Below are 55,828 nucleotides of genomic sequence, written 5' to 3' on the forward strand. Positions count from 1 at the left end.
TGGATCTACTTCGATTTGTTCTGGATCTACTTTTGTTGTATCACCAATCATTCCAATAACAGTTTGACCAGTTCCGTTTACAACGCTAACTCTTAATCCTTTGTCTTCTACCATTTTTGATACTTTTTTAACATCTTCAGCTTTTGCTGTTGTTTTCATTACAATAATCATTTTTATTTCCCCCTTATTTTCTATTTGATATAAATAAAAAACTCTCATCCATAAAGGACGAGAGCATTGCTTCGTGATACCACCTTAGTTTACTTATATATTACTATATAAGCCTCATCAAGTACTAACATACTTTTATCATATAACGGTGATTACCGGAGATGCCTACTATCAGTTCAACACTCTACTCCAAGACGAATTCAACAATCACTTTCATTTTCTTTTTCACCAACCAAGAAATCTCTACATTTCAAATGAATGTTTACTAGTTCTTTTCACAGTATTTATATCAAATGTTGATGTTATTTTATCTATAATTGTCTTCTATGTCAATGATTTTATCTCAATTTTATAAATTTTTATTGTCATTACGATGTATTTCATGTCGTTACATTTGATTTATAGGTAATAATTATTGAATGTTATTCCTATCAATGTTAGTTTGATTTTGCTTTCATCTTAGTCGTTTTAGGAGAAATTTATGAAAATTGCATTATTTGATCAAAATGATCATGATTTAAATCATTTATCAACCTTAATTTTGAAAAACTCAGAATTATCTAGAGAATTATTTATCTTTAAATTTAATAATGAAGATGAATTTATTCAGTTCTTATTTAAAAATATATCTTATTCCTATTTCTTTATTAATAGTGAAAGTTGTCAGTCAACAACGCTCCTTATTATTAAAGAACTCTATCCTGATATTCCTATTATTCTTACCACAAGAAATCAGACATTACGTCATCTCAATGATGTTAAATTGTTATTTAAACCCTATCAGTTAGAAGATATCAATCGTTGTATTGATTATTGGCTAACATATCATAATCATAGTCGTTTTATTAAAGTCTATGACCAAGATCATTATCTTCATATTCCTGTTCAAGATATTTATTATTTAGAATCATATTATGGTCAAGTTCATGTTCATCTAAAAGATCAAGAATATATTGCCTGTCAAAAAGAACTTTATAAATATGAAAATAAACTTGAACATCTTGATTTTCTTTCAATCCACAAAAGTATTCTTATTAATTATCACAAAATAAAAAAAGCATCTTTATTTCAATATCATCTTTTAAATGATGTTATCCTTATCCCAAGCAGTCGTAAAAAAAGTAGTGCTTTTAAAAAATATCTTGATTTATTGGATACTAAAGCATATTAAAAACTCTCCTAAAGGAGAGTTATTTTTCTATGGTACCGCTGGCCGGACTTGAACCGGCACGGATTACTCCGCTTGATTTTGAGTCAAGTGCGTCTGCCAATTTCGCCACAGCGGCATATAATTTGTGTCCGATAGTTATTATAACAAGGATTATTATTCTTGACAAGGGGATAAAATATTTACTTTATATTCATTAGTTTATATAATAAATATAACTTAATGAATGAGGTAAAAAAATGAATCAATTATTTTTAGATAGAATGAAAGAATTATTAAATGACGAATATGATGATTTTATTGCATCATTAAATCAACCACCCGTTAAAGGATTTTATCTTAATCCTTTAAAAAAAGATGTACTGAATCATTTGAATCAAGAACATATTACACCACATCCTTACATACCTCGTGGCTATTATTTTGATTATGAAAAAGAGCCACTAGGAAAAAGTCCTTATTTTATGTGTGGCTTATATTATATTCAAGAACCTAGTGCCATGGCTGTCGCAAACACAATTCAAGTAAACAAAGATGACTACATTTTAGATATGTGTGGTGCTCCTGGAGGAAAAACTTGTTATCTTGCTAGTCAATTAAATCAAGATGGCTTAATGATTGCTAATGACATTAATAAATTGAGGGCACATATTCTAGCAAGTAATATTGAACGCTTTGGCTTAAAAAATACAATTGTTACAAATGTTGATCCATTACGTTTTTCATTACCTGGTTTCTTTGATAAAGTCATCCTAGATGCTCCCTGTTCAGGAGAAGGCATGTTTAGAAAAGATGATGAAGCAATTGAAACATGGTCATTACAAAAAGTACAGGAGTGTGCTTATATTCAAAGAAACTTAATTGATCAAGCTTATAAATTATTAAAAAAAGATGGTGTTTTAGTCTATTCTACATGTACATATTCTGTAGAAGAAAACGAAGCACAAGTCAATTACATGGTCAACAAATTAAACATGGAAGTGATTCCTATCCATCAAGAACCAGGTATGACAGAAAGCACACTTTGTCCGGGAACTGTCCGTATGTATCCTCATCATAATCGTGGTGAAGGGCAATTCATTGCTGTTGTTAAAAAAACAACAGATACACTGGTTGAAAAACCTAAGATTTTAAAACCCAATATTACAAGAGAACAATTAAAACTTGTTGAAACATTTTATCATGATCATCTTAATATTGATGTGCCGCCATATTTATTTCAATCTCAGCAACATATTTATGCAATTAGACCTCAATTTCCAGATTTGAATAAAATTAAAGTCATCAAAAATGGACTTTACTTAGGAGAATGTAAAAAAGGAAGATTTGAACCAAGTTTATCTCTTGCTTTAACATTAGAAAAAAAAGATGTAAAAAGATATTATGATTTTTCAAAAGATAGTCAGGAAGTTCAAGATTATATTAAAGGATTAACTTTAAAAGGTCATGGTGATAAGGGATATGGTGTTATTTTTGTTGATGGTTATCCCCTTTCTTTCTATAAAGAAAGTAATCAGCAAGTAAAAAACTTATTTCCTAAAGGACTAAGACGATGAACCGATATGATATAATAGAAGACTATGTTTACCAACTACTAGAAAAAGAATGTTTTGGCAACAAGAAAAAACAAGCTTATCGCCATCTTCTAGGTGTCAGTGAACTTTGTATCATTTTAGCAAGAAAAGAAAAGCTAGATAATGAATTAGCGGGTATCATGGGATTATTACATGATTTAACTATATACAAAGATCATAGTCATTTTGATCATGCTTCTCGTAGTGCTATTTTAGCTAAAAATATTTTAGAAGCCACTCAATTATTTAACGAAAAAGAAATCAGCATAGTTGAAAAGGCTATTAAGAATCATTCAAATAAAAAACAACATCATGATGATTATAGTGAACTTCTCAAATTATGTGATGTGATTAATTCTTATTTATATGAACCCAATTGTATTTTAAATCCTGATCAAAACAAATATCTTCAACTTGCAAAAGAAAAAGACTATATTTAAAAAGATGATGTTGTCATCGTTTCAACGATGGCAACAATCATCTTTTTTTATAAAATCAATAATATAGTGAGCAATTTTTCGACTATCTACAATATAACTACCATGATCTTCTCCCGGTATGATTTCTAATTGACTACGAGGAATATGTCTTGCAATCTTTCTTGTATGTTCCTCTAAAATCAAATCATGCTCTCCTGCTAAAATAAGCGTAGATGCCTGAATTTGTTTTAAATCACGACTATCAATATGAGGCTCCTCTAACATCATTTTAATAAGTGGACTTTTGGTTTTTTTGTATTCTGTTTTCATTTCTTGATAACATTCTTGAGCCACACCCCGAGGATGAAGATTAGCACCCGAAACAATGAGTTTGCTTATTAACTGAGGATATTGACTAGCAAGTAATAATCCTACAACACCACCATCACTATATCCATAATAAATGACATCTTTTAAATCTAATTGAATAATCATTTCTCTAATATCCAAAGCCATATCTTGATAATGATATGAATTGATTTTACTACTTGATCCATGTCCTCGACTATCTACTAAATAAACTTGGAAATACTTCTTTAACTCCTGGTTAGCTATATCAAAAATATGATGGTCTTCTCCATTACCATGAATCATAATCAGTGGTCTACCCTGACCAGTTACCTCATAATATAATTCAACATCATTGACTCTAATTTTCATGTTTATTTCCTTTTTTATATAACAAATATGAATAAACTGTTGGTACTATAATCAAAATCACAACAACACCGATAAAAACTTCAAAAATCTTATTAATCGTAAAAGAAGCAATAATAGTAAATCCACCGATAACCATAATATAGCCTGTCAAACGATTTGTTTTTAACCAATTCGTTTTATCATTTAAAGTCCATGGTAAACGTATACCCAAAGTATAATTTTGTTTGACTTTAGGTAAATAATTTCCAATTAAAATAAAAATGATTCCTACTAATACTGGTACAATCGTTTCTATAGCAATATCGTAACCAAAACAAACTAAATAAGTCATAATTTGCAAAATACATGCAATACTAGGGATAATCCATAAAAGTAATTGTTTCATCTTTTCTGGATAGTTTGGTTTTTTAGGATCATGACAAGCAAAGAACAAACAGATCCATTGTAATAAAACCATTAATAATGGTAATCCAAAAACAACAAACATCTTACTAGCGTAACCATCAATTTTTCCTGATAAATTCCAATGAATAGGCATATGAGCTGGTAAAGATTCATAGACAAAGGCTCCAAAAATCATAGGTAAAATACAAACCAAAGTTGTCATAAATAAATCTTTTTTATTAATTTTCATTTTCTTTTCCTCCAAATTGGCTAAACCATAACATCACTTCTTCAAATACTGATGTATTAATTTCATAATAAATATAATTTTTATACTTTGTTTCATAAATCAAATCAGCTTGTTTAAGTTTTGATAAATGATAAGAAATTGTAGCTTGAGTCATATCAAAATGTCCTGCAATTTCCCCTGCCGAGAGTTGTCCATCTTTTAGTAATATTAAAATATCTCGTCGTACAGGATCAGACAAAGCTTTAAATGTTTTCACAAATTCCATTTAATCACCTTTATATTTAGATAAATTTCTAAATAGATTATAACATAAAAAAAGGATATGTCTATCCTTTTTGGTTTTCACGTATACATTCTTGAATTCGATCATGGACACATTGAGCAATCTCATTTGTTTTCATATCTTTATATTCATCATAATAAAGTGGTTTAAGATAATGAATTTGAGCCGTTGTTTTCTTTATTGTATTATTATCAAATACTTTATAACAATCTATCATAGCTACAGGAACAATTGGTGCTTTTGACTTTGTTGCAATTTTAAAAGTACCACCTTTAAAATCTAAAATCTCATTTTGTTTTTTTGATCTTGTTCCTTCTGGGAAAACAAAGAAATTTTGTCCTCTTGATATTTCATCAGCTACATATTTAATCACTTTAGCTGATTCTCTAATATTACTTCTATCCATAGGAACATATTGTAGCATATTGATTACATCTTTAACTAAAATTGTAGATGCTAATTCTTTTTTTACAATAGCTCGAATAGGTTTTTCATGAGTTTGAAAAATAGCTAAGGGATCAAATAAACCTTGATGGTTAGGCGTTAACAAATAACCATCTTCTTTAGGCAAGTTTTCTAAGCCATAACATTCTAGTGTCACACGGCATCTTCTGGTAATTGTAAAAACAATTTTATGAATAAAAGCATAAGCATCGCTTAACGAATATTTATCATGATTGGATAGTTTTTTAACTTTAACAAACCACCAATAAGGAAGTTGAAATAGACTTCTGATTACAGCTAAAGCAATTCTTTTCATTATTGATTCTCCTTATTATATATTTGTAAAACAAATGTTTCCATTTGTTTTTCTTCTACTAATTTAAATTCATGGTCTTCAAAAGATGGAAAATAAGTTTCTCCTTCATGAACACCTGGAATACGTGAAATGATGAGTTGATCACAATAAGGTAAAGCTTGTTTATAAATACTTGCACCCCCACAAATATATAAGTCCTCATTATTTTCTTGATATTCCTTAATCAAGGAAATCAAATCATTTCTTACTTCCACACGATTATCATCTAATCCTTTTCGTGTGACAACGATTGTTTTTCGATTTGGCAAAGGTCTACCTATTGCTTTATAAGTAGAAGCACCCATTACAATTGTTTGCTCAGTAGTAACTGCTTTAAAATGTTTTAAATCTTCTGAATTATGCCATGGCATTCCATTTTTAGAATCCTTTTTCCCAATTAATAAATTTTGATCCGTCGCTACAATAATACTAATCATTAGACACTTACCTTCCCTACTAATTTCCCATAAGATTGATAGTTTTCTATCTTAATATCATCAATCGTAAAATCAAAGATTGATTTTACTTCTGAATTTAATATTAATTGACATTTTGGTAAAGGTTCTCTTGATAGTTGTTCTTTTACAACATCAAAATGATTTTTATAAATATGAGCATCACCAATAGTATGTACAAATTCTTTAGCTTGATAACCGCATACTTGAGCTAACATAGCAGTAAATAAAGCATATGATGCAATATTAAAAGGAACACCTAAAAAAGTATCTGCGCTTCTTTGATAAAGTTGACAAGATAGATATTTTTTATCATTAGAAACATAGAATTGTAAAAAAGCATGACATGGTGGTAAAGCCATCTCATCGACTTCTGCGGGATTCCATGCACAAATAATATGTCTTCTAGAAAATGGATTATTTTTTAAAGAATCCACAAGTTTAGCAACTTGATCTACACCTTCGTTATTAAAATTACGCCATTGTCTACCATAAACAGGACCTAATTCGCCATATTTTACAACAAAAGGATCATCCTCTGGTAATTCTTTAATTTTAGTTACAAATTGTTCTAAAGTTTCCCCATGAAAATCATCAGATTTTTTAAAAGCTTCATAAGGCCATTCATTCCAAATTTTTACATTACGATCAACTAAATATTTTATATTTGTATCTCCTTTAATGAACCAAAGCAACTCTTCAGCAATCGGTCTTAAAAACATTTTTTTAGTTGTCATTAATGGAAAACCATCTAATAAATTATATCGCGTTTGGTATCCAAAAACACTACGTGTTCCAGTACCTGTACGATCATCACGATCTTGACCATGATCAAGAATATATTGACACATATCTAAATATTGTTTCATTCATTTCACCTCTTGTTCCATTATATAGAAAAACCATCTTATTGTCATCAAAATAAAAAATGACCTTAGTCATTTTTTACCATATTAGTCATAACGATGACGATATTCTTCCATCATTCCTTTAAATATTTCTCCATTAGTAGGAGGTGTAAAGGTCACTGCATTAGCACCTGCCTCAATAACTTCTCTTACAGTTTCCTCACTAGGTCCACCTGTCGCAATAATTGGAAAATCAGGATCTATCTCTCTTAATTTTTTAACAATTTTAACTGTTTCTTTTCCCCCAGAAACATTAATAATATTAGCATTTGTATGCAACATTCTTTCTTCCAAATCTTCATTTAAAGAAACAATTGTTAAAACAACAGGAATATCAATATCTTGAGCTAAATTTTGTACAAACTCTGTAGCAGTAGGCGCATTTAAAACGACGGCTGTCGCTCCATGTAATTCTGCATCTAAAGCAATAGATTCCACTCTTTTACCGGCTGTTGTTCCACCGCCAACACCAACAAAGACTGGTCTTTGAGCCACTGATATAATAGCTTGGGTAATTTGAATCGTTGGTGTAAAAGGATAGACTGCAATGACAGCATCAGCATTACAATTAGCAATAACAGCTACATCAGTTGAAAAAACCAATGATTTAATTCTTTTTCCATTAATTAACACGCCCGTTGCTTCGCGATATATTTCTGGCACTAATATTGTATGACTTCTCAGTTGTGTATTAATTCTAGGTATCGATTTATTCATTTTGATCCCCCTCATGAACTTGTTTATAATGATATGTTGCACCAATTAAATTAGCATCATTGCCAAACTTACATACTTTAATATTCGGTCTTACATGAGCATGTGTTAACTGTGAAAAAATAATGTCTAATTGTTCATTTACACAATCTAATAAATCTGCTCTTGTAGAGATAGCACCACCAATAATAATCATACTTGGATCATAAGCATATTGTAAATTATAAATTCCCATAGCAAGCGTACGATAAAATTCATCTACATATTTTTTATATACTTCATTTTCACTAGCGTGATCAAAAATTTCTTTTCCATCCAATTCATGATAATCAATTCCTAATTCCTTAGCAATTCTTTTGGTTACAGCAACCGTAGAGCCATCATCTGACCATGTATAGTATTTCTTTTCATCTTGATCATATCTTGTAATCATATAACCAAATTCCCCACCATGTAATGCATGACCATGATGAACATGTCGATCTTTTATAACAGAACCCCCAATTCCTGTCCCACTAACAATAAAACAGCAGTCATTTTCATCACGGGCAACACCTTGCCAAACTTCTGCCAAGGCTGCACAATTAGCATCATTTTCTAATTCTACAGCTTTATTTAATCGTTTTTGCAAATCTTCTTTAATATTAGGACCATGAATATAATCTATAGCACTAGAACCATAAATAACTCCTTCATCACTTGCTACCGCACCTGGCATTGATAAAGCAATCCCCTCAACATTTTCATTCTCTTTTGCTACTTTTTCAATTTCTTGATACATTTTTTCTAAAGTATCAGGTGTTTTAAATTTACTCGCTAAGCGAACTTGTCCATCTTGATTGACTAAAGCATATTTTACAGATGTTCCACCTACATCAAAGGCTAAATATTCTTTCATATCTTGTCCTCCCATTTCTTTTATTATAGTATAAATATTTGAACAAATCATTAACAAAATAAAGACCTCTATCAAGAGGTCTTTGTCATTATCTTTTATCTTTAATTTGTTGTTTTAACATATCAATGAATTCATCTACAGGAACTGTTGTTGCCTTTTGTTCCCCGTGTTTACGATATGTTACAGTTTTTTCATCACGTTCATTATTACCTAAAACCAAGATATAGTTTGCTTTTTGCATTTGTGCTTCACGAATACGATATCCTAGTTTTTCATCACGTTGATCAATTTCAACTTCAAATCCTTCATCTAAAAGTCTTTCATAAATTTCATTAGCGTAATCTAAATGATATTCATTTTTAACTGGTAATACTTTGACTTGTACAGGAGCTAACCATAAAGGTAAATTTCCCTTTGTTTCTTCAAGAATATAAGCCATAAAACGGTCTAATGAACCTAAAATAGCACGGTGTAATACAACAGGTGTTTTTTTAGAACCATCTGCATCAACATAAGTTAAATCAAATTTAGCTGGTAAACAGAAATCTAATTGACATGTAGATAGTGTAATTTCATTACCAATTGCTGGTTTAACATTAACATCTAATTTAGGACCATAGAAAGCAGCTTCACCAATTTCTTCAGTATATTCAATACCTAATTCATTCATAACTTCACGTAATTCATTTTCAGCCTTATTCCACATTTCATCATCATCATGATATTTCTTTTTATCATTTGGGTCTCTAAGTGATAATACACAGCGATAATCAGTAATATTAAAATCTTTATAAACATCTAAAATTAAATCAATAACACCCTTAAATTCAGACTTAATTTGGTCTGGAGTCACAAAGATATGAGCATCATTTTGACAGAAATGTCTTCCTCTTTCAATCCCTTTAACAGCTCCACTTGCTTCATATCTAAAATCATGAGCTATTTCACCAATACGAATTGGTAAATTTTTATATGAATGTAATTTGTTAGCATAAATCATCATATGATGTGGACAGTTCATAGGTCTTAAAACAAATGATTCTCCATCCATTTCCATTTGAGGAAACATATTTTCTTTATAATGATCCCAATGTCCTGAAGTTTTATATAAATTAACTGTTCCTACTGCAGGAGTTAAAACATGTAAATAGCCAAGTTTCTTTTCTTTACGTTTAATATAGCTTTCTAATTTTTGCCAGATAGCATATCCTTTTGGTAAGTACATTGGTAAACCTCTACCAATTAAATCATCGACCATGAATAATTCCATGTCTTTACCAATTTTACGATGATCTCTTTCTTTGGCTTCTTCTAATAATTTTAAATGTTCTTCTAACTGTTCTGCTGTTGGAAAACATACACCATAAATACGTTGTAGTACTTTGTTATCTTTATCACCTTTCCAATAAGCACCAGAATGTTTTATTAATTTAAAATTCTTACACATTTTTACTGTTTCTACGTGTGGTCCACGGCATAAATCTGTAAAATCTCCTTGACTATAACATGTAATATTGCCATCTTCTAAATGAGAAATTAAATCTAATTTATACTCATCATCTTTAAACATTTCTAAAGCTTCTGCTTTAGAAATTTCACGTCTTACAATTCTTTTTCCATCTTTGCAGATTTTTTTCATTTCTTTTTCAATTTTAGCAATATCTTCATCACTTACAACTTGATCACCTAAATCTACATCATAGTAGAATCCTTCAGAAACAACAGGTCCTACCCAAAACTTAGCTTGAGGATATAAGTGTTTAATAGCTTGTGCCATCACATGAGCACATGAGTGATTTAATGTACTTAATTGTTCATTTTCTTTAAAATCGATCATTTTTATTCCTCCATCTTATACAATGATTAAAAAAACTCTCATCCAAAGGACGAGAGTTTCGTGGTACCACCTTAATTTGCTTAAAAAGCCTCAAAACTTTAACGCAGTTAACGACATCTTTTTCAAGTGCAGCCTATTAGGGAGTACTTTATAATTTTCTCTAAGGTTTTCACCAGCCACCTTTTCTCTAAATCAAAATATTATAAAACATATCCTAAATCATTGCTTTTTTAATTTACATCATTATTTTAAATGATTATTTTTTATTGTCAACAGTATCTTGAAATTGTTGAAATAAATTTTTTTGTTTTAAACACTCTTTTTTAAATGCATTATAAACATACTTCGTTTTTATTGGTTCATATACCGTTAAAGTATCACACTTTAAACAATATAATCCATAAATTCCACCTACATCTAATTTTTTTACCCAATCACCCTGGGCATGACATATTCCACATTGAATTGTATTTTGTGGATCAATAACTTGTACTCTCACTTTCATCACCTTTAACTACTATATACCACCGGTGATAAAAATAATGTCAAAATAACACTATCATTTTATTTATTGACAAGTGCTTTTAAGTCTTTTACTTCTTGAGGTTTTAAACGTCGATATTGTCCAGGCTTTAATCCTTTTAAATTAACACATCCAACAGATACACGATGTAATCTTTTAACTGGATGTCCTACACTTTCAAACATTTTTTTAACTTGTCTGTTTTTTCCTTCATATAATTTAATTAATAGAACTGTTGATTTATGTTCCATATCTTTAAAAGTAACTTTAATTTTACAAGGAATTGTTTTAGCTCCGTCAATATAAATTCCTTTTTCTAATCGATGTAAATCTTCACCTTTAATTAATCCTTTAATTGTCACTTCATAAATCTTTTCTAAATGTGATCGAGGATGCATAATCATATTAGCAAATTCACCATCATTAGACATAATTAATGCTCCTGTTGTATCAAAATCCAAACGTCCTACAGGATAAATTCTTTCTTCAACGTCTTCAAAAAAGTCTACAACCTTTTTACGATCAAATTCATCATCTAAAGTACAAACACATCCTTTAGGTTTATAAAATAAATAATATACTTTATTTTCACCAACAATCATTTCACCATCAACAGTCACAATATCACCTTGTTTTACTTTTGTTCCCATTTCTTGTACAACTTGACCATTGACACAAACACGTCCCTGTCTGATTAATTCTTCTGCTTTTCTTCTAGAGGTATATCCACTAGCAGCAATATATTTTTGTAATCTTTCCATATATTCTCCTATATCTATATTCAATCATTTTATTATTTTCTTTATCATATCATTTATAATATAAATAAAGATAAAAAACAACTCATTACGCAAAGTTTTTCATTTACTTTTACTATTTTATCTCTTTTATAAACAAAAAAATATTGGTATACTTTTATTCTGAGGTGATAATATGAACGAACATGAATTATTTAAATGTATTGGTGAAATTGGCAGATTATTACTTAGACATAGCGCTGAAATATATCGTGTAGAAGAAAGTCTTAAAAGAATGTGCAAAAGCTATGGCTTTAAGGATATTGGGGTTTTTGCATTACCTTCTTATTTTACTTTAGGCGCTACTCTTCATGATGGTTCTTCACCATCTATTATTATAAGAACCATTCAAAACAGGACCAATCTAGATTGTGTTTACGAATTAAATAATCTCGTTCGCTATATATGTCAATATCAACCTGATGAAAATTATATAAAAAAAGAAATAGAGCGTATTAAAAATTTACCTGAAAAAATGAAGCTTGTTTTTTTAGGATATGGTATTGGAGCAGGTTTTTTTGCTGTATTCTTTGGTGGGGGCTTGTCAGAGTTTGTAGCTGCAACAATTATTGGTTTTATTACCTATTTTGTAGTTTGGCTCCATGAAATTCTAGAAATCAATGCTCTTGTTAGAACCATGGTAACAAGTATGATTTTATCCGCCTGTGCTATCATAAGCTATCATTTTCATCTTATTCATTTATTACAATCTACAATTATTGGCTGTTTAATGGTTTTAGTTCCCGGAATGGCTATTACTAATAGTTTAAGGGACATTATGTCTGGAGATTATATTTCTGGTCAAGCGAGAATGTTAGAAGCTTTTTTAACAGCTACTGCTATTGCATTAGGTGTAGGGAGTATGCTTGTCTTATTGAAAGGATTAATATAATGGAACAAATTATTCAATGTCTCAGTGCTTTTTTTGCATGTATTGGTTTTGCCTTTGTCTTTCGTATCCATCATCATCCTCGTTTTGCTATTATTGGTTCTTTAGGAGGAAGTCTGGGATGGATTATCTATCTACTTACAATTCAATCATATGGAGATGTATTGGCTAATTTAATTGCAATGAGTTGTGTTGCTTTATATAGTGAAATCATGGCGCGTTTACTTAAAGCTCCAGCAACGATTTTTATTATTATTGGTTGTTTCCCTCTCGTTCCTGGAAAGGGAATCTATCAAACCATGCTTTATCTTATTCAAGGTAATAATGACTTATTTGTAAGTAGTTTACTCAATACAATTGCGATTGCATTTGCTTTAGCTTTAGCTATTTTACTGGTTTCTACGTTATTTAAAGTCATTAAAGTCATTAAAACATCTGCAAAGAAGGTATCATCATGAAAGTATTAGGTTTAATTGTAGAATACAATCCTTTTCATACCGGTCATCTTTATCATATTCAAAAGGCAAAAGAATTAATCCAACCTGATTATACAATTGCGATTATGTCTGGTCATTTTGTTCAACGTGGAGAAGTAGCCATTGTTGATAAATTTAAAAGAAGTGAGATTGCTATTAAATATGGTATTGATTTAGTTGTTGAATTACCATTTTATTATGTCAATCAAAGTGCTGATTATTTTTGCAAAGGTGCAATTGATCTACTTTATCATTTAGGATGTACAGATTTAGTATTTGGCAGTGAATCAGGAAATACTGATGAATTCAAAGAAATTGCCTATGCTATTGATCATCATCAAGAACAATATGATAACAGTGTTAAACAATATATGAAACAAGGTTTCCGTTACCCTGATGCTTGTAATCAAGCCCTATCAAAATTATTAAATAAAACAGTCACTACCCCTAATGATTTATTAGGACTAGGATATGTAAAAGAAGTAATCTTTAATCATTATCCTATTCACTTGCATTGTTTAAAAAGAACAAATGATTATCATGACCAAACCATCAAACAAATCAGTAGTGCGACAGCATTACGTTTAGCACTTAAACAAAATAAAGATGTAAAACATTTTCTACTTAATGAACATTATTCATCTTTCTACTTTCAAGAACAATTCTTTCCTTTATTAAAATATAAAATCATGATTTCTTCACTACAAGAACTAAAAAACATTCATTTAGTAGATGAAGGTATTGAATATTTATTAAAGAAAGTCATTGTTAAAGTGAATCATTATGATGAACTTGTTTTTAGTTTAACAAGTAAACGCTATACATCTTTAAGAATTCAAAGAATGTTGCTGCATATTTTAATGAATAATACAAAAACAGAAATGAATAATATACCACCTATTGATTATTTACATATTTTAAAAATGAATCAAAAAGGACAACATTATTTAAATCAAATAAAAAAGACCTGTACTTATCAAATTGTAACTAATGCATCTAAACTTGATCATCCAGCTTTTGATTTAGAACTTAAAACTGCTTCATTACTTACTTGTATCTATCATGAAAACAAAATAAAACAGGAATATCGAAATATTCCTGTTTACCAAGATGACATTTAGTCATCTTTTTTTATCCTCTTAAATGAGCATCAAATTCTTTTTCTACAGCAGCTAAAATTCTTTCCATTGCTTCATTAACTGTTTTTTCATCAAGTGTCTTCTTTGGATCTTGGAAAACTAAATTAATTGCAACAGATTTTTTACCTTTAGCAATATGTTCACCTTCATAAATATCAAAGATTTTTGTTTCTTTGACTAATTGTTTACTAGCTTGAACAATTTTACGACAAACATCTTGAGCAGGTACGTCTTTAGCCATAACTAACGCAATATCTCTTGATACTGAAGGATATTGTGGAATAGCAGTAAATTTAACTTTACCTGTTTTTAATCCTAAAATCGCTGATAAATTTAATTCAGCAACATAGACATTTTTCACTCCATATTTCTTTTCCATTAATGGATGAATATTACCAATAATACCGACAATTTCTTTATTAATAACAATATAAGCACTACGTCCAGGATGGTAACATGGATGATCACTTTCTACTCTTTCTAAACGATATCTTGATTCTTCGATACCAATATTTTTAAAGATTGTTTCTACAAATCCTTTTAATAAATAATAATCTGCTTGATATGAAATTTGACGATAAGCCAAGCCTTGATATTCACCAGTACATGCAATAGCAAGATTTTGTAATTCACAATCTTTTGAGTAAGTTGTAGATAATTCAAAAATATTAACATCTTTAATATTTCTTGATTGATTATAATTAATAACTTGTAATAATGAACCAATAATTGATTTTCTTGTTACACTTCTTTCTTCACCTAGAGGCATGGCTAATTTTACTGTTTCTCCTGTATGGAATAAATTAAAATCATCAACCATTGATGGTGAAGTTAAAGAGTAAGTTAATGTTTCATGTAAACCTAAATCTTTAAGTACATTCTTTATTGTATGTTTCTTTGCTTGAGTATCTGTTCTTTTACCAGTTGTCATCGACATCTCTGGAAGAGATGATGGAATGTTGTCATATCCATAAATACGTGCCACTTCTTCAATTAAATCTGCAGCCATTGTTATATCATTACGATATGTAGGAACTTTTACAGTAAATGTATCATCATTAAATTCATATGAGAATTTTAATGCATCAAAGATTTCTTTAATTTGTTCACTTTGTATATTTGTCCCTAATAAATGATTAACTTGATATGTTGAAACTTCAACGTATTTATCTTCAATATTTAATGGTGTTGTCACACTTTGATAGATTTCTTGAGCATCAGCTAGTTCTTCTAATAAATTTGCACATCTTTCAAGAATTTGTAATGAATTCGCTGTATTTAAGGCTCCTTTAATATAATGTTGAGAAGCATCAGTTAATAAATTTAAACGTCTTGCTGTTTCACGTAAAGATGGTCCATCAAATGTTGCCACTTCAATAACAATATTTTTAGTATTTTCATCAATTTTTGTTCTTTCTGCTCCCATCACACCAGCAATACAACCAATGCCTTGATCAGTAGAAACAATAATATCTTGAGGTTCTACTTTATATTCTAAACCATCTAACATCACTTCTTTTTGATCAAATCCTGTTTTAATTACAAATTCTTTTTTACCTAATTTATCATAATCATACATATGAATAGGTTGTCCTGTTTCCAACATAACAAAGTTAGAAATATCAACAATATTATTGATTGGTTTAATACCACTTGCAATTAAAGCATTTTTTAACCATTTAGGAGATTCTTTAGTTGTTACTCCTTTAACTAATTTAGCACCAAAGAATGGACATAAATCTGTTTCCACTTTAACCTCAATGCCACTACCTTCAATTCCTTTAGTTGTAATTTCAGGTAATGTTACATCACGATGTAACACAGCCCCAACTTCATAAGCAAATGAAGTCATAGCCATACAATCAGCACGATTAGGAGTTAAACCAATTTCTAAAATTGTATCTTTTAAACCAATATAAGAAAGTGGATCTTCACCTACAGGCGCATTTTCATCTAATACATGAATACCATCTTTATCTTCTGGAGATAACAAACGAGCATCTAATCCAAGTTCAGCAATTGAACAAATCATCCCATTTGATTCAACACCACGAATTTTACTCTTTTTAATAACAAATCCTTCTCCTAAATCACAACCAGGGTTAGCAACAATGACTTTTTGTCCGGCTGCAACATTAGGTGCTCCACAAACGATTTGACTCATTTCGCCAGGTCTTACTTCAACTTGACAAACATTTAAATGGTCGCTGTCTGGATGAGGGACACATTCTTTAACAAAACCGATTGTCATATTATTACCTCGAGCTAATGCATGCATTCCCTCTACTTCTAATCCAATTGAAGTCACTTTATCTGCAAGATCTTTTGGATCTTGATCATCAACTTTTACATATCTATTTAATACATTTAAACTAATATCCATCTTCTTACTCCTTTCTACCAAATTGACTTAAGAATCGAATATCATCATTATAGAAATCACGAATATTATCAATACCGTATTTTAACATAGCAACACGTTCAATACCGATACCAAAAGCAAATCCTTGATAGACTTTACTATCAAAGCCACACATATCTAAAACTTTAGGGTTAACCATTCCTGCACCTAAAATTTCAATCCATCCAGTATGTTTACACATTGGACATCCTTTTCCTCCACAATGATGACATGAAATATCTACTTCTACTGATGGTTCAGTAAATGGGAAATAAGATGGACGTAATCTAATTTCACGTTTTTCTCCAAAGAACTTTCTAGCAAATACTTCTAATGTTCCTTTTAAATCTGCCATTGTAATATTTTTATCAACAACAAGTCCTTCACACTGCATAAATTGATGTGAATGTGTTGCATCATCATCATCACGACGGTAAGTTTTACCTGGACAAATAACTTTAATTGGACCTTTTCCTTCTGCTTTTAATAAAGTATGTGCTTGTACTGGAGAAGTATGAGTACGCATTAAAGTATTTTCATCAATGTAGAAAGTATCTTGCATATCTCTTGCTGGATGTCCTTTAGGTAAATTCATTAATTCAAAGTTAAAATAATCTGTTTCTACTTCAGGACCTTCAGCAATTTGATATCCCATTCCAATAAATAAATCTTCTAATTCACTTACAATAACTGATAAAGGATGTAATGATCCTTGATCTAGTTTATAACTAGGTAAAGTAATATCAATACTTTCACTATTAATTTTATTTATAATTGCTTGTTTTTCTAAAGCTGCTTTTTTTTCTTCTACAGCTTTAGATAATTCTTGTTTTACTAAGTTACTTGTTTGTCCAAATTTCTTTCTTTCTTCACTAGCCATATCTTTCATTGCTTTCATAGCTTCTTGAATTGGACCCTTTTTACCTAAATATAAAACACGAACATCATTTAAGTCTTTTAAAATTGTACATGAAGAAATCTTTTCTAGTGCTTCATCTTTAATTTTTAATAATTCCTTTTCCACTTTATTCCCTCCTAAAATATAAAAAATCGTTCCATTTAGGAACGATTTAATCGCGGTACCATCCTAATTCATAACATTATGTTATGCTCTTAATTCACTGTAACGTAGTCTCTCCGGCGATGATTGGTCGCACTCCAAGGTGAATTCAATAGTTCATTATCAAAAGACTTCCACCAAACATCTTTCTCTCTAACATAACTACACTATTTACTAGTCCTTATCAACGTGTTATATACTTTGATATTATAACGTGTTTCATTCACTTTGACAATCATTTATTTAAAATGATACATCATAATGCTTCCTGCTATCGCTACATTTAAGGATTCAATCGTATCAATTGGAATATAACCAATTACATCACAAATATCAATAATTTCTTGTGACATCCCATTACCTTCATTTCCTAATACAAAAGCCATTTTTTCTTTTTTTTCTAATAAATGAATATCTTTTCCATTTTCTAAAGCACTTCCCACTACAGTAACACCTTTTTCTTGTAATAAAGGAATTATTTCTTTTAAATCGCGATAAATACATGATAAATGGAAATGAGCCCCTTGCATAGAACGTAACACTTTATCATTATAAATATCCACACTTTGATGAGATAAAATAACTTGGTCAATACCAAAGGCTAAAGCTGTACGAATTAATGTTCCTACATTACCTGGATCTTGTAAGCTATCTAAAATCAAATAACGACTACCTTCAATCATTTCTTCATTTTCTATTTTTTTACATCTTGCCATAATTGATTGTGGTGTTTTTGTAAATGCTAATTTTTCCATAACTTCCTTAGAAACTTCAATTGAGTCCATATCTGTTTCCACTGGTTTGGTAGAAATAATTAGATCAGCTACACCTTTTTTTATCGCTTCATCCACCAAATGCTTCGACTCTACCAAATAATAATCTTGACGATATTTCTTTTGTTTTAATTTCATTAAATCTTTAATGATTTTATTATTTACTGATGTAATCATATTCCTACCTCCGCTAACCTTTTTTCTCTTTGTTTATAATCAGGCATTCTTTTTTCTATTTCTAAGTAAAATTCTTTTGAATGATTAGGTTCAATAAAATGACATAATTCATGAACGATAACATAATCAATTAACTTCTTATCAACATGGACAAGTACACTATTAAAACAAATCTTATTTTTTTTGTAAAAACAAGCTCCCCATCTAGATTTCATCTTTCTAAGAGTTATATCTACTTTATTTAATGGAAAATCATTTAACAAATATGCTTGTATCTTTCTAACTAAGTAATCCATTAATTGCTCCTTTAAAAATAATGTAACAGTTTTTTCAATATCACGATGATATACATATAAATCCAATCCATGAATAGCACATTTTTTTATTCCTACGTCTTTTAAAAGAATACGATATTTTTGATTAAAAAGATAGACATATCCTTGATCAACATAATCTGCTTTACAAAAATATTGATCCATTCTTTTTAATAATTTATCTTGATTTTGAATAATAAGTGCTTCTATTTGGTCAATATTCATCATTTGAGGAGCATGAACTACAATTTGACCTTGTTCAACTTTTAAATAACAATTTTTTATTTTTTTATATTGAATAAAATAACTCGTTATTCTATTCCCTATTTTTATTTTTCTTTCTTCCATTCTTTGTATACTCACTCCTTTTTGGTCCATAATATGACAGGAGTGATATTATGGATATGAGAAAAGCTTTACTAACTAAATTACATGATTGTCCTAGTAATGAATTAAAGGATATCATTGAAGAAGGTATTGCCTCTAAAGAAGAAACCATTTTACCAGGTTTAGGTGTTCTTTTTGAAGAGTATTATAAATCTTTAGATCAAAAAGAACCTTTCTTAATGCAATTATCTCAATTATTAAAATAGACTCTTAGGGTCTATTTTTTATCATTTCTTTAAAAGATCTTAAAATCATAAAAACAAACATACTAATTAAATCAACTTTAAACAATCTAACCAACGGACTCATCACGACAATTAAAATTAATCCTATCATGATAATAATAGATAAATAAAATGAGTAATGATGATCTTTAATCTTAAAACTTATACAGATCTTATTTCTATAAGCATCACTGATAATTTTATAGATTTCAAAGATTAGATAATTAAAAACCCATATAAGCATAAAATAGAGCCAAGTAAAAATACTATTAGAAAAAATCTTCTCTATTCCATTTATAAAAGATATTTGATAATAAAGACATAAATCATAGGACATAGACAATAATGTAATAATAAATGTCATAATACCATTTCTAGCTAAATATAAAACAATAAAATCTTTTTTTAACTTTGAAATATGTTCATTCATTTTATTCACCTGCCTCCAAAGATAAATCAATTTTAAAGACAAACGTCTTTCCATTATCTTTAGAAAAAATAACAACTACACTTAAATCTTTTTGATCTAAACGACCTAATTCCTTATCCTGATGATAATACTGATATTTTTTATTATTAATAATGTCTTTTGATAATCCACTTATCTTTTTAAAAACAATATAGTTGTTATCATTATCCTTGGATTTCTTTTCATTTTTTAAATAACGATATTCTAAAGATACACAAGGGTATTGTTTAATAATATCTTTATTGGTTGTTGTAAGATAACCTAGTTTCATATCATAAGGTGCTACACATGATTGTACAAGTCGATATTCTTTGTTCGATCCTAATAATTTTTTTGTAGGAATTAAATTCAATGCGTGTTGATAAACCATTTCTTGATCACATTTTATTTGAATATATGCCTTTGAAAGATCTGTTATATCAAATTGTAAAGATTGTTGTTGAAAACGTATTTTTGATTGTCCATTAGAATAAGTAAACTGATTGATGATTTGATGACTCGCTTTATTTTTTATATCATTTAAAGAAATAATAACTTGATAATTTTGTTGCTCTTTTAACATTAAATTTTCTAAAGAAAGTGAATAGTCACTCATTTTTAATATTTTATTATCATTAAATACCTCTAAACCATTTAATTTAATTTGATCATTATTTAATGATAAGACATAATCGAATGATTGAATATCACCATAAGTATGAAATGAAAAAACATCATACATAAAATAAAGTGAACATACTACCAAACAAGTACAGATTAAAGAAACAATTAAATTCATACGAGATTTTTTATTCATTTATATCACCATTTAAAATTATACACAAACCCTTTGTAATAGCAAACTCATTTTATCGACAAAAAAACTGGAAGCATCGCTTCCAGTTTGAAAATCATCATTATTTTACAGTTACTAATTCTAAGTAAGAAGTAGTTCCAGCAACACCTGGAGTACCACCAGTTACTAAGATTTGTTCACCAGGTTGAACAAAGTTTTCTTTAGCGATAACTTGTGCATATTCAACCATAGCTGCTCTTGTATCCATTTGTTTACATAAAACAGTTTTAACACCCCAGTTTAAAGCTAATGCTTTTGTAGTGTTTTCATTTGGAGTAGCAGCGATAATCATTGATTGAGGACGATATCTAGACATTTTTCTAGCTGTGAATCCTGAGTCAGTGAATGCTACGATAGCAGCAACATCAAATTTATAAGCAATTTCAGCTACTGACATACAGATTGCTTCGCTTTGATCTTGAGGAGCAGTTCTAATAGCTCTTCTTTGTAAAGAAGCATAATCTAAAGTTCCTTCAGTTTTTAAAGCAATTTTAGTCATAGTCATAACTGCTTCTTCAGGATATTTACCTTGAGCAGATTCACCAGATAACATGATTGCATCAGTTCCATCATAGATTGCATTAGCAACGTCAGAAACTTCAGCACGTGTTGGTCTTGGGTTTTCTTGCATACTATCTAACATTTGAGTTGCAGTAATAACAACTTTTCCAGCAGCACGACATTTTTTGATTAATTCTTTTTGGATTAATGGTACATCTTCAGCAGGAACTTCTACACCTAAGTCACCACGAGCTACCATGATACCATCAGCAACTTTTAAGATTTCATCCATGTTTTCTACACCTTCGCTATTTTCAATTTTAGCGATGATTTGAATTTCTGGACGACCATTTTGGATTAATAATTTTTTAACATCTAAAACATCTTGAGCACGTCTACAGAATGAAGCAGCGATGAAGTTAACACCTTGTTCACATCCAAATGTGATATCTCCGATATCTTTTTCTGATAAATAATCAAATCCTAATTTAATACCTGGAACGTTAATTCCACGTTTATTTTTAACAACACCATCATTAGCTGCCACACATACGATATCAGTACCTTCAACGTGATCAACTAATAATTCTACTTGACCATCATTAACTAAGATGAAACCACCAGGTTTAACATCTTTGTATAATTCTTTGTATGTAATTGTGAATCTATCACTTGTACCTTCAATATCTTCAACACAAATAGTAGAAACTTGACCTTTTTTGAATTCAGTTTTTCCACCAACAAAATCACCAGTTCTAATTTCAGGTCCTTTAGTATCTAATAAAATTGCTACATTTTTATTTAATTCTTTGTTTAATTTTCTAAGAGTTTTAATTCTTCCACCATGTTCTTCAAAATCACCATGAGAGAAATTTAATCTCATTACATTCATCCCAGCTAAGATTAATTTTCTTAACATTTCTTCATTTTCAGAAGCAGGACCAATTGTACAAACAACGCGTGTTTTCTTTTTTCTTTCTCTTTCTAATACCATCCTAATATCCTCACCTTACAATTTAATTTATATTAACGAAGTTTCATTGCATCTTCGTAAATACCAAAATCAGTTTCACGTTTATGTCCTAATACATCAGTGATTTTTAATCCTTTAATTTCACCATGTACTTCACTAACACATAAACCACCTTTACCAGCTTCAAGTAATTCAACTGCATAAACACCCATTCTTGAAGCAAGCACTCTATCTCTTGCTGATGGTCTACCACCTCTTTGCATATGTCCTAAAACATTTGCACGAGTTTCGAATCCAGTTTCAGCTTCTACTTTTTTAGCTAATTCATGAACATCTGTAATATGTTCAGTAATAACAACAATAGCGTGTTTTTTATCTGATGCTTTTGATGCTTTTAATCTTTCGATTACTTTTTCTTCATCAAATCCGATTTCACTTGTGATAATCATTTCTGCACCATCAGCAATACCTGCATTAATTGCTAAATCACCACAACGACGTCCCATAACTTCTAAGATAGTACATCTTTGATGTGAACTAGAAGTATCTCTTAAACGATCTAATGCATCTACAATTGTATTTAATGCTGTATCAAATCCAATTGTATAATCAGTATCAGGAATATCATTATCAATTGTTCCTGGAATACCAATACAGTTAACACCCATTTCAGTTAATTTTAAAGCTCCATTATAACTTCCATCACCACCGATAACGACTAAAGCTTCCATACCAACTTCTTTCATTTTTTCGATAGCTTCTTTTCTAACTTCAGGATCTTTAAATTCTGGGAAACGAGCAGATTTTAAAATTGTTCCCCCTAAGTTAATGATATTACGTGTACTATGACGATCAAATTTAATAAATTCACCATCATGTAAACCTTTATATCCTAACTTAACACCATAAACTTCAATTCCTTTATTTAAACAAGTTCTTGCTACAGCTCTTACAGCTGCATTCATTCCTGGAGCATCTCCTCCAGAAGTTAAAACACCTATACATTTAACCATAATATCGCACTCCTATTTTTATGTGTTTCATTCCTTTGCCATTTTATCACAAATACAATGATATTAACAACAATATTTTATCTTTTTTCTATCTTAAATCGCTTCCTTTTAGCACAATTTCTTGGCTAACCGCTTTCATTCTATCAAGCAATCTTTCTACTCTTAATTTATCTCCTTGTTTCAACATATAAAGACTCTTTAATTGACTAATTGAATACTGACTGGTAAAGAATGTAACCTTATTATTTTGATTTCGATAAGCTAATGTAGAACTTAAAATTTCATCACGAGACCAGTTTGTTACATTTTCCCCACCAATATCATCAATAACCAAATAATCTAAATTTTTAAGTAACTCTATGGTTTCATTATTCCCTTCTTCACCAAATGAATTCTTTAAATCCATTAAAAAAGTTGGAAAATGAATGAATCCACATCGTTTTTCTTTCTTGGCTAAGTTACGAATAATAAAGCCTGCCAAACTTGATTTACCACTTCCTGGTCTACCGTATATATAAAGCCCTGTTGATTGTGGATTTTGAATATAATTCATGATGATCTTTGTTGGTTGCGGATCTTGGGTTGCTACATCTTTAATTTTAGAAGAAGTTGTCAACAATAATTCTTCACTTACGTTTTTTAATAAGATATGACTTAAGATTCTTTGATTTTCAAGAATTTGACTACCAAAACGGCATGGTGATAAAGAAATAAGAATTTGACCTGATTCTCCAAGTTCCATATTTTGCTTCATACCAATAGATACTTTTGTACAATCTTTTATTCCTTTGCATAACTTACATTTCTTTAAATCTTCTTGATAATCTAAAAATTCAATCCAATTTTCTTCAATATCTTCTCTTTTTAAATGAAGGCGTGAAAGAACCTCTATAATATCTTGATCTTTCATTAAATTATCTATACTTTTTTCTTTACGTTTTAAAATTGTATCATTTTCACTAAATAATCCAAATTCTTGAATACTTTTCATATTGTTCCTCCTAATCAAATTGTGATAGCATCTTTAATACATCTTCATCAATTTCATGGTTTGTATTCGTATCATCTTCTTTAACTTCATCTTCATTATCAACATAAAATCCATCACTATGACTCTTTAATTCTTTACGATAATGAATATATTCTTTTCCTTCTTGAATAGCATCCTTTACAGTTTCAATATGTTTTCGTTTCCATCTTGATCCTTGTGCTTCCATAAAATTACGAGAAAGCATATTATCACATTGCGACAATGTTAATTCAATTAATGCATTAATCACTCCTGGTTCTAATTGCAATGATGTAAGAATTGATTCAACAATAGTTAAATCTCTTTTTAACGGTTCTTTTCCACCTTGTTTATCTTTTAATAACTGATAAGGCGTAATACTTTCAAGGTAGTGAATATGTTGATCAATACCTGTTGATCCTGTTGAAGACATTTTAGATATAGGCTGACGATGATAAATTTCTTGGTATTTTTCTGGCATTTTTAAATCATAGTATTCTTGACATTTTTGTTTTAATAGTTGTTGGTTGAGTTTGTCATCATCCATGGCTTCTTTAACTAAAGTTTGCATATCTAAAGCATTAATACGATACATCATTCCTAATTGCTTAATTAATACTTCATCATTTTGATTTATCATTTTTTTAGATATTTGTAAGTTTTCTAGTCCTTGATAGAAAAGGGTTAAATCATACTCATCTTCTATATGATTGACTTTTTTACTATAAACATTTTTATCAATAAGTCCTTCTTCTTGTCCTAGATAAACATCAAAAACATCACTAAAACTATGAGTAATTTCTTGATATTCTTCTTTATTTACATCAAAAGTTCTAAAATTCATGAATGTTTTTTGATAATCTTCTTGTCCTAATTTTTGTTTAAGCAAACTATTCAATACTTGATGTTGAAAAAACTGTTGTGGTGTTAAAGGATATTTTAAATCAAACAAATATCTTCTTCCAGGATTCGTCCTTACATATGTATTCATTAACCCAATAGCTTCCAATTTACATACTTGTTGGTTTAATGATTGAATGGATAAATCGGCTAATTTAGTAAGTCGTGAAATTAGAGCTGGACTTTTTGTTAATGTCAACCATGATAATTCAGACCACATGGTAATATATAAAGTAATCGCCTGATGCCCAACTATTGGCTGATAAAGTTGATACAAAGATTTTAAACAAATTTCATCAAGCGAATAACTTGATCTAATTTGATATATGTCAACCATCATGATTTCATTCATTTTCTTAATCCTTTCACAAATTGATTTAACTGATCATATAATTGATCAATTGTTCCATTATTATCAATAATAATTTGCGCTCTTTTCTTTTTTTCTTCAATACTTATTTGATTATTCATAATAACACGAGCGTAATCTTGATCTATATGATCTCGTTTCATTAAACGTTCTAACTGCTTTTCTTCACTCAAGTAAACAACCATTATTTCATCACATAGATATTCTAAATGACTTTCATATAATAATGGAATATCTAAAAAGATAACACTATCTTGACACGATTGAATAGCCTGTTTCAATTTTTTAATGACATAAGGATGAATAATTCCTTCTAACTGTTTTTTTGCTTTTTCATCATGAAAAATAATGCGCCCCAATTTTTTTCGATCAACTTTTCCATTTTCAACACAATCAAATAATTGTTCAACTTGAAAAATACAATCTAAATCTTTAGTCAATGCTTCTCTAGAAATTTTATCACTATCTACAACTTGATATCCCAATTTTAATAAATAATCTGTTACTGTGCTTTTACCACAAGCAATACTTCCTGTAATTCCTATTACTTTCATCATTTTTTAGCCTTTTGACAATGAGGACAATAATATGTTCCTCTTCCTTTCAACATTTCTTTTACTATTTTATGACCACACTCTTTACATACTTTTTGTCCATGAACTTGTAATTGAACTTGAAATAAACCGTCTATTCCATTAGCACTAAAAGAATGAATCGTTGTACCACCCTGTTCAATTGCTCTATTTAAAATTGAAATTGATACTTCTTTTAATTCATGGACTCTTTTTTTGGTAAGCTGGCAAGCTTTAGCATAAGGGCTTATCTTCATTGCAAAGCATATTTCATTTGCATAGATATTGCCAATACCACAAATAACAGATTGATCTAATAAGACATGCTTAATAGGCTGATTATTCTTTTTAAGTTGTTGGTAAAGTTTCTCTTCATCAATAAAAAATGGTTCTGGTCCTAGTTTATTCAAAGGTGCCTGTTCTAAATAATGTTGCAAAGAAACCAACTTCATTCTCCCAAATTTTCTTGTATCGTTATAGCGAAGGTCATGGCCATCATCTAGTTTAAATACAACATGATCATGTTTTGATATTTCTTCATCGCTTAAACAATAACGGTACTTTCCTTCCATTCTTAAATGAGAAATAAAAGCAACATCATCTAATTTAAAAATTAAATACTTGCCATAACGATCAATGTCCCTGATTGTTTGATTGATGACCTTTTGACAAAATAATTTTTGATCATCTTCAATAATACGATCATAATAAATATCTATTGCTTTAATTGTTTTATTTACAATAAGTGGTTTTAATGTTCTCTTTACTGTTTCAACTTCAGGTAATTCTGGCATTATTTTAAATCCTGCCAATTACTTGCGTAATTTCCTTCCGCTTTTAATTCTACACTCATTGCAAAGGCATGTTCCATTCCTCTTTTAACAATATCTATCATATCTTCTAATTCCTCTTTATAAACATCAAATATCAATTCATCATGTACTTGAAGTATCATCTTTGACTTCATTTTTCGTCTTTTTAATTCTTGGTCTACTTTAATCATAGCAAGTTTAATAATATCTGCTGCTGATCCTTGAATTGGTGAATTCATTGCTAGTCTTTTACCAAACTCTTGTCTTATACGATTCCTTTCTTTTATTTCAGGAATATAACGTTTACGATTTAAAATAGTTGAAACATAGCCATTCTCTTTAGCTAATTCAATATTATGATCCATGTATTCCTTAATTTCAGGATAAGTATGGAAATACTTTTCAATAAATGCTTTTGCTTCTTTAACACTCACTCCTATTTGTTCAGCTAAACCAAAATCACTCATTCCATAGATGATTCCAAAATTAACCGCCTTAGCATCTCTTCTCATTTTTGAAGTAACATCTTCTTCACTTACTCCAAAAACAACACTTGCTGTATGACGATGAATATCTTTGTCTTCATTAAAGGCTTGTATAAGACTTTTTACCCCTGCTAAGTGAGCTAATACTCTAAGTTCAATTTGAGAATAATCAAACGAAAGTAAATAATCATATTCAGGCACAAAGGCTCTCCTAATCATTTTTCCTTCTTCATTTTTTACAGGAATATTTTGCAAATTAGGATCTGTAGAAGATAAACGACCTGTTTGCGTTAATGCTTGATTATAGATAGTATGAATCTTTTGATCAATAAAAACTTGTTCTTGTAAACCAACAATATAGGTTGAATAAAGTTTAGTTAACGTACGATAAGCTAAGACTTTATTAATGATAGGATGCACTTCTTTTAATTTATTTAAAACATCTACAGAAGTAGAATATCCTGTTTTTGTTTTTTTACCGTTAGGTAAACCCAAATCTTCAAATAAGACTTCTCCTAATTGTTTTGGTGAAGCAATATTAAATTCTTTATGTGCTAATAAATAAATTTCCTTTTCTAAAGCCTTTATTTGTTTTGAAAAATCAGTTTGTAAAGATTTTAATACATTTAAATCAACCTTTGCCCCTTGATATTCCATATCCGCTAAAATATAAGTAACCGGTAATTCAACATCTTTATATAAATCATATTGATTTTCTTTCATTAACCTTTCACATACTTGATCTTTTAAAGTAAAAATAGCTTTTGCTTGTTTGACAAGATGAGCTGCTAATACATTTTCTTCAGGAACATGTTTTTTAGCACCTTTACCATAAACGACTTCATCATATTCAACATCATGATATTGATAATAATCACATACATATTTCATTTCTTCTTTTAAAGCTGGATTTAAAATATAAGAAGCAAGCTGTAAATCAAAAACAAACCCCTTAACTTGTAAACCATGCCAACGGCATGCATTAATACATTTCTTTATATCAAATCCATATTTTTCTAACGATTCATCTTGAAGATAATGTTTAAATTCTTGACAATTCATTGCATTTTCTAAAGAAATAAAATAAGCTTCTTCTTCATTATAGATACCAAATCCCATAATAGGTGATTTATGATAATTTGTATCATAAACCCCAACAACTAAACTTGTTGGTCTTGTAATACATGGTAGATGTTCTACTATTTCAAATTTGACTTCTTCAACTTTTTCTTCTTTAACAGACATTCTTTTAAGTAATGAATTCATATCATAACGACGATAAAAAGATGCTAATTCATCATAATCATAGCCTTGATAACGCCAATTTTCTAAATCTAGATCAATGGGTGCATCTGTAACAATAGTAGCAATCTTCTTAGAAACAAGTCCTAATTCTATGTTTTCTCTTACTTTTTCCCCCATTTTTCCTTTTAATTCATCCATGTGATCTTTTAAGTTCTCAATTGATTCATATTGATGTAATAACTTTAAGGCAGTCTTTTCACCAATTCCGGGAATACCGGGAATATTATCCGCACTATCACCCATCAATCCTAACAAATCTTTCATTTGTTCAGGCTTCAATTGATATTTTTCATAAAAACTTTCTGGTGTAATTACTTCATATTCATTTGTTTTTTGAGGCTTTTTGTATTGATATGTTTTATCATTGATAAGTTGCATCATATCTTTATCATTTGTCATGATAGAAACAGAAATCCCACGATCATTAGCCTTTTTAGCTAATGTACCAATAATATCATCACCTTCATAACCCTCTAATTCAATAAAGGGAATATGATGTGCTGTTAAATATTCTCTTACCATTGAAAACTGACAAATCAATTCTTCAGGTGTAGGTTTTCTTGTTCCTTTATATTCTTCTAATAACTCACTTCTAAAAGTTTTTCCTTTTGCGTCAAATGCTACCACAACACATTCAGGTTCTTTTTTTAATAAATGTTCTAAACGATTAGCAAAACCATAAACTGCATTTGTTGGTACACCATCCTTATTGACCATCAAATTTCCCATGGCAGCTGTTGCATAATAACAACTAAACAACCAAAAATTTCCATCTATAATTACTAAATTTTCCATACTTTATTTCCTTTACACTACTTTTTTTACTTTTTGTACAATTAAAGATAATTTATCTCGATAATCTACTTTTCCTTCAATGAGTACAACATTTCCTCTTTCAAAGATATCTTGATATTGTTTATATGTCGAAGAAAAAACAACACCATCTACACTTCCTGTTTCATCCTGTCCTTCAATAAAACACATATCATTTCCTTTTTTATCAACAATGGCTTTAACACGTGTTAATGACATCACCACTAAAACTTTTTGATTGACATACTGATTTAAATTACCTAATGATATCACTTGTATATTGAGTTTTTGTTTAATTAAAACAATAGGATGCGTCGTTAAATAAATTCCCAAAGCTTTCTTTTCTAGTTCTAAACGAACTAATTTATTTTCTTTAATCATTTTTAGAATAGGTGGCTCATCTATTCCTATTGTTTGTTTAAGTTTAGCGTATTCACTCATCTTATGCATATTTTCTTTAATTGTTGCCCGATTATAACCAAACTCATCAAAAGCTCCTGCATCAACTAAACTTTCAAACATCTTAGCATTTACCTTTTGACCATCCATCCTAGCAGCAAAATCAAAAATACTCGTAAACAATCCTTTTTTTCGTTCACTTGCAATAGCTTGATAACCGGCATAACCAACATTTTTTATCGCTAATAATGAATATCTAATAGCTTGATTCTCTACTGTAAAACGATCAAAAGAATAATTAATTGATGGCGGTAAAATATCAATATGATATTTTCTCGCTTCTTGAATATAATTCATTTTATTGACATCACTACCTTGTTCATTTGATAGAATGGCACTATAAAATGATAAAGGATAATGCGTTTTTAAATAAGCTAATTGATATGCAATCATTGCATAAGATACAGAATGAGCTTTATTCAATCCATAATCAGCAAACTTTTCAATCAAATCAAAGATACGGGTTGACTGTTCTTCATTAAATCCTTTTACTAAGCTACCACTAATAAATTCTACTTTCATTTGTGACATTAAACTCACTTCTTTTTTAGAAATAGCTTTTCTAAGTAAATCTGCTTTAGCAAGAGTAAAACCAGCAACAACCTGTGCAATTTGCATAATTTGTTCTTGATACAAAATAATACCATATGTTGACTTTAATATCGGTTCTAAACAAGGTAATTCATATTGTACTTTTTCTTTCTTAAATTTGCGTGCTAAATATTGGGGAATACTGGCCATTGGACCAGGTCGATATAATGCATTAGCAGCAATAATATCATCTAAACTATCAGGCTTCATTTTTCTAAGCAAGTTTTTCATTCCTGGTGATTCTAACTGAAAGACCCCTAAAGTATCTCCACGACTTAATAATTCAAAAGTCTTAGGATCATGATAATCTATGTTTTGAATCATAAAATGAGGATTGTCTTTTTGAATATCTTTAACAATATAAGAAATAATTGTTAGATTTTTTAATCCTAAAAAATCCATCTTCAATAATCCAACATCTTCAATATAATTTTTTGAATATTGTGTAATAACACTATGAGTTGGTCCTTTAGCAAGAGGAACAACTTCATTTAAACAATCTTTAGACAAAACAACCCCAGCTGCATGCATAGAAATATTACGTGGCAAATATTCAACTAGACACATTGATGGTAATATTTCTTTTAGAGCAGGTTCTTGATTAATCATTGATTGAAATGAATATGATGTTTCATAGACTTCTTTAATACTCTTTTTATTTTTAGGACCCGTCGGTATGTATTTAGCTAGCATTTCTAGCTTTGGTAAAGATACATTCATGACTTTTCCTAAATCTCTTAATGCTACCTTAGGCCCATAAGTAGAAAAAGTAACAATTTGACCAACATGTTCTTGTCCATATTTTTCGGTTACATATTGAACAATCTCATCACGACGATCATCTTGGAAATCAATATCAATATCAGGCATTGAAACTCTTTCTTCATTTAAGAAACGTTCAAAAAACAAATGATGCTCAATAGGATCGACATTTGTAATTCCCAAAACATAAGCAACTAAACTCCCAGCAGCACTTCCTCTTCCTGGGCCAACTAAAATATCATGTGTTTTAGCAAAACGAACATAATCAAATACAATAAGGAAATAATCACAAAAGCCCATTTTTTCTATCACTTTTAATTCTTTAGTAAGACGTTGTTTATATTCTAAAGGAATTGCTTGATTTTTAAAACGTTTTTTTAATCCTACGATACAAAGTTGTCTTAAATAATCTTGACTTTTAATATGATCTTTTAATGGATATTGTGGTAAATGCATAATACCTGTTTCAATCGTTACATTACACATTTTTAAAACATGATTGGTTTGATCAATAATGCTTTTATCAAATAATTCTGTCATTTCATAAGGTGTTTTTAAATAAAGCTGATCACTTATAACTTGATGATGTAATGATAAGTGTTCTCCTTTCGCACTCGCACGCAATAAATCTAAAGTCAAAGCATCACTTTTTTGTAGGTAACGCACTTCATTAGAACCACATACTGGGATATTTTCTAATAGTGCTAACGCACATATTCTTTTGTTAAGATGTTCTTGTAATGCAAGATGATGATTTTGAATGCAAATATGATAATGATTTTTAAATAACTGTTTAAAATATTTCATATATTTTAAAGCTTCTGATTCTAATTCTTTAAGAATAAGACGTTCTACAATACCCTCTTTACATCCTGACATAATAAAAAGATGTTCTTTATATAAAGCCAGTTTTTCTATATCAATACAATGTTCTTCACTTAAATTAATATCACTACAAATCTTCATTAAATCATGATAGCCTACCTGATCTTGTGCTAAAAGTAAAAAAGGATAAATTTCATGATGAACACTTACACTTGCTTGCATACCAAATATAGGCTTAATATGATATTTATGACATGCTTTGTTAAATTCCATAGCACCAAACATATTATTTTCGTCTGTTAAAGCCAATGCTTGATAATGCATTTCACTTGCTTTTTTACAGAGTTGATCAATTAAAATTGTACTATTTTGAAAACTATAACAGCTATAAACATTTAATTGTCCTATCATGTTTTTATCCTCCTTATTTTTATTATACACCGATTATCACATTCACCGCATGTTTATCTCATTATATCAAAAATAGTATCAATCCTCTATAAAAACATCCTGCACGAAAGTAACAAGATAACACACGCTACATATAAACATAAACATAAATAGATGATTTGACACCATGAATAAGTCAAAACCAATAAAACCATTAAGCGATATACATATAAAAATAAAACATAATAATGATATTGTATTTGTAAGATGCGTAATCTTTTTTGCCAGATAATAATGATAATAGATAATATTACAGCTAAAAGATGAAAAGGGACAAACATCATTTGAAAGATAATTTGTAGTAGTAAGCATAAACCACACATAAACTGTAATTTTTTTATTGGTACTAACATTGGATCACCCTTTTTATTTTATGCTTTAAAAACAAAAAGAATCACAGCGTGATTCTTTATTGACAATTTTCTTTTAAACATTGAGCAAGTTGATCAGGACAACTTGTTGGTTTTCTACCGCAACGAATACCTTCTAATCGTTCAATAACATCTTGAACTTTCATTCCTTTAGCTAACGCTCCAACACCTTGGGTATTTCCAGAGCATCCACCAATAAACTTTACATTTTGAACAATGTCATTTTCTACTTCAATGACAATTTGACTTGCACATACACCATGTGGTTGATATTTAATTTCCATAGGCTCCCTACTTTCTTTTTAGTTTAACTACTGTAGTTACTGAAGGTTGATAAACAAATTCATCGATACCAACAATACGTTCTACTTTAAAGTATTTTTGTAAATCATTTAAATCTTTAGCCATTGTACTATGATTTTGACTCACATAAATAACATTTTCTACTTTTGATAATCTTAAAGTATCTTTTAATTGTTCACTAATTCCATTTCTTTCATTTTGAATAATAAAAGTATCATAGATTTTCTTTTTAGCGTAAGGAATAATACGTTCTTCTACATTACCATAAATAAATCGAACCTGATCTTTCTTTAAGTATTTTGCATTTAAGTTAGCATCATCTACTAAAGATCTTTGATCATCAAATCCAATCACTTCTTGATCTAATTCTAACTCTAAGACCCCTAATCCTGAATAAACAGATAAAATCTTTTCACTTTCTTTTAACATCGATTTAATAGCTTCATTTCTTCTAAAATAAGCATCAAAATGATGAGGTAATGGTGATTTAACAGAAACAAGATATTTTTGATCTTGATGATAGAATTCTAATTTAGAAAGACCATATAATTTCGTATAACCAGCTTCATCAAAATCTTGATGTCTTGTTGTATTAATTGATAAATATAAACTACATACTTGTTTTAATTTTGTTATACGTTCACTAACCGATTTCTTTAAACCATCTTTTCCTGTAATAATGACGATTTGTACTTGATCATTGATGACTTTTAATTTAATAAATCTAAGTCCTGTTTTAAACTTTTCATGATATGTTTTGCATTTTTCTTCATTAAAAATGACTTCTAAATCTTCTAAAGTACGATTGATTAATGGGTGTTGTTTGAAACAATGCGTCATAACAGTTAAATATTTTGTTTCTCTTTGATAAATACCAAAAGTCACTTTTCCTTTAAAATCAACAATTGGTAAGTTCACGTCCTGAATAAACCCTTGCTTAATTGTATTTGGAATAATATCTTTAAAAACAACTTGATCTAAATCAATTTGAGTATATTTTCTAATTGATTCACGAACAATATTCTTTTTATATTGTAATTGTGTAGGATAATCCATATGTAATAAAGAACACCCTAAACATTCTTTATTAGCACGACATGATATTTGACGACGACTTTTACTTGGACGAATAATTTTAAGTAACTGTCCTGTTAAAAATTGACGATTAAAACTTTTAACATCTACTTCTACTTCCTCACCAATTAAAGCCCCCTTAACAAAAACAACTTTACGATTTAAATATCCTATACCTTCGCCATTAATTCCTAATCTTTTAATCTCTAATCTCTTTTTCATCTTTATCTCCTTAAAAAAGGAAAATCATCCTTAATGATCTTCCCCTTCTTCTTTATGATCAGTTTCTTGTTTTGTAATCACTAATTTAAGTTGGGCAATTCTATTTTTATGCACTTTCATAACATAAATCTTTACCCCATCAATTTCAATATAATCATTAACTTGAGGAACACCATTTAAATTTCCTAAAACTAATCCCCCAATTGATTCAAAATCCTCAGACTTAAAATCAGTATCTAATTCATCATTCACTTCATTTAAATTTAAGCTACCATCTACTAAATACTCATTTTCATTAATTTGAATAATTTCATCATTTTTAAATTCATCATACTCATCATCAATCTCACCAACGATTTCTTCAACAATGTCTTCAAATGTGACAATACCAGACATCACGCCATATTCATCTAAAACAATTGCCAAAGTAGCATGTTCTTTTCGCATAGAAGCAAACACATCACTGACTTGATTGAATTCATAAACAACAAAAGCATCTCTCATATAGTCTTTAATATGAAAATTGTTTGGATCAATATCAAAAAACAATAAATCTTTAACATTTAAAACACCTATGACTTCATCAAATGATTCCGAATGAACGGGGTATCTTGAAAAATGATCATCTTGATATATTTTCATTAATTCATCATAAGTACAATCATCACTTAAACTTGCAACATGAATGCGTGGTGTCATAATTTCTTTGATTTCAGTTTCACCAAATTCAAATACATTATGAATCATTTCTTTTTCTTCTTCTTCGATGACACCTTCTTCATGACCTACTGTTACAATTGTTTTAAGTTCTTCTTCAGTTAAACTTGGTCCATCGTTTTTATCACCACCAAAAAGACGAATTAAAAAGCCTGTTATAATATTTAAAATATAGACCACCGGTTTTGTGATAATAACAACAAAATGAACAAATGATGATAACATTAATACTAATGAATCTGCATTTTTTGTTGCTAATGACTTTGGTGTAATTTCACCAAAAATAAGAATGAGTAAAGTCATTAATCCTGTGGCATAAGCTACCATTGATGCCCCATCACCAAAAATAGCCATAATTGTTGCTGTTGTAAGAGAAGAGGCACCAATATTAACTATATTATTTCCTACAAGGATAGCACTGTACAATTGATCACTATTATCTAATAATTTTTCTACTAAAATTGCTCTTTTATTCCCCTCTTGGGCTAAATTTCGTAATTTAATTTTATTAGCTGATAAAAACGCTGTTTCACTACATGAAAAAATACCAGAAAAAATAACTAAAATAATAAGTATGATAATATTCGTTATCTGACTCGGGTCCACTTATTGTAATCTCCTTTGAATATAATGTGATTGTATCATAGTATATTTACAAAAAAATGTCAATAATCCCTCATTTTTGTAATAATCTATAAGAAAATCTTTATCTTATTTTAACTCTTTCCTAACATAATCACAACGGTAGACCCTGCTTCTACAATTTCTCCTTCTTTAGGTAACTGATCTATAACATAATCTCCCTTACCAATAAATTTAAAACGCAATGACACATTGGATACCTCGCTTCTTTTTTTACCAATATACCTTTCAATTTTCACTGTCTTTACATCCATAGGTTGTTCTTCTCTTTCTGGTTGTTTTTTAACCTTTTTAATATGCATGGCAGGTAATATATCTACTAGCATTTTTCTAGCAATAGGTGCTACTGTAGTCCCACCATATTGAATACAATTTTTAGGATTATCCATTGCTACATAAAGAACAATTTGAGGATCATTTATTGGCGCAATTCCTACAAATGATAAAATATAACCTCCTCCCACATAAGTTCCATTAACCGCTTTTTGAGCCGTTCCTGTTTTACCACCAATTCGATAGCCCGGTATATAAGCATTCCTTCCTCCCCCTAAACACACAACCGATTCTAATGCATCTTTTACCTTTGAAGACGTTTCTTTTCCTATGACTTGGCGTATGACCTTCACTTTTCTTTTATAAACTGCATCATTTGTATAACTATTCTTTACTTCTTTCAATATTTGAGGTTTTAATAATTTACCCCCATTCACACAAGCACTAATCGCTCTTACTAACTGTATCGGTGTAATTGAAATTCCTTGACCAAAAGCTACTGTAGCCTGCTCTAATTCATTAAAATTTTTATAATCAAACATAATTCCACTAGATTCACCCGGTAAATCAACACCTGTCTTTTTAGTTAGACCAAATTTTTCAACATAGCGATATAAACGTTTTTTACCTAGCCTTCTCCCTATCTCTACAAAACCCGGATTGGATGAATTTTGCAAAACCTCTCTAAAAGTCTGTAAACCATGTCCTCCTTTTTTCCAAGATTTTATTCTTGAATGACCAACAATTTCATATCCCTTATCAAAGTATGTGTCTTTATCCATATCGAATAGATTTTCATTAAGTCCACTTGAAAAAGTAATAATTTTAAAAGTTGACCCCGGTTCATATGTTTTCCATACCGGAATATTATGATTATAAATATTTTTATCTTCTTTTTGATATTGATTGGGATTAAAATCCGGTTTACTTGATAAAGCCAAAATATCACCTGTATTAGGATTCATCGCTAAAGCCCATATACCATCAGGATGATAAGTTTTATAAGCATTATTAAGTTCTCGTTCGACTATATCTTGTACTTTACCATTAATTGTTAAAGTGATATTCATTCCTGTGGTAGCACCTCGATAATCACTCGGATACATTTTTAAATTATGACTTTTAGCGTCCATATAGTAATCAATAGAACCATTTTTCCCTTTTAAATAATGATCATATTCTAATTCAAGTCCCAATAATCCTTGATTATCAATTCCTACAAATCCTAAACAATGACTCAAATAATGATTTAAAGGATAATAACGCTTTGTATCCTTAATAAGATAAACTCCTGGTAGTTTTAATCTATCTATTCTTCTAGCTATTTCATCTTTTAATTGTCTTCCTTCAGGAGCAATCCTTTGTATAGATACTTTCTTTTCTAACTTTTCTTTCATAACTTGCATATCGACACCTAAAATATCAGATAACTGTTTGGCTGTATAAATTTTATCTTTAATTTGACTTGGTACAACAACAATAGAAGAAGTTGTTAAATTAGTAGCTAATACTTGATGATCAGCTGTCATTATTTTTCCTCTACTTGCCTCAACCGGAAAAGATCTTTGCCATGAATCAACTGCTTTTTGATATATTGTAGAACGATCGATAATTTGTATATAAACTAATTTCAAAATAATTGAAAGAGCTAATAAACAAGTAAAAATCTTAACCCATTTTAGTTTTTTAACTGTTGTTTCAAATAACATCATCTCACCAATTCACTATATGAAAAAAAGGACATATCTATGTCCTTAATTTGATAAATTGACAGTTATCTTGTCGCCACTATGAACAACGCTATTTTCTGCAACACTTTGTCCAGTTACCTGTCCAGATGATCCTTCAAATGTGATTTCTATACCACTTAACGATCCATAAGTGAGAACCTCTTTTTTAGACCAGCCACTCATGTTAGGAACTGTTATGTCTTTACCATCTGTTTTTAAGAATATACGATCTCCAACAGAGACTTTTGTCTTTTTAATAGGATATTGCTCAATAATGGTTCCACCATTACCAATAAGTTGTACTTTTAAAGATTTTGATTCTAACTTCGATTTTACATAATTAACAGATTGATTTGTATATGAATCTAAAGTATAACTTTCATCTAAATGTCCTGAATCTTTTACTTTATATTGATTGACTACATTTAAAGCCTCAGTTGTCATTGTTTTAACAATATTAGGTACATAATCAACATAACTATTATCAGATTTAAAAGTAATCACAATTTCTACTTGAGGATCATCATAAGGTGCTAATCCTACAAATGAATTCATATAAATAGACGTACTATATCCACCATTTTCAGGAACTTGTCCTGTTCCAGTTTTACCAAAAATTTGAGTACCATCATCTAAACGATATCTTTTACCTGTTCCAACTTCATTTTCTACAACCCCTAGCATTAATTCTTTTACTTGATTAACAGCATCTGAACTAAAGATTTGATCTGAACGTTTTGTCTTTCCTTGCTTGATTACTTTATTTGTTGAACTATCTACAATACGATCAACAACATAAGGTTCTACTGTTCTTCCATCGTTACCAAAAATACTGTAGGCTTTTAATAATTGATAAGGCGTTACCGTTGATCCTTGACCGAATCCTGTTGTTAAATATTCTAGTCGATTATCAGTACGATCATACATAGCAATAGATGACGAACAATCCAATCCATCCATTTTAGACGCTTGGAAAAAACCTAATTCTTTTAATTTTTCTTTTAAGACATCCTTCGTAACAAAACCATTATCTAATAAATTACAAATAGCTACGTTACTTGAACGCATTAATCCTTCATCATAAGTAATTGTACCCCAACCTTCACCACCATTATGATCTTTAATGGTAGCAATGGTTTTGCCATTATAATTAACATTGTATCGTCCAGAAACATAAGTTGCCGAATGACTATATTTCCCCTCATTTATAGAATCAGTATAAATAAAAGGTTTAAAAACTGAACCACATTCCATTGTTCCTTCCAAAAAGAAATTATTATACGTAGAAATATTACGTTCATTAGGATTAAAAGATGGATATGATGACATAGCAAGAATTTTCCCTGTTTTTACTTCCATTACAGCACAAGTTGCCACTTGAGCATGCGTTTCTTGATAAGCTTTAGACATCATGTAATCTAAATCTCTTTGTAATCCACTATTTAAAGTAAGATACATATCTTGACCATTTGTGGCATCTTTTTTTCTTAACATGCCATCAACCAAAGCATATCCTTTAGCATCAGTTTGATAAACTTTAAAACCATTTTCTCCTTTTAAAGACTTATCATAAACAAGTTCTAATCCCATCTCACCGACCATTTTTTTAATACTATTATCTTCATAATTTTTAGCATATCCAACAACATAACTACAAAAATCACCTAATGGGTAATAGCGTGAATCACTTTCCTCAAATTCAATTCCATTTAGATGTAAGTCTTCAATTTGTTTCTTTTGGGTTGCTGTTAAATTATTGCCATAACTTCCTAGCTCCATTTGATATTTACCAGCACTTAATTTTTCTTGAATTTTGTTAGTCAATTCTGTTTCATCCATTGATAAAATGGGTGCTAGTTTTCTTGCTGTATCAACTGCATCACTTACATAAGCTTGCTTTTTCCCATATCCCGGTCTTGAAGAAGACAATACTAAAATAATTTTATATTTTTTTACATTAACAGCGACTTTCTCTTGATCACTTGTGTAGATTTGACCTCTTTTGGCATAAATTGTTTCTTGCTTTTTACTTCTATTTTTAGCAAACGTTTCAATATCTTCTCCACTTACAAAATGTTTTCCAGTTATCCCTAAATAAAGAATATTACTTATCAATAAACAAATAATGAGCGCAAAAATAACTGAGATGATTTTTGCACTCTTATGTTGATTCATTATCTATTTTCTCCATTTGTTGATGCTACAGCATCATTTTGATAAGTATATCCTTTTGCACCAGCAACATCAGCAAGACGATTAAAAGAAACAAGTTCTTGTTTTTGCATCTGTAAACTATCTATATCAGATTGACATGTAGATATTTCTTTTTGTAATGATTGAATTTTATTATTATATGAAGAATCAATTGATTTAACAAAAATCAAACCAATTAAAAAGACTGCAAATGTAAAAACTAAAAATCTAATAGAAAATGTTTCAAATCTTGTTCTCTTTTTTGTCATAACGATACCCTCTCTATAATTCGTAATTTTGCTGAATGTGCCCGATGATTATTTTCTAGTTCATCTTCACTGGCAATAATTGGTTTTCTGTTTACCAGTTTATATTTTGGCTTCATTTCATCTGGAATAACCGGTAACCCTTTTGGTACATCTTTTAATTTGGTTACCTCATTAAAAGTATATTTACATATTTTATCTTCCAAACTATGAAAAGTAATAACTGAAATACGCCCCCCTACATTAAGTAAATCTAATGCATCTGTTAGTGATTGATCAAATACATTTAACTCATCATTAACAGCGATGCGTAAAGCCTGGAATGTTCTTTTTGCAGGATGACCACCCTTTCTCCTTGCTGGTGCAGGAATCGCTTCCTTTATTAAATCAACAAGTTCAAAAGTTGTTTCAATCGGTTTTATTTCTCTTTGTTTTTCTATTTTTCTAGCAATTTGTTTACTAAACTTCTCATCAGCATATTTATAAAAAATGCTAACCAACTGCTCATAAGACCATTCATTAACAATTTTATAAGCATCTAAATCTTTTGATTGATCCATACGCATATCTAAACGTGCATCAAAGTTGTAACTAAAACCACGTTTAGCATCATCAAACTGTGGTGAAGAAACCCCTAAATCATAGAGAATTCCATCTACATGACTAACACCTAATTTAGCAAGTTCCATTTTAATATTTTTAAAATTCGCATGAATAATGGTGAAATGATCGCTTATTTTTTCTAAACGTTCTCTTGCTGCCTTAATAGCAATCTCATCTTGATCAAAACAATACAAATGACCAGTTTTCAATTTCTTTAAAATGGCACTAGAATGTCCTCCACCACCTAGTGTGCAGTCAACATAAATACCATCTTCTTTAATATCAAGACCATCAACGGCTTCTTCTAATAATACAGTAATATGTTTAAACATCGCTTTCTCCTATATTTCAAAACCATCTAATGATTCAAAAATCTCATCATAATCATCTTGGTTTTCATCATAATATTCATCCCATTTATCTTGTGACCAAATTTCAGCATGATCACCTGCTCCAACAACTACACAATCTTTTTGTAGCGAAGCAAGTTCTCTTAAAGGTGCCGGAATATTAATTCTTCCTAATTTGTCAAATTCACATTCTGATGCTTTAGATATGGTAAAACGAACCGCCATACGCACTTCTTTTTTATTTTTTGGAAGTGATTGTAGTTTTAAATAGTAAGCTTCCCAGCCTTCTTTAGTATAAAGTGCAAGACATCCATCAAATCCACGAGTTATGACCACACTACCTTGGCATTCATTACGAATTTTTGCCGGAATAATCAGACGTCCTTTAGCATCAATAGCGTGTCTGTATTCACCCATGAACATGATTTTCACCCACTTTCTTACACTTTGTTCCCATTTATTACCACTTCATACCACTATTATATAACACCCACCCCTATGAAACAATAGTTAATAATAAAAAAATGTGAACAACTTAGTTGCCCACATTTTGTGTTTTTTATAGATTATATCAATATAAAAAAGAAAAAAGTCTAAAGTTATTCACTTTAGACGCACATTCTTATAATACTTTTTGACCTTTGTAAGTTCCACAATGTTTACAAACTCTATGAGATAATTTGTATTCACCGCATTCTGGACAAACTACTACAGTAGGTGCTGTAAGTTTATCATGTGTTCTTCTTTTGTTTCTTCTTGTACTTGAAACTCTTCTAAATGGTACTGCCATTTTTGTATCCTCCTGTTACTTAAAATATTCTTTTAATTTTGCTAATCTAGGATCAATATATTCTTCATCTTTATCACTAGAATTACCATCCAATATCTTCCAGCCTTTACCAGATTCTTGGATATTTGCGTCTTCTTTAACGACTCTCATTGGTACTTCTAACATAATGTTTTCAAATACCACCGGTGTTAAATCAACCATATCTTTTTTCACTTCGTGAACATCTTCCATTGGGTCAGGCTTTTCAAAAGAAAATATTTCTGTTGAACTAATATCAAATGGGTAATCAATATCTTCTAATGTAAGAGCACATGGAAGAATCATTGTACCTTTAATATTTAAATCAACATATAATCGCTTATCTCTTGTATCAAGATTTCCGGTACCTGAGACATTTACGTCTTTAAGGCCATTAATTTGATTGTATTTTTCAAACATTTCTGATGGGAACGTAAGTTCTTCATCAAAATCAAATGTTCCTTTATGTTTAATAATCCACTTTAAGTTATACTTCAAATTAATCACCTTTCCATAACCGCAATGACTATTATATAGAAACAATAGTCATAAGTCAATCAAATTTTTCCCTATCTACCAACATTTTTCTTTTAAATCATTTTATCAAAATCTTGTGGTACTTGCTTATTTTTAATCATCATGATTAAACGATTTACCGTCTTGTCATCTACTTTTTTATTTGTCATAGATGCAATCCGATAAATAAAACTTCTCAAATCATTTTCATTATTTAAATCTTTAGTTTGTAAATCTTGTGCCAGTTTAAAAATATCTTCTTTTTTAATATTTGTTTTTTGACTGACTTGATCTACAAATCGATCTCTATCATTCATATCATCACCACTATAATATATGCATGAATGAATTTATTGTTCAGGTTTCAGTTCTCTAAGCATTAATTTTTTTATTTCCTCTTTAGGTTCTTTTCCCTCATAGAGAACTTGATAAATAGCTTCTGTAATCGGCATCTCGATATCATCATATTGTTTTTGATCTTCATAAATAACACGACATGTACGAATTCCTTCACATGTTTTTTTATTATTTTTCATAAATGTCTTAGCGTCATTAGTTTTTCCAATTTCTAAGCCGGCTTGAAAATTACGTGAATGAACAGAACTGCAAGTCACAATTAAATCACCTACACCTGTTAATCCTAAATAAGTTTCAAACTTACCGCCTTTTTTTACACCATAACGAACCATCTCAGATAATCCTCTGGTAATTAACGCAGCACGACTGTTATCACCATAACCTAAACCACTTAAAACACCTGCAGCAACCGCAATAACATTTTTCATTGCCACACCATATTCAGCACCGATTTCATCTGACATAGTATAAACTCTAAAATATTCATTAGAGAATAATCTTTGTACTTTTTTTGCACATTCCTTATTTAAAGAAACTGAACAAACTGCTGTTAGCATTCTAATTGCGACTTCTTCAGCATGACTTGGTCCTATCAAAGAAACAACAGGTTCAATTTCATCTTCTGATAAAACGCTACGAATAGTATCAGACATTCTCATATTTGTTCCTAAGTCAAATCCTTTAGAAGCATTAATAATAGTTATTTTTTTATCTAATAAAGGTTTAACTAATTTTAAGGTATCTTTTACAAATTGAGTAGGAATTGTGATTAAAAGGTATTGTGCATCTTTAATTGTTTCCTTTAAATCATTTGTTGCTTTAATACCTTCTTCAAAAACAACGTCACCAAAAAATTGACTGTTTTGATGATTCATATTGATATCATCTATTTGATTTTGATCAATTCCATATAATAAAACTTGATGTCCATTATCATGAAGAACACGTCCAAGGGCAGTTGCCCAACTTCCTGTTCCTAAGATTCCTATCTTACTCATCATCTATTCCTCTTTTCATAAATCTATTAATCACGTTTACGACATATAATATGAATTGGTGTTCCTTCAAAAGCAAAAGCTTCTCTTAATCTATTTTCTAAATAACGTTTATAACTAAAATGCATATATTGAGGATCATTTACAAACAACACAAATGTTGGTGGTGCGATACTTACCTGATTGGCATAATATATTTTTAAACGCCCTCCATTAAATGTTGTTGTTGGATTCATCAATTGAGCATCAACTAAAACATCATTTAATACACTTGTTTGAACTCTTCTGCGTGAATTTTCATACGATTCTTGAATTAATGGGAAAAGCCCATCTACACGTTGTCCTGTTTTAGCTGATGTAAAAATGATTCTAGCATAATCTAAATATTTAAATTCATTACGAATTTCTTTCATTTTCTTTTGCATCGTTTTTTCATCTTTATCAACTAAATCCCATTTATTATAAACAATAATAACACCTTTTCCAGCTTCATGTGCATATCCTGCAACATGTTTATCTTGATCACGAATTCCCGTTTCACCATCAACAACCATTAAAATAACATCACTTTTTTCAATAGCTGTTAAAGCTCTTAATATTGAATATTTTTCAATATTTTCATATACTTTTCCTTTTTTTCGCATTCCGGCAGTATCAACTACACAATATTTCTGTCCATCCTTAACAAAAGGTGTATCAATTGCATCACGTGTTGTTCCTTCAATATTAGAAACAATAACACGTTCTTCTCCTAAAATAGCATTTGTAAGTGATGATTTTCCTACATTCGGTCTACCAATAATAGAAAAACGAATTTCATCTTCATCATAAACCTGTTCAGTAGAATCTAACTGTTTAACTACTTCATCTAATAAATCACCAATCCCAATACCATGAGATCCAGATACAGGAATTGGATCACCTACACCTAATGCATAAAACTCATAAATATAATCTTTAAATGCTTGATCATCTATTTTATTAACCGCTAAAATAACTGGCTTTCTTGATTTTTGAAGTAATCGTGCAACAAATTCATCTTCTTTTGTAATTCCTTCACGTCCATTTACAACAAATACAATCAAATCCGCTTCTTCAATAGCAATTTCTGCCTGCATTTTAATTTGGGTAGTGAAAGAAGCATTTTCTAATTCAATTCCTCCAGTATCTATTAAGCGAAATTCTTTTGTTAGCCAAGATGCACTTGCATAAATACGATCTCTTGTTACCCCGGCAACATCTTCTACAATCGAAACACGTTCACCAACAATTCGATTAAATATGGTTGATTTTCCAACATTGGCACGACCTACAATTGCGACAACTCCAGCCATATTATTCCTCCTCTACTTTATTAATTAACTTTAATACTTGTTCAACAACTTCATCAAGTGATAAATCAGATGTATCAATTTCAATAGCATCATCTGCTTTCTTTAAAGGTGAAACCTCACGATGCATATCTTGATAATCTCTTTCTTCAATTTCTTTTTTTATCGTTTCCAAATCAACATCCATACCACGTTCTTTATTTTCTTTAAAACGTCTTAACGCTCTTGTTTCAACACTTGCAATTTGATAAATTTTTAAACTTGCTTGTGGTAAAACAACTGTTCCAATATCACGTCCATCTAGAATTACATTTTTAGATGCTGCCATATTTCTTTGTTGTTCAACTAAAAAACTTCTTACACTAGGATGTATTGATACTTTACTTGCTGCTAAAGAAACTTCATCTTGTCTAATTGTTTCACTTACATCCTCATCATTTAAATAAATATGATTATTTTGATCCATTTTTATATGAATGTTTTCTAAATGTTTTTTAATTTCACCTTCATCATTTAAATCTATATGATGATTTAAACAATATAACGCTACGCTACGATACATTGCTCCTGTATCAATATAAATATAATTTTTCTTTTTTGCAACCATTTTGGCAATTGTACTTTTCCCAGCTGCACTTGGTCCGTCTATAGCAATTGATATATTTTTCATTTTGTTCCTCCTTGAAAAAAACTAAGGTCGCTCCTTAGTTTAAAAGAAATTTTGATATACGATCATTCCTAGTAGAGCTATCAGTATAATAACTAAAACAATAATAACGTAATTTAAAATAGTTACTATTTTATTTCCTCTTTCACTATGATTATCTTCTTCAAAATCATTTTCTAAATTATCAGTTAAATCATATTGATAAACTTCTGAAGTTTCCTCTTCATTTTCATCATCTTGGATATCTTCTAATTCTTCTTGAACTTCCGTTTTTTCTTCAGTCACTTCTTCATTGATAATTGCTTCTGCCTTTTTAGCATCTTCTTTAGGTGACATTGCTGCTAATTTTTCTAATAATGTCATTTTAGGTTCAGGTTCTACTTCTTCTTGAGTTTCTTCTTGATGAATAAACATTCCTTTAGAAAATTCTTCTGTTGAGTACTTAGCAACTGAATCTAATTTTATTGTTTGTTTTTCTGGATCTCTAATTTTATTTAAGATATCCATTCTCGTATTATAGCGTTCTTCTTTACCAACATTCTCTTTTACACTTTTTAAAGCTTTATCTAATTCTTCTGAACCTTCTTCCCTCATTTGTTCAAAAGTTTTAGCTTCAGTAAGAGTATCTTCAAAATGATGATCTTGTGTATCCACTTTTATATCATCTTTTTTCATAAAAGATAAAAAATCATCTGGTTCCTCTTCTTTTTCAGTTTTCACTTCATTTTGATGAGAAATACCAACTTCATCTTTTATTCCTTCTCTTAATTCTTTATATTTATCAACTCTAGAGTATCCCATATTATCACCATCCAGTTTTCATTATAGCATACTTTTTTTATTTTTCTCTATCTTTATCACTATATTTAATATATAATATAATAGAGAATAAAGGAGGATTATAAAATGGCTAAAATTACAGTAAATGAAAACTGCATCGGTTGTGGTGCTTGTACAGGTGTTGCTCCTGAAACTTTTGAAATCGGAGATGACGGATTAGCAAAAGCAATCAACGAAGACGTTGAAGCTGGTAAAGAAGCTGCTGAAACTTGCCCTGTTGAAGCAATCGAAGTTGAAGAATAGAATAAAAAACAAAGCCTCTTTAGTTAAAATTAACTAAGGGGGCTTTTATTATACTTAAATTAAATTAAAATGTTTCATAGCCTGGGTGATACCATCATCATCAACACTTCCAGTGACATAATCAGCTATTGCTTTTAGTTCATCATTTCCATTAGCCATCGCTACTGATAAAGCAACATGATTTAACATTTCTTTGTCATTACCACCATCACCAAAAGCCATTGTTTCACTCAAATCAATACCATAATAAGCTAAGAATTGATCTATTCCATTTTGTTTTGTTCCCCCGATAGGTGAAACATCACAAAATAGAGGATGCCATCTAGCTGAAATACAATGAGGCATGACTTTTAATAATTCTTTTTCTTCTTGTTCATCTACAAAACACATACATTGATAAACTTTATGATTAACGACTTGACTACAATCCCCTGCTGGATGATCATCATTATGAGTAATTCTATGAATTTCATCCACTCTTTCATCTCTCATATTAAAGTATTTTGTATTTTCTTCAGTAAAACCACATGGAAATGGTTTTACCTTTAAATAATCCAGTAATGCTTGTAAATCTTCTTTTTTAATTGTGTTTTCATAAATAAGCTTATCTTTGCTATAACAATATTGACCATTTAAAGTAATATATCCATCAAAAGGGAAATCCTGAAGAACTTCTAAACCATCTTTCCCTCTTCCTGTAGCAATAAATAACTTATATCCTTTTTCTTTTAACTTTTTTAATGTAGCAAAGGTTTCCTTTGCTACTTGATGCGTCTTAAAACTAACTAATGTTCCATCGATATCAAAAAATATTGCTTTAACCATGTTTATTCTCCTATTCAATATTGATCATTCGATCCAAACGATCTAAATATGCTTGTATTCGCATTAATTCTTTACCCTCTACTTTTTGTCCAGAATAATAGTATTCTACACCAGGTAAAAGACTGTTAGCATTAATATATTCTTTTAAATGATTAAGAGTACCTAAGTTGCCATCTACAAAGTGAATTTGTAAAGGTAATACTGCTCGAAAACTATCTTTAAAATAATTAAAATGGGTACATCCTAAAACCAATGAATGGTATTGACTTAAATCAAAGCATGATAATTCTTCTTTTAAATAGTTTTTCACTGCTTCACTATCAAACTCTTGTTTTTCAGCAAATCTCACCAACTGAGGTAAAGCCACTAAATCTACAAGATTTTTCTTATCAACTCGGTCCACTAAATCATGCATCTTTTTTCCATTTACCGTAATAGGTGTAGCACATACAAGAACCCGATAGTCACCATATAAATCAATTGCTTTTTTAACAGCCGGTTCCATTCCAATAATAGGAATAGTATATTTTTCTCTCATTATTTTTACAGCCGCACTTGTTGCTGTATTACAAGCAATAACAATAGCTTCAACTCCATGATCAATCATAAATTGAATAATTTCATCAACATAACCTATCACTTGTTCTTTTGTTTTTTCACCATAAGGAACATTTTTCTCATCTGCATAATATATATATTGATGCTCAGGCATTATTTTTAATGCCTGATGCAAAACTGATAAACCACCTATTCCTGAATCAAAAATTCCTATTTTCATCTTCTTACTTCCTTTTTACATCAGTTAAATATATTATACACAAATTAAAAATAGATGGAATTTATTTCCATCTATTTTTCTAATAAAGTCACACTTAATGTTTTTTCACTGCCATCACGGTTAACTGTCACTTTTACTGTATCACCTGCTTTTTTAGAATAAAGTGCAGTTAAGAAAGATTTATACGTTGTAATCTTTTGATCATCAAGTTTAACAATGACATCGCCTTCTTTAATGCCTGCCTTACTTGCTGCACCACCACTTACAACTTGAGCTACATAAATTCCTTCATCGCAAGAAACATGTACGCCATAACGTTGTAAATCATAAGAAGAATAATCAGATAAAGAAGCACCTTTAATACCAATAACAGGATGTGAAACTTTACCATTTTCTCTAATTTGTTTTGCACAAGTCATTACATCATTAATTGGAATTGCAAATCCCATACCTTCAACTGATTCATCAGAGAACTTCATTGAAGTAATACCAACTAATTCACCTTTCATATTAACTAAGGCTCCCCCACTATTACCTGGGTTAATTGCTGCATCAGTTTGAATAACATTCATATCCCAATCATCAACATTATCATTATTTAAATCAACCGATACTGTACGATCAGTAGCCGAAACAATACCTTGAGTTACCGTCCCAGCATATTCAATACCTAAAGGTGAACCAATCGCTAAAACTGTTTCTCCTTTATCCAATAAACTGGAATCTCCTATATTAATTGGTGTTACATCAAAATCAGGTTTACATTTCAATATAGCAACATCACTATACTCGTCTGAACCAACTACTTTAGCGTCTACATATTCATTATTTGAAAAAACAACTTGAATTTTATTAGCACCACTAATCACATGGTTATTTGTAATGATGTATGTATAACCATCTTGTTGATCATAAACAACACCACTACCGCTACCACTTTGACTATCTGATGAAGAACTTTCTCCAAATAATGATGTCGTTGTTGAATTTTCATAAACAACAACTCCTACAACACTATCACTTACTTTATTAATGACCGAAGTAGCATTCGTTTTAACATCATAATCAACATCCTTTACTGTTGTTTGTCTACTAGAAACAGTTCCATTTCCAGTATAAACCGAATAAAATACATAGCCATTCAACGCAAAAGAAGCAACAATTGCGGTAATCACAACTATCTTTAAGATTTTTTTAATTGAAATATTTTTTAAATGAGGTTTTTTATTTTCTTCCATATTATCACCTTCATACCTTTCTACGACGCTATTTATACTACGAAAAAAATGTGTCTAAATTATATCCTCATTGTGGGAAATTTTGGTATTTTCCAAAGGAATTTGAACAATAAAAGTAGAGCCTATCCCAAGTTCACTTTCCACATCAATTGTTCCCTTATTAAGTTCAACAATTCTCTTAACAATACTTAATCCTAAACCTGTTGATATCTTTGAACTTCTTGCACGATCAACTTGATAAAAGCGATCAAATATCAATGGGATTTCCCTTTTAGAAATACCTATTCCTTCATCTTGTATAATAAAAACAAACTGATTATTTTTAATTTTTGTTTTTAGATTAACAACCCCACCATTAGAATACTTAATAGCGTTAGATAATAAGTTATTAAGGATTGTTTTTACAGTTGAATAATCAATTAAAATATCTTCTTTAATATCATTTTGATAAATAAGGGAAATTTGTTTTTCTTTTGCTAGAGGATCAAATAACTCCATGCTTTCTTTTATCAATGAATTAATATTGACCCAAGTAGGCTTGATTTTTACTTGAGGTTGTTCCAACCTTGATAACTCTAAAATATCATTAATGATATTTTGCATACGATAACTTTCTTTTAATAAGATATGCGAAAATTCATCAAATGTTTCTTTAGATTTCATGCCATCTTTTCTTAAAATTTCTACGCTACCAATAATCGCAGACATGGGTGTTTTTAATTCGTGAGAAATATCTGAAAAAAACTGTTTTTGCATTTTTTCAATTTCTTTCATTTGAGAAACATCAGTAAATAAGATAATTGAACCATCAAATACAACCTTATCTCTAAATACAGGCGTTGTATCTATTTGATAATATTTATTTTCAATACAAACTACTGAATTCCATTTTCTTTCAAAAACATAGCTTTGTTCAACAACATTGAGTAACTGTCCTGTAAAAATATCTTTATATTTTTTTCCTCTTAAATGTTCTATTTGAAAAGCATTTCTAAAACTTTGATTAGTAAAAATGATAATGCCATCTTTATCAATAAAAATCATTGGTAAATTCATTGTTTTAATTAAATGATTTAAAACTTTATAATGAAATTTGTTTTCTCCTGCCACTTCTTTTAGTTCATGATCCATTTCACGTCGATATTGTTTTAAAGAACTTTCAAATCTCGTCTTTTCACCATAAACAATAATTAAAATAGCAGCTAAAAGTCCTAATATATAGGCTGGACTGTACCTGAAATCAACAACCGATAAAACAAAAGCAATAAAGCCACATAAAATAATTTTCCAATATAGTTTACCCATCTTTTTTCACCAACTTATAGCCAACTCCTCTCACTGATAAAAAAGATACCTGGGATTCCTTAAGCTTACTTTTCAATTTAAAAATATGAACATCAACAATACGTGTATCCCCATCATATTTAAATCCCCATATAGACTTAAGTAACGTTTCACGAGAAATTGCTTCCTCTTTATGTTCAAGAAACATTTTTAATACATCGTATTCAACTTTGGTCAAAACAACATTTTTATCACCAACATAAGTTTCATGCTTGTTTAAATCCATTTTTACATCTTCAAATTCTAGCATACCTCTAAAATGTTTATGAAATCTTCTTAAATGAGCTTCAATTCGTGCTATTAAAACAGCAGATTGAAAAGGCTTTGTAAGATAATCATCTGCCCCAGCCTCTAGACCTTTAATAATATCATCTTGTTCACTTCTCGCTGTTAATAAAATAATAGGTTTAATATAACCTTGGTTCCTTGCTTCTTTAATAATAGTAATTCCATCTTTTACTGGTAACATCCAATCAACTAATACTAAATCATATTCTTGAGATAAAATTGTTGATACTGCATCTTTACCATCATATAAACTATCTACTTGATATTCTTTTTGTTTCAATTCATAAGAGATAATCTTATTAATTGAAACATCATCCTCTATAATTAATAATTTATTCATCTTTACCTTCATATCTTTCTATTATTCTTTGAACAACAGGATGTCTAACTACATCCATTGCGCTCAAACGAATAAAAGAAATTCCTTTAACTCCTTCTAAAATATCAATGGCGTTAATTAATCCTGAACGTACTCCTCGAGGTAAATCAATTTGTGTGACATCTCCAGTAACAATCATCTTAGAGTGAAATCCTAAACGTGTTAAAAACATTTTCATTTGATTATCCGTTGTATTTTGGGCTTCATCTAAAATAACATAGGCATCTTCTAACGTTCTTCCACGCATATAGGCTAAAGGCGCAATTTCAATAATCCCCTTTTCAATTAATCTTTCAGTTTGTTCTACCCCTAACATATCATGGAGTGCATCATATAAAGGACGTAAATATGGATCTACTTTTTCCTTTAAATCGCCTGGTAAAAAACCTAAGCTTTCTCCTGCTTCTACTGCCGGTCTTGTAAGTACTATTTTCTTTACACGATTATTTTTTAAAGCATCTACCGCAAAAACAACAGCTAAATAAGTTTTACCAGTTCCTGCTGGACCAATCCCAAAAACAACATCATTATTTTTTAAAGCATGGTAATAAGCTTTTTGCCCCATTGTTTTAGGATAGATCATCTTTCCACTACTTGTCTTTGCTATTTTAATATTATATAAATCCGGCATTTGCTCTAAATTTCCTTTATGAGCTAATTTTATAGCATAAACGATGTCCCTTTTAGAAAGAGTCACTCCCTTTTTAATCAGTTTCATTAATGCTTGAACAATTTGTTTTACTTCTTGAATCTTTTCTTCAGTTCCATTTATCATCAATTCATCGCCACGAAGTGATATAGTCACATCTAAAGATTCTTCTAACATTGTTAAATTTTCATCTTGACTCCCGCTTAAATTAGCTAAATTTTCAATATTATACTCTTCTAGCTTAATAATACTTTTCATTTATTTCTCCTCAACTGATATCTCTTCAATAAAAACATAATACATCTTTAATACTAATTTCTTCCCTATTATATCATAAGATAAAACTTTTTCTTTATCGATTTTTGCATTTGCTGGTATTTGCATTCTTGTCTTAAATAATAAATAACTAAACCCATCTTCTTTCTTTAATCGTTTTAAATCAATACTAGATGTATAAATATGATAAGTATATCCTTTAATTATACCATAAGTAGGAATCATTTGAATCTTGCCATCTGTCGATTCAATTTCATTACTAATTAAAATATCACCTTTTTTTACATAATCATTAACCTTAACTAAAATATTTCCTTGAGCCACCTCTATACTTTGTACTATTGCATCACATTTAGAAACAATATTACAATATTTTTCTTTTACCTTTTGACTAGTAATCGCTTGACTATAGCGAATATGAAATACACACCCGTTTTGATATATATTTAAATAATCTATCTCTTTAAGATAGTCATCTTTAATAAGTTCGTAAAGATGATCTATTTGACTATAACTCATTTGTTTTTTTAGAATTGTTATATTTTGTTTATCTAAATAAGAAGATAAGCGTTGATTTAACTGATGATTAGGACCATCAATTTTTATTTTTAATATAAATGAAGGCAAGATCATTAAAGTAAGAATAAAAGATAATGTTAAAAAAAGGTAGTCTCCTTTTACAAGCAACAACAAATAATGAAACACACCTATACTTCTTTTAATACTAAGATGACATGCTTTAACTTTATGACGTTGATAAATGGGAGTATAAAAACGATAAACTTGATGGTCAATCTTTCTTAAGGAATAAAGAGATATATGTTTTTCTTTCATTTGTAACAACAGGTCATCAATATGATCTGTTGTTACAACAATCTCATCATAGCCTAATTTCATGTAAAAATAATTTGTTTTAATTGACCACGAACGAGTATTTCATCAAAACTATAATATTGAATTTGTAAATCTTGACCCATTATCTTTATAATTGAATCATTCATTTTTATTTCTAATAAACAGTCTTCTAAAGTAATAATTGACTGATAATACTTAATTAAAATACGATTGTGTTGAATATAAATCATTGATACCACCGATATATTCTATGATTAGAAAATCATATTTAGACATATAAATCATTTATCTACTACTAATAATTTTATTTCATATTAATAATTTTTTATGATATAATACAAACAAAGAGGTCTTATTATGGAAAATCAATTTATAAACAATAAAAATGATATTTTAAAAATATTAAAGTCTTTTCCTTTTATTGATGAAGCTTATTTATTTGGCTCATATGCCTATGGAAAACCACATCAAGAAAGTGATATTGATTTGTGTGTTGTTGTAAAAAATGGTTATGACACAGGAGAAAATTTTGAGAAAATTAATTTTGCTTTATTTTCATTTCTATGTAATCGAGGTGTAGCTCACGATCTCATCATGCTTGATCAAAAAACAAAAGAAGATAAAAAAAATGATAAAAAATATGTATATTATCCTATTTTTCATCAAGGTAAAAAAATTATGTAGGAGGCATTATGATATATATAACCGGTGATACCCACGGTCATCAAGATCGTTTTGTAGCATTTAATCGTTATTTAAAAAAAGGGGATATTTTGATTATTCTCGGTGATTTTGGATATTTGTTTAAAAATAATCAAGCAGAGCATGATTTTTTAGACTATCTTTCTACTTTACCTTATACCATATGCTTCATTGATGGTAATCATGAAAACTTTAGCTATTTGAATCAATTACCTGTTACTTATTGGAATGGTGGAAAAGTTCACCAATTAAAAAGCAATATCTATCACTTGATACGAGGACAGATTTTTACTATTGATCAAAAAACATTTTTTACTATGGGAGGTGCCTTTTCAATTACCCGACACATGGGAATAAAAAATTATAACTGGTGGGAAGACGAATTGCCTCGTCACCAAGATTATGATGAAGCTTATTTTAATTTAGAAAAGCATCATTTCCATGTCGACTACATATTAACCCATACTTGTCCTAAAAGTGTCATCTATCAAATGGATCAAATACCGGTAAAAGGTGATATGACTTTAATAGAATTTTTAGAACTCATAGAAAAAATTACTGATTATAAGCATTGGTACTTTGGTCATTTTCACATTGATCAAAAGATAGCTAAAAACATGGATTGTCTACTTTTTAAAATGATAGAATTAGAAACAAAGAAACAATATGATACCTATGAATAAAAAAAACCTACAGGTTAACCTGTAGGTTCATTTTTTATCTTTTTTTATTGTTTTTTCTTGCAGCTTCAGATTTTAATTTTCTTTTTAAACCTGGTTTAACATAGAATTCTCTTTTACGAGCTTCAGCAAGGGTACCTGTTCTAGATACTTGTCTTTTAAAACGACGTAATGCATCATCTAAAGATTCATTTTCTCTTACTACTGTCTTTGCCATGAATGATTCCCCCCTTTAACTCTAACATACATTTTGTATTATATAGACAAACGTATATAAATGCAAGAAAATATTTATTTTTTTGCAAATAATTTATAATGTTCTCTGCCTATGATATTTCTTGTAAGAAAATATCATTAAATTTCTTTATTAACTGCTTTTGCAATTGGTTTTAATTCTTCCATTAATTGAGCAAATTTCGCTGGTTTTAA

Annotated in this window: 60 protein-coding genes, 1 tRNA gene, 1 pseudogene and 2 other annotated features; of the genes and pseudogenes, 10 read left to right on the forward strand and 52 right to left on the reverse strand. The window is 29.6% G+C overall.

The features are described from left to right. Positions 1-219 (reverse strand): annotated as a pseudogene (locus DWZ53_RS06570) (hypothetical protein); the annotation flags it as partial. Between the two features lie 2 nt (positions 220-221). Continuing rightward, positions 222-459, reverse strand: a binding site (T-box leader). 193 nt (positions 460-652) lie between these two features. Here DWZ53_RS06570 and DWZ53_RS06575 point away from each other — a divergent pair. Next, the gene (locus DWZ53_RS06575) at positions 653-1,342 is read left to right on the forward strand and encodes a LytTR family DNA-binding domain-containing protein (protein WP_118432899.1); all 690 of its coding nucleotides are present in this window, start codon (positions 653-655) and stop codon (positions 1,340-1,342) included. 30 nt (positions 1,343-1,372) lie between these two features. Here DWZ53_RS06575 and DWZ53_RS06580 read toward each other — a convergent pair. Then, positions 1,373-1,457: transfer RNA gene (locus DWZ53_RS06580), tRNA-Leu, on the reverse strand. A gap of 121 nt (positions 1,458-1,578) precedes the next feature. On the opposite strand from DWZ53_RS06580, the gene DWZ53_RS06585 reads away from it, so the two are divergent. Beyond that, a complete protein-coding gene (locus DWZ53_RS06585; protein WP_118432900.1) occupies positions 1,579-2,895 on the forward strand; it encodes an RsmB/NOP family class I SAM-dependent RNA methyltransferase in 1,317 nt (438 codons plus the stop codon). After that, entirely contained in the window at positions 2,892-3,353 is a 462-nt protein-coding gene (locus DWZ53_RS06590; protein ID WP_118432901.1) for an HD domain-containing protein, read from the forward strand. The genes DWZ53_RS06585 and DWZ53_RS06590 overlap by 4 nt, the downstream gene beginning before the upstream one ends. A 21-nt stretch (positions 3,354-3,374) precedes the next feature. Here the strand turns inward: DWZ53_RS06590 and DWZ53_RS06595 are convergent, their stop codons facing one another. The 11 genes from DWZ53_RS06595 to DWZ53_RS06645 all read right to left on the reverse strand — a co-directional run bounded on the left by DWZ53_RS06595 (position 3,375) and on the right by DWZ53_RS06645 (position 11,864). Further along, on the reverse strand, positions 3,375-4,052 hold the full coding sequence (locus tag DWZ53_RS06595) for an alpha/beta fold hydrolase (RefSeq protein ID WP_118432902.1): 678 nt from the start codon (positions 4,050-4,052) through the stop codon (positions 3,375-3,377). After that, a complete protein-coding gene (locus DWZ53_RS06600; protein WP_118432903.1) occupies positions 4,042-4,686 on the reverse strand; it encodes an SdpI family protein in 645 nt (214 codons plus the stop codon). Before DWZ53_RS06600 ends, DWZ53_RS06595 begins: the two co-directional genes overlap by 11 nt. Continuing rightward, positions 4,676-4,951: an autorepressor SdpR family transcription factor gene (locus DWZ53_RS06605; RefSeq protein ID WP_118432904.1), complete on the reverse strand. Its 276-nt coding sequence runs from the start codon at positions 4,949-4,951 to the stop codon at positions 4,676-4,678. Before DWZ53_RS06605 ends, DWZ53_RS06600 begins: the two co-directional genes overlap by 11 nt. A gap of 61 nt (positions 4,952-5,012) precedes the next feature. Beyond that, positions 5,013-5,729: a 1-acyl-sn-glycerol-3-phosphate acyltransferase gene (locus DWZ53_RS06610; RefSeq protein ID WP_118432905.1), complete on the reverse strand. Its 717-nt coding sequence runs from the start codon at positions 5,727-5,729 to the stop codon at positions 5,013-5,015. Then, a complete protein-coding gene (locus tag DWZ53_RS06615; protein ID WP_118432906.1) occupies positions 5,729-6,205 on the reverse strand; it encodes a dihydrofolate reductase in 477 nt (158 codons plus the stop codon). The genes DWZ53_RS06610 and DWZ53_RS06615 overlap by 1 nt, the downstream gene beginning before the upstream one ends. Then, positions 6,205-7,092, reverse strand: a complete 888-nt coding sequence (gene thyA / locus DWZ53_RS06620) for a thymidylate synthase (RefSeq protein ID WP_118432907.1) — start codon at positions 7,090-7,092, stop codon at positions 6,205-6,207. Before thyA ends, DWZ53_RS06615 begins: the two co-directional genes overlap by 1 nt. A gap of 84 nt (positions 7,093-7,176) precedes the next feature. Further along, positions 7,177-7,848, reverse strand: coding sequence for a hydrolase (locus tag DWZ53_RS06625; RefSeq protein ID WP_118432908.1), 672 nt, complete (start codon positions 7,846-7,848; stop codon positions 7,177-7,179). Next, positions 7,841-8,743, reverse strand: coding sequence for an ROK family protein (locus tag DWZ53_RS06630; RefSeq protein ID WP_118432909.1), 903 nt, complete (start codon positions 8,741-8,743; stop codon positions 7,841-7,843). The genes DWZ53_RS06625 and DWZ53_RS06630 overlap by 8 nt, the downstream gene beginning before the upstream one ends. Before the next feature lie 88 nt (positions 8,744-8,831). Further along, positions 8,832-10,580 carry a threonine--tRNA ligase gene (thrS, locus tag DWZ53_RS06635; RefSeq protein ID WP_118432910.1) on the reverse strand — a complete coding sequence of 583 codons (1,749 nt, stop codon included), beginning with the start codon at positions 10,578-10,580 and terminating at the stop codon, positions 8,832-8,834. 256 nt (positions 10,581-10,836) lie between these two features. Beyond that, positions 10,837-11,085 (reverse strand): hypothetical protein, encoded by a 249-nt coding sequence (locus tag DWZ53_RS06640; RefSeq protein WP_118432911.1) that lies wholly within the window; start codon positions 11,083-11,085, stop codon positions 10,837-10,839. 59 nt (positions 11,086-11,144) lie between these two features. Then, positions 11,145-11,864 carry a pseudouridine synthase gene (locus tag DWZ53_RS06645; protein ID WP_118432912.1) on the reverse strand — a complete coding sequence of 240 codons (720 nt, stop codon included), beginning with the start codon at positions 11,862-11,864 and terminating at the stop codon, positions 11,145-11,147. 172 nt (positions 11,865-12,036) lie between these two features. Between DWZ53_RS06645 and DWZ53_RS06650 the strand changes: the two genes are divergently transcribed. From DWZ53_RS06650 to DWZ53_RS06660, 3 genes are read left to right on the forward strand one after another with little or no spacing between them, the layout of a single operon-like run. Beyond that, positions 12,037-12,792 carry a threonine/serine exporter ThrE family protein gene (locus DWZ53_RS06650; RefSeq protein ID WP_118432913.1) on the forward strand — a complete coding sequence of 252 codons (756 nt, stop codon included), beginning with the start codon at positions 12,037-12,039 and terminating at the stop codon, positions 12,790-12,792. Continuing rightward, the gene (locus DWZ53_RS06655; protein WP_118432914.1) at positions 12,792-13,247 is read left to right on the forward strand and encodes a threonine/serine exporter family protein; all 456 of its coding nucleotides are present in this window, start codon (positions 12,792-12,794) and stop codon (positions 13,245-13,247) included. Before DWZ53_RS06650 ends, DWZ53_RS06655 begins: the two co-directional genes overlap by 1 nt. Then, positions 13,244-14,386: a nucleotidyltransferase gene (locus DWZ53_RS06660; protein WP_118432915.1), complete on the forward strand. Its 1,143-nt coding sequence runs from the start codon at positions 13,244-13,246 to the stop codon at positions 14,384-14,386. The genes DWZ53_RS06655 and DWZ53_RS06660 overlap by 4 nt, the downstream gene beginning before the upstream one ends. A 10-nt stretch (positions 14,387-14,396) precedes the next feature. On the opposite strand, the gene pheT is transcribed toward DWZ53_RS06660, so the two are convergent. The 4 genes from pheT to DWZ53_RS06680 form a co-directional block, all read right to left on the reverse strand. Next, positions 14,397-16,787, reverse strand: a complete 2,391-nt coding sequence (pheT, locus tag DWZ53_RS06665; RefSeq protein WP_118432916.1) for a phenylalanine--tRNA ligase subunit beta — start codon at positions 16,785-16,787, stop codon at positions 14,397-14,399. Between the two features lie 4 nt (positions 16,788-16,791). Further along, positions 16,792-17,829 (reverse strand): phenylalanine--tRNA ligase subunit alpha, encoded by a 1,038-nt coding sequence (gene pheS, locus DWZ53_RS06670; RefSeq protein ID WP_118432917.1) that lies wholly within the window; start codon positions 17,827-17,829, stop codon positions 16,792-16,794. A gap of 34 nt (positions 17,830-17,863) precedes the next feature. Next, positions 17,864-18,062 (reverse strand) — a binding site (T-box leader). A 42-nt stretch (positions 18,063-18,104) separates the two neighbouring features. Then, positions 18,105-18,815, reverse strand: a complete 711-nt coding sequence (locus DWZ53_RS06675) for an RNA methyltransferase (protein ID WP_118432918.1) — start codon at positions 18,813-18,815, stop codon at positions 18,105-18,107. Further along, positions 18,812-19,477 (reverse strand): M48 family metallopeptidase, encoded by a 666-nt coding sequence (locus DWZ53_RS06680; RefSeq protein ID WP_118432919.1) that lies wholly within the window; start codon positions 19,475-19,477, stop codon positions 18,812-18,814. Before DWZ53_RS06680 ends, DWZ53_RS06675 begins: the two co-directional genes overlap by 4 nt. A gap of 50 nt (positions 19,478-19,527) precedes the next feature. Between DWZ53_RS06680 and sspI the strand changes: the two genes are divergently transcribed. Next, complete coding sequence (gene sspI, locus DWZ53_RS06685) at positions 19,528-19,722, forward strand: small acid-soluble spore protein SspI (protein WP_118432920.1); 195 nt, start codon at positions 19,528-19,530, stop codon at positions 19,720-19,722. 4 nt (positions 19,723-19,726) lie between these two features. Here sspI and DWZ53_RS06690 read toward each other — a convergent pair whose 3' ends face one another. The 26 genes from DWZ53_RS06690 to DWZ53_RS06815 all read right to left on the reverse strand — a co-directional run bounded on the left by DWZ53_RS06690 (position 19,727) and on the right by DWZ53_RS06815 (position 47,103). After that, positions 19,727-20,170 (reverse strand): hypothetical protein, encoded by a 444-nt coding sequence (locus DWZ53_RS06690; protein ID WP_118432921.1) that lies wholly within the window; start codon positions 20,168-20,170, stop codon positions 19,727-19,729. 1 nt (position 20,171) lies between these two features. Continuing rightward, positions 20,172-21,005, reverse strand: a complete 834-nt coding sequence (locus DWZ53_RS06695; protein ID WP_118432922.1) for a hypothetical protein — start codon at positions 21,003-21,005, stop codon at positions 20,172-20,174. 100 nt (positions 21,006-21,105) lie between these two features. Beyond that, positions 21,106-22,539, reverse strand: a complete 1,434-nt coding sequence (gene pyk, locus DWZ53_RS06700; protein WP_118432923.1) for a pyruvate kinase — start codon at positions 22,537-22,539, stop codon at positions 21,106-21,108. Positions 22,540-22,571: 32 nt separating this feature from the next. After that, positions 22,572-23,531, reverse strand: coding sequence for a 6-phosphofructokinase (gene pfkA / locus DWZ53_RS06705; RefSeq protein ID WP_118432924.1), 960 nt, complete (start codon positions 23,529-23,531; stop codon positions 22,572-22,574). 88 nt (positions 23,532-23,619) lie between these two features. Beyond that, complete coding sequence (locus DWZ53_RS06710; RefSeq protein WP_118432925.1) at positions 23,620-24,522, reverse strand: DnaA/Hda family protein; 903 nt, start codon at positions 24,520-24,522, stop codon at positions 23,620-23,622. Positions 24,523-24,532: 10 nt separating this feature from the next. After that, complete coding sequence (locus DWZ53_RS06715; protein WP_118432926.1) at positions 24,533-25,792, reverse strand: DnaD domain protein; 1,260 nt, start codon at positions 25,790-25,792, stop codon at positions 24,533-24,535. Continuing rightward, positions 25,789-26,367, reverse strand: coding sequence for a dephospho-CoA kinase (gene coaE / locus DWZ53_RS06720; protein WP_233541858.1), 579 nt, complete (start codon positions 26,365-26,367; stop codon positions 25,789-25,791). The genes DWZ53_RS06715 and coaE overlap by 4 nt, the downstream gene beginning before the upstream one ends. Further along, positions 26,364-27,176, reverse strand: a complete 813-nt coding sequence (gene mutM / locus DWZ53_RS06725) for a DNA-formamidopyrimidine glycosylase (protein ID WP_118432927.1) — start codon at positions 27,174-27,176, stop codon at positions 26,364-26,366. The genes coaE and mutM overlap by 4 nt, the downstream gene beginning before the upstream one ends. Next, a complete protein-coding gene (gene polA, locus DWZ53_RS06730) occupies positions 27,176-29,779 on the reverse strand; it encodes a DNA polymerase I (protein ID WP_118432928.1) in 2,604 nt (867 codons plus the stop codon). Before polA ends, mutM begins: the two co-directional genes overlap by 1 nt. Positions 29,780-29,791: 12 nt before the next feature. Further along, positions 29,792-32,845 carry a DNA polymerase III subunit alpha gene (dnaE, locus tag DWZ53_RS06735; RefSeq protein WP_118432929.1) on the reverse strand — a complete coding sequence of 1,018 codons (3,054 nt, stop codon included), beginning with the start codon at positions 32,843-32,845 and terminating at the stop codon, positions 29,792-29,794. Positions 32,846-32,931: 86 nt separating this feature from the next. Further along, positions 32,932-33,237, reverse strand: a complete 306-nt coding sequence (locus DWZ53_RS06740) for a hypothetical protein (RefSeq protein WP_118432930.1) — start codon at positions 33,235-33,237, stop codon at positions 32,932-32,934. A gap of 56 nt (positions 33,238-33,293) precedes the next feature. Then, a complete protein-coding gene (locus DWZ53_RS06745) occupies positions 33,294-33,539 on the reverse strand; it encodes a TIGR03905 family TSCPD domain-containing protein (protein ID WP_118432931.1) in 246 nt (81 codons plus the stop codon). Between the two features lie 7 nt (positions 33,540-33,546). Then, a complete protein-coding gene (locus tag DWZ53_RS06750; protein ID WP_118432932.1) occupies positions 33,547-34,854 on the reverse strand; it encodes a class I SAM-dependent RNA methyltransferase in 1,308 nt (435 codons plus the stop codon). A gap of 30 nt (positions 34,855-34,884) precedes the next feature. Continuing rightward, entirely contained in the window at positions 34,885-36,177 is a 1,293-nt protein-coding gene (locus tag DWZ53_RS06755) for a hemolysin family protein (RefSeq protein ID WP_118432933.1), read from the reverse strand. A 110-nt stretch (positions 36,178-36,287) separates the two neighbouring features. Next, positions 36,288-38,195, reverse strand: coding sequence for a penicillin-binding transpeptidase domain-containing protein (locus tag DWZ53_RS06760; RefSeq protein ID WP_118432934.1), 1,908 nt, complete (start codon positions 38,193-38,195; stop codon positions 36,288-36,290). 45 nt (positions 38,196-38,240) lie between these two features. Further along, positions 38,241-40,391, reverse strand: coding sequence for a penicillin-binding protein (locus DWZ53_RS06765; RefSeq protein WP_118432935.1), 2,151 nt, complete (start codon positions 40,389-40,391; stop codon positions 38,241-38,243). Next, positions 40,391-40,678, reverse strand: coding sequence for a hypothetical protein (locus tag DWZ53_RS06770; protein ID WP_118432936.1), 288 nt, complete (start codon positions 40,676-40,678; stop codon positions 40,391-40,393). The genes DWZ53_RS06765 and DWZ53_RS06770 overlap by 1 nt, the downstream gene beginning before the upstream one ends. Next, positions 40,675-41,610, reverse strand: a complete 936-nt coding sequence (gene rsmH / locus DWZ53_RS06775) for a 16S rRNA (cytosine(1402)-N(4))-methyltransferase RsmH (protein ID WP_118432937.1) — start codon at positions 41,608-41,610, stop codon at positions 40,675-40,677. The genes DWZ53_RS06770 and rsmH overlap by 4 nt, the downstream gene beginning before the upstream one ends. Positions 41,611-41,619: 9 nt before the next feature. Beyond that, positions 41,620-42,051 (reverse strand): division/cell wall cluster transcriptional repressor MraZ, encoded by a 432-nt coding sequence (gene mraZ / locus DWZ53_RS06780; RefSeq protein WP_118432938.1) that lies wholly within the window; start codon positions 42,049-42,051, stop codon positions 41,620-41,622. 199 nt (positions 42,052-42,250) lie between these two features. Continuing rightward, positions 42,251-42,418 carry a 50S ribosomal protein L32 gene (gene rpmF, locus DWZ53_RS06785; protein WP_118432939.1) on the reverse strand — a complete coding sequence of 56 codons (168 nt, stop codon included), beginning with the start codon at positions 42,416-42,418 and terminating at the stop codon, positions 42,251-42,253. Positions 42,419-42,433: 15 nt separating this feature from the next. Continuing rightward, a complete protein-coding gene (locus DWZ53_RS06790; RefSeq protein WP_118432940.1) occupies positions 42,434-42,943 on the reverse strand; it encodes a DUF177 domain-containing protein in 510 nt (169 codons plus the stop codon). A gap of 83 nt (positions 42,944-43,026) precedes the next feature. Beyond that, positions 43,027-43,269, reverse strand: coding sequence for a stage VI sporulation protein F (locus tag DWZ53_RS06795; protein WP_118432941.1), 243 nt, complete (start codon positions 43,267-43,269; stop codon positions 43,027-43,029). A 33-nt stretch (positions 43,270-43,302) separates the two neighbouring features. After that, on the reverse strand, positions 43,303-44,307 hold the full coding sequence (locus DWZ53_RS06800) for an NAD(P)H-dependent glycerol-3-phosphate dehydrogenase (RefSeq protein ID WP_118432957.1): 1,005 nt from the start codon (positions 44,305-44,307) through the stop codon (positions 43,303-43,305). Positions 44,308-44,333: 26 nt separating this feature from the next. Next, positions 44,334-45,638 (reverse strand): ribosome biogenesis GTPase Der, encoded by a 1,305-nt coding sequence (gene der, locus DWZ53_RS06805; RefSeq protein ID WP_118432942.1) that lies wholly within the window; start codon positions 45,636-45,638, stop codon positions 44,334-44,336. Between the two features lies 1 nt (position 45,639). Further along, a complete protein-coding gene (gene cmk, locus DWZ53_RS06810) occupies positions 45,640-46,305 on the reverse strand; it encodes a (d)CMP kinase (RefSeq protein ID WP_118432943.1) in 666 nt (221 codons plus the stop codon). A gap of 39 nt (positions 46,306-46,344) precedes the next feature. Continuing rightward, the gene (locus DWZ53_RS06815; protein ID WP_118432944.1) at positions 46,345-47,103 is read right to left on the reverse strand and encodes a hypothetical protein; all 759 of its coding nucleotides are present in this window, start codon (positions 47,101-47,103) and stop codon (positions 46,345-46,347) included. Positions 47,104-47,208: 105 nt separating this feature from the next. On the opposite strand from DWZ53_RS06815, the gene DWZ53_RS06820 reads away from it, so the two are divergent. Next, positions 47,209-47,385, forward strand: a complete 177-nt coding sequence (locus tag DWZ53_RS06820; RefSeq protein WP_118432945.1) for a ferredoxin — start codon at positions 47,209-47,211, stop codon at positions 47,383-47,385. A gap of 54 nt (positions 47,386-47,439) precedes the next feature. Here the strand turns inward: DWZ53_RS06820 and DWZ53_RS06825 are convergent, their stop codons facing one another. From DWZ53_RS06825 to DWZ53_RS06860, 8 genes are all read right to left on the reverse strand, one after another. Beyond that, positions 47,440-48,210: a Cof-type HAD-IIB family hydrolase gene (locus DWZ53_RS06825; protein ID WP_118432946.1), complete on the reverse strand. Its 771-nt coding sequence runs from the start codon at positions 48,208-48,210 to the stop codon at positions 47,440-47,442. A gap of 10 nt (positions 48,211-48,220) precedes the next feature. Next, positions 48,221-48,988: a glutamate racemase gene (murI, locus tag DWZ53_RS06830; RefSeq protein WP_118432947.1), complete on the reverse strand. Its 768-nt coding sequence runs from the start codon at positions 48,986-48,988 to the stop codon at positions 48,221-48,223. A gap of 71 nt (positions 48,989-49,059) precedes the next feature. Further along, the gene (locus DWZ53_RS06835; RefSeq protein WP_118432948.1) at positions 49,060-50,226 is read right to left on the reverse strand and encodes a S1C family serine protease; all 1,167 of its coding nucleotides are present in this window, start codon (positions 50,224-50,226) and stop codon (positions 49,060-49,062) included. 54 nt (positions 50,227-50,280) lie between these two features. Then, entirely contained in the window at positions 50,281-51,531 is a 1,251-nt protein-coding gene (locus DWZ53_RS06840; RefSeq protein ID WP_118432949.1) for a PAS domain-containing sensor histidine kinase, read from the reverse strand. Next, on the reverse strand, positions 51,524-52,198 hold the full coding sequence (locus DWZ53_RS06845; protein ID WP_118432950.1) for a response regulator transcription factor: 675 nt from the start codon (positions 52,196-52,198) through the stop codon (positions 51,524-51,526). The genes DWZ53_RS06840 and DWZ53_RS06845 overlap by 8 nt, the downstream gene beginning before the upstream one ends. Beyond that, positions 52,191-53,144, reverse strand: a complete 954-nt coding sequence (locus DWZ53_RS06850; protein WP_118432951.1) for a PhoH family protein — start codon at positions 53,142-53,144, stop codon at positions 52,191-52,193. The genes DWZ53_RS06845 and DWZ53_RS06850 overlap by 8 nt, the downstream gene beginning before the upstream one ends. After that, positions 53,145-54,059: a sporulation protein YqfD gene (locus tag DWZ53_RS06855; RefSeq protein ID WP_118432952.1), complete on the reverse strand. Its 915-nt coding sequence runs from the start codon at positions 54,057-54,059 to the stop codon at positions 53,145-53,147. Then, positions 54,056-54,247, reverse strand: coding sequence for a YabP/YqfC family sporulation protein (locus DWZ53_RS06860; RefSeq protein ID WP_118432953.1), 192 nt, complete (start codon positions 54,245-54,247; stop codon positions 54,056-54,058). Before DWZ53_RS06860 ends, DWZ53_RS06855 begins: the two co-directional genes overlap by 4 nt. A 127-nt stretch (positions 54,248-54,374) precedes the next feature. Here DWZ53_RS06860 and DWZ53_RS06865 point away from each other — a divergent pair, with 127 nt between their 5' ends. Both DWZ53_RS06865 and DWZ53_RS06870 read left to right on the forward strand, forming a co-directional pair. Then, the gene (locus DWZ53_RS06865; protein ID WP_118432954.1) at positions 54,375-54,701 is read left to right on the forward strand and encodes a nucleotidyltransferase domain-containing protein; all 327 of its coding nucleotides are present in this window, start codon (positions 54,375-54,377) and stop codon (positions 54,699-54,701) included. An 8-nt stretch (positions 54,702-54,709) separates the two neighbouring features. After that, positions 54,710-55,402, forward strand: a complete 693-nt coding sequence (locus tag DWZ53_RS06870; RefSeq protein ID WP_118432955.1) for a metallophosphoesterase — start codon at positions 54,710-54,712, stop codon at positions 55,400-55,402. A 34-nt stretch (positions 55,403-55,436) separates the two neighbouring features. Here the strand turns inward: DWZ53_RS06870 and rpsU are convergent, their stop codons facing one another. Next, positions 55,437-55,616: a 30S ribosomal protein S21 gene (gene rpsU / locus DWZ53_RS06875; protein ID WP_022002829.1), complete on the reverse strand. Its 180-nt coding sequence runs from the start codon at positions 55,614-55,616 to the stop codon at positions 55,437-55,439. Positions 55,617-55,828: the final 212 nt, after the last annotated feature.

It is taken from the genome of Coprobacillus sp. AF33-1AC (assembly GCF_003475785.1).
Classification (GTDB): Bacteria; Bacillota_I; Bacilli_A; order Erysipelotrichales; family Coprobacillaceae; genus Faecalibacillus.

Coding starts and splice junctions, on each gene's coding strand:
- DWZ53_RS06715 (WP_118432926.1), bottom strand. CDS start 25,792: ATGAATGAAATCATGATGGTTGACATATATCAAATTAGATCAAGTTAT.
- DWZ53_RS06690 (WP_118432921.1), bottom strand. CDS start 20,170: ATGAATGAACATATTTCAAAGTTAAAAAAAGATTTTATTGTTTTATAT.
- DWZ53_RS06575 (WP_118432899.1), top strand. CDS start 653: ATGAAAATTGCATTATTTGATCAAAATGATCATGATTTAAATCATTTA.
- DWZ53_RS06765 (WP_118432935.1), bottom strand. CDS start 40,391: ATGAATCAACATAAGAGTGCAAAAATCATCTCAGTTATTTTTGCGCTC.
- DWZ53_RS06680 (WP_118432919.1), bottom strand. CDS start 19,477: ATGGAAGAAAGAAAAATAAAAATAGGGAATAGAATAACGAGTTATTTT.
- polA (WP_118432928.1), bottom strand. CDS start 29,779: ATGGAAAATTTAGTAATTATAGATGGAAATTTTTGGTTGTTTAGTTGT.
- DWZ53_RS06590 (WP_118432901.1), top strand. CDS start 2,892: ATGAACCGATATGATATAATAGAAGACTATGTTTACCAACTACTAGAA.
- murI (WP_118432947.1), bottom strand. CDS start 48,988: ATGAAAATAGGAATTTTTGATTCAGGAATAGGTGGTTTATCAGTTTTG.
- DWZ53_RS06760 (WP_118432934.1), bottom strand. CDS start 38,195: ATGTTATTTGAAACAACAGTTAAAAAACTAAAATGGGTTAAGATTTTT.
- DWZ53_RS06740 (WP_118432930.1), bottom strand. CDS start 33,237: ATGTTAGTACCAATAAAAAAATTACAGTTTATGTGTGGTTTATGCTTA.
- thyA (WP_118432907.1), bottom strand. CDS start 7,092: ATGAAACAATATTTAGATATGTGTCAATATATTCTTGATCATGGTCAA.
- DWZ53_RS06650 (WP_118432913.1), top strand. CDS start 12,037: ATGAACGAACATGAATTATTTAAATGTATTGGTGAAATTGGCAGATTA.
- DWZ53_RS06825 (WP_118432946.1), bottom strand. CDS start 48,210: ATGGTTAAAGCAATATTTTTTGATATCGATGGAACATTAGTTAGTTTT.
- mutM (WP_118432927.1), bottom strand. CDS start 27,176: ATGCCAGAATTACCTGAAGTTGAAACAGTAAAGAGAACATTAAAACCA.
- DWZ53_RS06675 (WP_118432918.1), bottom strand. CDS start 18,815: ATGATTACATCAGTAAATAATAAAATCATTAAAGATTTAATGAAATTA.
- DWZ53_RS06855 (WP_118432952.1), bottom strand. CDS start 54,059: ATGAAATTAGGCTATGATGAGATTGTTGTAACAACAGATCATATTGAT.
- DWZ53_RS06695 (WP_118432922.1), bottom strand. CDS start 21,005: ATGAATAAAAAATCTCGTATGAATTTAATTGTTTCTTTAATCTGTACT.
- DWZ53_RS06645 (WP_118432912.1), bottom strand. CDS start 11,864: ATGGAAAGATTACAAAAATATATTGCTGCTAGTGGATATACCTCTAGA.
- DWZ53_RS06640 (WP_118432911.1), bottom strand. CDS start 11,085: ATGAAAGTGAGAGTACAAGTTATTGATCCACAAAATACAATTCAATGT.
- pfkA (WP_118432924.1), bottom strand. CDS start 23,531: ATGGTTAAATGTATAGGTGTTTTAACTTCTGGAGGAGATGCTCCAGGA.
- mraZ (WP_118432938.1), bottom strand. CDS start 42,051: ATGTTCATGGGTGAATACAGACACGCTATTGATGCTAAAGGACGTCTG.
- der (WP_118432942.1), bottom strand. CDS start 45,638: ATGGCTGGAGTTGTCGCAATTGTAGGTCGTGCCAATGTTGGAAAATCA.
- DWZ53_RS06710 (WP_118432925.1), bottom strand. CDS start 24,522: ATGAAAAGTATTCAAGAATTTGGATTATTTAGTGAAAATGATACAATT.
- DWZ53_RS06745 (WP_118432931.1), bottom strand. CDS start 33,539: ATGGAAATTAAATATCAACCACATGGTGTATGTGCAAGTCAAATTGTC.
- DWZ53_RS06835 (WP_118432948.1), bottom strand. CDS start 50,226: ATGGAAGAAAATAAAAAACCTCATTTAAAAAATATTTCAATTAAAAAA.
- DWZ53_RS06850 (WP_118432951.1), bottom strand. CDS start 53,144: ATGAAAAGTATTATTAAGCTAGAAGAGTATAATATTGAAAATTTAGCT.
- DWZ53_RS06845 (WP_118432950.1), bottom strand. CDS start 52,198: ATGAATAAATTATTAATTATAGAGGATGATGTTTCAATTAATAAGATT.
- pyk (WP_118432923.1), bottom strand. CDS start 22,539: ATGGTATTAGAAAGAGAAAGAAAAAAGAAAACACGCGTTGTTTGTACA.
- DWZ53_RS06630 (WP_118432909.1), bottom strand. CDS start 8,743: ATGAAAGAATATTTAGCCTTTGATGTAGGTGGAACATCTGTAAAATAT.
- DWZ53_RS06655 (WP_118432914.1), top strand. CDS start 12,792: ATGGAACAAATTATTCAATGTCTCAGTGCTTTTTTTGCATGTATTGGT.
- DWZ53_RS06600 (WP_118432903.1), bottom strand. CDS start 4,686: ATGAAAATTAATAAAAAAGATTTATTTATGACAACTTTGGTTTGTATT.
- DWZ53_RS06770 (WP_118432936.1), bottom strand. CDS start 40,678: ATGACAAAAAAGAGAACAAGATTTGAAACATTTTCTATTAGATTTTTA.
- DWZ53_RS06815 (WP_118432944.1), bottom strand. CDS start 47,103: ATGGGATACTCTAGAGTTGATAAATATAAAGAATTAAGAGAAGGAATA.
- DWZ53_RS06660 (WP_118432915.1), top strand. CDS start 13,244: ATGAAAGTATTAGGTTTAATTGTAGAATACAATCCTTTTCATACCGGT.
- DWZ53_RS06800 (WP_118432957.1), bottom strand. CDS start 44,307: ATGAGTAAGATAGGAATCTTAGGAACAGGAAGTTGGGCAACTGCCCTT.
- DWZ53_RS06625 (WP_118432908.1), bottom strand. CDS start 7,848: ATGAATAAATCGATACCTAGAATTAATACACAACTGAGAAGTCATACA.
- pheT (WP_118432916.1), bottom strand. CDS start 16,787: ATGGATATTAGTTTAAATGTATTAAATAGATATGTAAAAGTTGATGAT.
- rpsU (WP_022002829.1), bottom strand. CDS start 55,616: ATGGCAAAGACAGTAGTAAGAGAAAATGAATCTTTAGATGATGCATTA.
- thrS (WP_118432910.1), bottom strand. CDS start 10,580: ATGATCGATTTTAAAGAAAATGAACAATTAAGTACATTAAATCACTCA.
- DWZ53_RS06795 (WP_118432941.1), bottom strand. CDS start 43,269: ATGAATGATAGAGATCGATTTGTAGATCAAGTCAGTCAAAAAACAAAT.
- DWZ53_RS06870 (WP_118432955.1), top strand. CDS start 54,710: ATGATATATATAACCGGTGATACCCACGGTCATCAAGATCGTTTTGTA.
- coaE (WP_233541858.1), bottom strand. CDS start 26,367: ATGATGAAAGTAATAGGAATTACAGGAAGTATTGCTTGTGGTAAAAGC.
- DWZ53_RS06860 (WP_118432953.1), bottom strand. CDS start 54,247: ATGATTTATATTCAACACAATCGTATTTTAATTAAGTATTATCAGTCA.
- cmk (WP_118432943.1), bottom strand. CDS start 46,305: ATGAAAAATATATCAATTGCTATAGACGGACCAAGTGCAGCTGGGAAA.
- DWZ53_RS06605 (WP_118432904.1), bottom strand. CDS start 4,951: ATGGAATTTGTGAAAACATTTAAAGCTTTGTCTGATCCTGTACGACGA.
- DWZ53_RS06615 (WP_118432906.1), bottom strand. CDS start 6,205: ATGATTAGTATTATTGTAGCGACGGATCAAAATTTATTAATTGGGAAA.
- DWZ53_RS06820 (WP_118432945.1), top strand. CDS start 47,209: ATGGCTAAAATTACAGTAAATGAAAACTGCATCGGTTGTGGTGCTTGT.
- sspI (WP_118432920.1), top strand. CDS start 19,528: ATGGATATGAGAAAAGCTTTACTAACTAAATTACATGATTGTCCTAGT.
- DWZ53_RS06610 (WP_118432905.1), bottom strand. CDS start 5,729: ATGAAAAGAATTGCTTTAGCTGTAATCAGAAGTCTATTTCAACTTCCT.
- DWZ53_RS06750 (WP_118432932.1), bottom strand. CDS start 34,854: ATGAAAAAGAGATTAGAGATTAAAAGATTAGGAATTAATGGCGAAGGT.
- DWZ53_RS06865 (WP_118432954.1), top strand. CDS start 54,375: ATGGAAAATCAATTTATAAACAATAAAAATGATATTTTAAAAATATTA.
- DWZ53_RS06840 (WP_118432949.1), bottom strand. CDS start 51,531: ATGGGTAAACTATATTGGAAAATTATTTTATGTGGCTTTATTGCTTTT.
- rsmH (WP_118432937.1), bottom strand. CDS start 41,610: ATGTTTAAACATATTACTGTATTATTAGAAGAAGCCGTTGATGGTCTT.
- DWZ53_RS06595 (WP_118432902.1), bottom strand. CDS start 4,052: ATGAAAATTAGAGTCAATGATGTTGAATTATATTATGAGGTAACTGGT.
- dnaE (WP_118432929.1), bottom strand. CDS start 32,845: ATGATAGGACAATTAAATGTTTATAGCTGTTATAGTTTTCAAAATAGT.
- rpmF (WP_118432939.1), bottom strand. CDS start 42,418: ATGGCAGTACCATTTAGAAGAGTTTCAAGTACAAGAAGAAACAAAAGA.
- DWZ53_RS06585 (WP_118432900.1), top strand. CDS start 1,579: ATGAATCAATTATTTTTAGATAGAATGAAAGAATTATTAAATGACGAA.